Source organism: Bradyrhizobium sp. AC87j1 (genome assembly GCF_002936975.1).
In the GTDB taxonomy this organism is placed as follows: domain Bacteria; phylum Pseudomonadota; class Alphaproteobacteria; order Rhizobiales; family Xanthobacteraceae; genus Bradyrhizobium; species Bradyrhizobium shewense.
The window spans coordinates 1-57,671 of sequence record NZ_PTFE01000015.1; the positions used below are offsets into that span (position 1 = coordinate 1).

The window sequence follows — 57,671 nt, forward strand, 5'->3', positions numbered from 1 at the left end:
ATCGCCGTGGCCCGCAAGCTCATCACCATCCTCAACGCCATGCTCAGGGATCGAAAACCATGGCAACCCGCTTGACAAAGAACACAGTCGCTGAGGTGCGAGGCTTGCGATGCACCGCATCGCAAGTCGAGCCTCGAAGGATGCACGGCCGGGGTGGCAGCCGGGCTGTCGCCCTTCGAGGCCTCCGCTACGCTCCGGCACCTCAGGGTGACGGTCGAACAATGGGATTTGCGGCGATGCCGCGCACGCGACTACACTCTCCACGACCAACAAAAAGGAAACCCAACAATGGATCTCGGTCTCAAAGGCAAGAACGCCATCGTCCTCGGCGGCACGCGCGGCATCGGGCGGGCGATCGCAGAGACGCTCGCCGGTGAAGGCACCAATGTCGCGGTGTGTGCACGCAATGCGGATCAGGTTGCGGCCACCGTTGCCGAGCTGAAGGCGAAGGGCGTCAACGCCACCGGCGGCCCGGTCGACGTGACCGACGGCGCGGCGCTGAAATCCTGGATCGAGGGTGCAGCAAAGGAGCTCGGCGGCGTCGACCTGTTGTTCTCCAATGCCGGCGCGATGGCGCAAGGCCACGATGCCGCATCCTGGCAGCAGAACTTCCAGCTCGACCTGCTCGGCGCCGTGCATGCGTTCGATGCCGCGCGGCCGTTCCTCGAAGCCAGCGGCGAGAAGAGCGGCGACGCCGCTTTCGTCATCATCTCCTCGATCTCGGCGGCGCAGGCGGACACGGCCAGTTCCTACGGCCCGATCAAGGCGGCGCTGATCCACATGGCCAAGGGGCTGGCGCGGCAATATGCGAAGAAGAAGATCCGTGTGAATGTGGTGTCGCCCGGCACGGTCTATTTCAAGGGCGGGGTCTGGGAGATGGTCGAGAAGAACATGCCCGAGCGTTACAACGACGCGATGAAACGCAATCCGACCGGCCGGATGGCCACGCCGCAGGAAATCGCGAGCGCCGCGGTGTTTCTGGCAAGCCCGGTGTCGGGGTTCACGACGGGATCGAATCTCGTCGTGGACGGCGCGATCTCGAACCGGGTGAATTTTTAGGGCGCGACGTCATCATCGAGGAACTCGTAGGGTGGGCAAAGCGAAGCGTGCCCACGTCTTCGCGACGAGCCGCAAAAGGAGGTGGGCACGGCGCTGACGCGCCTTTGCCCACCCTACGGCAGCCGTGCGTGTGGCGGCACTCCGCGCCACCTCTCAATGAAAATCCCGCGATGGCGGCAGGATGCGGACGTTGCGGGGGTGGCGGTGTTTTTGCGCCGGCATGTCCGTAAGCGCACGGGAGTCTTCGTTGAGCGGCTCGACCACGGTGGCACCTGCGGGCAGTGGATGCCTGCGGCTCAGGGCGTCGTTGGCGAGGCCGACCAGATCATGCGAGCGATCGATCATGCGCTGGGCGATGAGATGCGTCACCTTCTCGGGACTGCTCTGGATATAGCCTTCGACCAGGATGAGGCGCGCGCCCATGACTTCTTTCCGGTACTGCTCCATGATCTTGGGCCACACCACGACATTGGCGATGCCGGCTTCGTCCTCCAGCGTCATGAACACGACGCCGCTGGCGCTGCCCGGCCGTTGCCGCACCAGCACCACGCCGGCGCAGCGAACGCGCCGCCGCTCGTTCTCGTGGCTGATATCCTTGCAGGCGACGACGCGCTCGCGCGAAAACATCTCGCGCAGGAATTCCATCGGGTGCCCCTTCAGCGATAGCCGGATGGTCTGGTAGTCCGCGACCACCTGCTCGGAACGCGGCATCACCGGCAGCGGTTGCGCGTGCTCGTCCGGCTGCTCGCGCGCGGTCGCCGCCTCAAACAGCGGCAGCGGCACGTCGTCGGGCAGCCGCCGCACCTGCCACAGCGCCTCGCGGCGATCGAGCCCGAGCGAGCGAAACGCGTCGGCATCGGCCAGCAGGATCAGCGCGCGCTTGGGCAGGCCGGTGTCGCGGGCGAAATCCTCCAGCGAGGTGAAGGGACGTCGGTTGCGGGCGGCGATGATGCGGTCGGCCCAGTCCTCCTGAGTGACGTATACTTTGCTTTGTCTCTTCGCCTGCTCCTTCTTGAGAGCCTCCTCATCGGGATCGAGCCAATGGAAGCCGTCGATCTGGCGAAAGCCAAGGCGGACGGCACAATACCTGCCGTCAGTATTCTCCAGCGTGTTCTGCGCAAAACTATAGGACACGTCGATATCGCGCACCTCGACGCCGTTCTTGCGGGCGTCGCTGACGATCTGTGCCGGCGCATAAAAGCCCATCGGCTGCGAGTTCAGGAGGCCACAGCAGAAGGCGTCGGGGTGATGATATTTCAGCCATGACGAGATGTAGACGAGCTGGGCGAAGCTCGCGGCGTGGCTCTCCGGGAAGCCGTAGGAGCCAAAGCCCTTGATCTGGTCAAAGCAGCTTCTGGCAAAATTGGCATCGTAACCGCGCGCGACCATATTGCCGATCAGCTTCTCCTCGTATTGGCCAATGGTGCCGACATTGCGGAAGGTCGCCATCGAGCGGCGCAGGCCGTTGGCTTCCTCGGACGTGAACTTTGCCGCCTCGATCGCGATACGCATGGCCTGCTCCTGGAACAGAGGCACGCCTTTCGTCTTGTGCAGCACCTTGTAGAGCTCATCCGCGGGGCCATGCTCGGGCGATGGCGAGGGATAGGTCACTTTCTCAAGCCCGTTCCGCCGCCGCAAATACGGATGCACCATGTCGCCCTGGATCGGTCCCGGTCGCACGATCGCGACTTCGATGACGAGGTCGTAGAATGTCCGCGGCTTCAGGCGCGGCAGCATGTTCATCTGGGCGCGGCTCTCGACCTGGAACACGCCGAGCGATTCCCCGTCACAAAGCATGTCGTAAACTTTGGGGTCGTCCTGTGGAACGCTCGCCAGCACAAACCGCTCGCCCTTATGCTGATCGATCAAATCAAAACATTTGCGGATGCAGGTCAGCATGCCCAGCGCGAGCACGTCGACCTTCATCATGTTGAGCGCGTCGACGTCGTCCTTGTCCCATTCGATGAAGGTGCGGTCGTCCATCGCGGCGTTGCCGATCGGGACATAGGTGTCGAGCCGGTCCTGCGTCAGCACATAGCCGCCGACGTGCTGGGACAAATGCCGCGGGAATTCGATCAGCTCGGCCGCAAGCTCGACCGCGAGGTTGATCATGGGATTTTGCGGATCGAGCCCGGCCTGCCTGACCTGCATGTCGTTGAGACCCTTGCCCCAGCTGCCCCAGACGGTGTCGGCGAGCGCGGCGGTGACGTCCTCGGTCAGGCCCAGCGCCTTGCCGACGTCGCGGATGGCGCTGCGCGGGCGATAGTGGATGACCGTTGCGATGATCGCGGCACGATGGCGGCCGTAGCGGCGGTAGACATATTGCATCACCTCCTCGCGCCGGGAATGCTCGAAATCGACGTCGATGTCGGGCGGCTCCAGCCGCTCCTTGGAGATGAAGCGCTCGAACAGCAGATCGACCTTGGTCGGATCGACCGAGGTGATGCCGAGCACGTAGCACACGGCCGAATTCGCCGCCGAGCCGCGGCCCTGGCACAGGATGTTCTGGCTGCGCGCATAGTGCACGATGTCGTGCACGGTGAGGAAATAATGTGCGTATTTCAGCTCGGCGATCAGCGCGAGTTCTTTGTTCAACGTCGCGCGCAGCTTGTCGTCAATGTTCTCGATGCCGCCAAAGTATTTATCGACGCCCGCCCAGGTCAAATCCTCCAGATGCCCTTGCGCGGTCTTGCCCGGCGGCACCGGCTCGTCCGGATACTGGTATTTGAGCTGGTCGAGTGAGAAGTCGATCTTCCCCGCAAAACGCATGGTCTCCGCGATCGCCTCGGGGACATCGCGGAACAACCGCGCCATCTCCCTGGGTGTTTTCAGAAAGCGCTCGGCATTGGCTTCCAGCTTCCGTCCGACCGCCTCGATCGTGGTCTTTTCCCGGATGCAGGTCAGCACGTCCTGAAGCGGACGGCGGCCGGGATCGTGATAGAGCACCTCGTTGGTCGCGAGCAGCGGCACTTTTGCTTTGGCCGCAAGGTCATCGAGCCGCGCCAGGCGGCGCCGGTCGTCGCCGCGATAGATCAGGCTCGCCGCCAGCCACACGCCCCCGGCGCGGCTCGCCCTCAGCTTTGCAAGCACATCCAGCGCCTGCGCCGGCTCGAAGCGATGCGGCAACGTCAGGACCAGGAGCTGGCCTTCCGAAAATTCCAGGAGATCGGCGAAGGTGAGACGGCACTCGCCCTTCTCGATCCGCGTGATGTCGTCGCCGCGCTTGCCTTTGGTCAGAAGCTGGCACAGCCGGCCATAGGCGGCGCGGTCGCGCGGGTAGACCAGAATGTCGGGCGTGCCGTCGATGAAAACGATGCGCGCACCGATCAGCAGTTTCGGCTTGTGCAGCACCTTGTCATTGTCGAGCTCATTCCAGGCCCGCACCACGCCGGCGAGCGTGTTGTGATCGGCGATTCCGATCGCGGGAATGCCGAGCTTGCTCGCCTGATGCACATAGGCGCGCGGATCCGAACCGCCGCGCAGGAAGGAGAAATTGGTGGTGATGCCGATCTCGGCATAAGCGGGGCTATTCATGCGAAGAGACCGTGCACATACCAGCCGGGAGAAGCAGGCTCGCCGTCGCCGTCGAACACCTCCCCCTCGTAAAGTCCGTCGCGAAAAATCCAGAAGCGCAGGCCCTCGGCGTCCTCGATGCGAAAGTAATCCCGCGTCAGCTGCTTGCCGTCCTGCCGCCACCATTCCATCGCGATACGCTCGGGTCCTTCCACCCGCACCACGGCATGCAGCGCGCGGCGCCAGGTGAACTGATGCGGCGGACCATCCGGCACGGCCGCGAACGGCACCTTGATCGGCTCCGGCTTGTCGAACAGCCTCAAGGGGCGCAGCGGCGGCTCGCTCTCGGTCCGTGCCGGCCATTCGGCCTGCATGGCGGCGGCGAGATGATGCTGCGCCGGCGCGGCCAGCACGGCGCATTCGGGGATATGGGTATCCTCAGGCAGGTGCACGACGACGCGCTTGCCGCCGATGCGCGCGGCGATGCGGTCGATCAGGGCGGCAAGCTCGTCATTGTCGTGGACATGGGCGTCGAGATCGCGCTGCTCCTGCACCACGATCTCGGTGCGGCTCGCCGACAGGCGCACCATGTCGAAGCCAAAACCGGGATCGAGGGGATCGGCGAGCGCATCGAGGCGCTCGCGGAACAGCCGGTCGATCACTTTGCTTTGCGTGACCGGCCGTCCGGTCTCGACCATGATCGCGCGCACCACGCCATCGGTGCGGAAGAAGGCAGCTTCCAGCCGACGCGCGCCTTTGCCCTGTTTCTCCATGGAGGCGATCAACGTGTCCGCCAGCCGCGACAGCGTCATCGCGATCATGGTGTCGGTCGCGATCGGCTCGGCGAAACGCTTCTCGACGATGTAATCAGGCAGCGGCTTTCGCGGGTTGATCGGCGCATCACCCTGCCCCAACGCATGCGCGAGCAAGGTTGAGAACCGCGCCCCGAACCGCGCCGTGATCTCGCTCGGCGAGCGCGCGGTGACGTCGCCGATGGTCTTGAGGCCGGCGCGACGCAGGCCGGTGGTGATGGCCTCGCCCGCACCGAGCGCGGACACCGGAAACCGGCTGATCGCCCTCGCCTCTTCGCCATCGGCAACGATGGTGCCCGTGGCCTGCCGCGTCAGCGTGCGCGCGCAGACCGAGGTGCCGGCGATGGCCGCGCTGACGGCAAAGCCTTGTCGGCCGAGCGCCCGAACCAGCGCCTGCAGCAACGCAGCCTCGCCGCCGAACAGATGCGCACAGCCGGTGATGTCGAGGAACAGCCCATGCGGCGGGTCGAGCGCGACCAGCGGCGTGAAGCGGTCGCACCAGTCGGCGATGTCGCTAAGCGTCTTCGCATCGGCCGCGACATCAGCATCGAACACGCGCAAATCCGGGCACATCGCCCGCGCATTGGCCAGCGGCTGACCGATGTACAGGCCGAGGCGCTCGGCAGCCTCGTCCAGCGCATGGATCACCAGCGCATTGTTCTCCTTGATGACGACAATGCTCGGCTCATTATTGGTTTTACCCAGCCCGGCGCTGTTGAAGAACCGTTGAATCCGGTCGATGGGCAGGCGTGGCAGCCACAGGCTGAGAATACGTCGACGGTTCACTGAACTGGCACTCATCACAATTCCATTCCATGATCCACCGGCCGCACGGGCCATGACGATTACGCAAGAGTTCGGCATCGAAGCGCGGCGCGCCCCATGCGTCCCACACCGACCCCGGCGGCGAATGCGCCGCGCGCAGCATCCACCTGGTCTCCGCGGTCGAAGGCAGCGGCTGCGCGGCCATCCGCAGCAAAAGCCCGGTGACGCCGGAGCCTTGCGCGGCCAGCGTCAGCTTGCGGCTCGCCACGAGATCGAACTGCCTGGTCTCGCCCCAGAGCTCGAGCACGACGGCGCCCAGCGCATCGCAGGCGAGCGCATCGGCCGAGGTGCGTAGCGCGCTCTCGACATCGGCGGCGCGCACCATCACCATGCGGCGCGGATCGAGGCCGAGCTCGGCGAGCCCGCTCATCGACAGTGCGCCTGCCTCTATCTCTGAAAAATCCTGCCGTACCCACAGCAGCGGCCGCTGCGCCGAGACGCGCCCGGCAAGTCCCATGACGAAGCCGGTCGCGGCCGTCCCCTGAGACCCAGCGCAAAACACCTCGTGGATCGCCGCGCGCGCGAGGCCGCCCTTCAGCGCGTTGTCGGCTTCGCTGTGGCCGAGCGCGACGCGATCGTGCGGATGCACGACCGTCGCCGTCTCGATGCGCTCGATCTGGCCGCGCAAGGTCGCAAGCGCGCTTGTCCGTGCGCCGCTCATGCTCGCCGCTCCTTCAGGGGTGATTGCCGATGGCTCTCAAAAAGAGAACCAGCGGCTGGCTCATTTGTTCATGATATGTTCTAATATAAAGCTAACGGCGCGCGGAGAGTCAATCGAATTGGCGCGCAAATAGATTCATGAGTTGAATCAAAGGGATTCCAAGATGGACGTACAACGCAAGCTGGAAATCCTGGCGGACGCCGCCAAATACGACGCGTCCTGCGCCTCCAGCGGCACCGAGAAGCGGGATTCCAGCGACGGCAAGGGCATGGGGTCGACCGCCCCCGGCATGGGCATCTGCCATTCCTACGCGCCTGATGGACGCTGCATCTCGCTGCTCAAGGTGCTGCTGACCAACGCCTGCAATTACGATTGCCTCTATTGCGTCAACCGCGCCTCCTCGAACGTGCCGCGCGCCCGCTTCACCGTCGACGAATTGGTCAAGCTGACGCTCGACTTCTACCGGCGTAATTACATCGAGGGTCTGTTCCTCTCCTCCGGCATCATCCGCAGCCCCGACTACACCATGGAGCAGGTGGTGAGCGTCGCGCGAAAACTGCGCGAGGAGCATCACTTCCGCGGCTATATCCATCTCAAGACCATTCCCGAGGCCGATGATGCGCTGATCGCGGAAGCCGGCAAATATGCCGATCGTCTCTCCATCAACATCGAGATGCCTGAGGAGACGAGCCTGCAGCAATTCGCGCCGGAGAAGGACGTGCGCGCGATCCGCCGCACCATGGGCAGGCTGCGGCTGAAGCTGGACGAGGCCGAGGAAGGCCGCAGCGCGAAGACCAAGGCGAGGCCACAGCGTTTCGCGCCGGCGGGCCAAAGCACGCAGATGATCGTCGGCGCTGATGCTGCCTCCGACCACACCATTCTCCACACCAGCGCCAATCTCTACGGCGCCTACCGGCTGCGGCGCGTCTACTACTCCGCCTTCAGCCCGATCCCCGACGCCAGCCGCGCCTTGCCTCTGGTGCAGCCGCCGTTGCTGCGCGAGCACCGGCTCTACCAGGCCGACTGGCTGATGCGGTTCTACGGTTTCGATGTCGGCGAGATCGTCGACGACAGCGCGATGCTGCCGCTCGACATCGATCCGAAGCTGGCCTGGGCGCTGCGTCATCGCGATCGCTTCCCGCTCGACGTCAACCGCGCCAGCCGCGAGGAGCTGCTGCGCGTGCCGGGCTTCGGCACCAAGGCGGTCGAGCGCATCATTGCAACACGGCGCACCACCACGATCCGCCTCGCCGATCTCGCCCGGCTGCACGTGCCCCGCAACAAGGCGCTGCCGTTCATCGTCCTCAGCGATCACCGCCCCTCGCCGCATCGTCTCGATGCCGCCGGGCTGATCGAGCGCTTCAAGCCGAAAGCAACTCAACTGGGATTTGGCTTCTGATGCAGTACATCACCCTCGACACCGAAACCGATTTCGACGGCTGGCGCAAAGCCGCGCGCAGCCTTGTGCTTCATTACGTGCAGCCCACCGATGTCACCTGGACCGTGCAGGGCGGGGAAGCCGATTTGTTCGCACCGCCTGCACCGTCTCCGATCCTCGAGGTGAATGACGGCACCTTCAACGTATCAGGCAAATTCATCGAGCTTGCCCAGGCCGCAATCCTGCACCGCGATATCCAGCGCTTTGCGATCCTCTATCGCCTGCTGTTTCGGCTGAAGGACAACCACGATCTCATCGAGGTCGCGACCGACCCTGACGTCGCGCAGGTTACGGCGATGGCCCGCGCGGTCCATCGCGACGAGCACAAGATGCACGCCTTCGTCCGCTTCCGCGAGATCGGACGCGAGCGCGCAGCGCATTACGTCGCCTGGTTCGAGCCGGAGCATCACATCGTCGAGCTCGCAGCCCCGTTCTTCGCAAAGCGCTTTGCCGACATGCCCTGGTCGATCCTGACGCCGGACCTCTGCGCACATTGGGACGGCCACGCGCTCGCGTTCACGCCGGGCGTCAGCAAGAGCGAAGCACCGGGCGAAGACCGGCTGGAGGAAACCTGGCGGCGCTATTACGCCAGCATCTTCAATCCGGCCCGGCTCAAGGTGAAGGCGATGCAGGCCGAGATGCCGAAGAAATATTGGAGGAACCTGCCCGAGGCTTCGATCATTAAGCCCTTGATCGAGGACGCCGAACGCATGACCGGCGCCATGATCGCCAATGCCGCAACCGATCCGCACAAGCCTCAGAAGCGGCCGGAGGCTCCGATGAAACGCAAGCCAGCTGCCGACGATCTCGAAGCGCTCCGCGAGGAGGCCGCGCATTGCCGCGCCTGCCACCTCTACAAGGACGCGACCCAGACCGTGTTCGGCGAAGGCCCGAGATCCGCCAACATCATGTTGGTCGGCGAGCAGCCCGGCGACAAGGAAGATCTCGCCGGCCACCCCTTCGTCGGTCCGGCGGGCCAGATGCTCGACCGTGCGCTGGAGGAGGCCGGTGTCGATCGCAAGAAGGTCTATGTCACCAACGCGGTGAAACACTTCAAATTCGTGCCGCGCGGAAAGATCCGCCTGCACCAGAAGCCGAATACGCCGGAGATCCGGGCCTGCCGGCAATGGTATGAGCGGGAAGTCTCGGCAATTCAGCCAGATCTGATCGTGGCGATGGGCGCTACCGCCGCGCAAAGCGTGTTCGGCAAGATCACTCCCATCGGCAAGTCCCGCGGACGGCTCATCGACCTTCCCGACGGACGCAAAGCGCTGGTGACGGTGCACCCGTCCTATCTGTTGCGGCTGCCAGATCCTGAAGCCAAGGCGCTGGAATATCAGCGCTTTGTCGACGATTTGAAGATCGCTGCCGGCTTGCAGAAGAAAGCCGCGCGGGCAGCCTAAATACTGGCAGGAAAACGGTTTTCAACCGCCGCTTGTCATCCAGCCTTCAAATCCATCGCGGACAATACCCTTACTTCAAAGTTAAGGGGCGTCCAGACATGACCGATGTAGCATTCGACCGCGCGGTAGCCGATCCCGCGCCGATCCAGCCGGCCTCGCGGCCAAATCTCGACAAGGGCTTCAATCCGCTGACGATGATCCTGTTCTTCGGCATCCTCGCCGCGGGCCTGCTGTTCGTCGCCTACAGCATCTATGTCGACGTCAACGCGACCGGCGCGCGCGTGACGAGCTACCTGCCCTACATCCTGTTGTTCGTCGCGCTCCTGATCGCGCTCGGCTTCGAATTCGTCAACGGCTTTCACGACACCGCCAATGCGGTGGCGACCGTGATCTACACCCATTCGCTGCCGGCCGAAGTCGCGGTGATGTGGTCGGGCTTCTTCAACTTCCTCGGCGTGCTCATGTCCTCCGGCGCGGTCGCCTTCGGCATCGTCTCGCTGCTGCCGGTCGAGCTGATCCTGCAGGTCGGCTCCAGCGCCGGTTTCGCGATGGTGTTCGCGCTGCTGATCGCCGCGATCCTGTGGAATCTCGGCACCTGGTTCTTCGGTCTGCCCGCCTCCTCCTCGCACACGCTGATCGGCTCGATCATCGGCGTCGGCGTCGCCAACGCCGTCATGCGCGGCCGCGACGGCACCTCGGGCGTGGACTGGACCAAGGCGACCGAGATCGGCTACGCGCTGCTGCTGTCGCCGCTGTTCGGCTTCATCTGCGCCGCGACGCTGCTGCTGCTGCTCAAGTTCATCGTGCGCAACCCGGCCCTGTATGCTGCGCCCGAAGGCAACAAGGCGCCGCCGCTCTGGATCCGCGGCCTCTTGATCGCGACCTGCACCGGCGTCAGCTTCGCGCACGGTTCGAACGACGGCCAGAAGGGCATGGGCCTGATCATGCTGATCCTGATCGGCACCGTGCCAACCGCCTATGCGCTCAACCGCGCGCTGCCGGAATCCCAGGTCGCCCAGTTCCAGAAGGTCTCGGATGCCGCCTCCAAGGTGATCGCGGCCAAGGGTGCCGGTCACTCGATCATCGGCGATCCCCGTCCTGCGGTGACCCAGTACATCACCTCGCACCACATCAGCGAGGGCACCTACCCCTCGCTGTCGGTGCTGGTGAAGGATGTCGGCGACCAAGTCGCGAAATACGGCTCGCTCAACAAGGTGCCGGCGGAAGTGGTCGGCAACACCCGTAACGACATGTACCTGACCTCGGAAGCGATCCGCTTCCTGATGAAGGACAAGGAAAACGACCTCAACAAGGAAGAGGTCGCGACCTTGAACGCCTACAAGGGTGGGCTCGACAGCGCCACGAAGTTCATCCCGACCTGGGTGAAGGTCGCCGTCGCCATCGCTCTCGGCCTCGGCACCATGATCGGCTGGAAGCGCATCGTGATCACGGTCGGCGAGAAGATCGGCAAGAGCCATCTCACCTACGCGCAAGGCGCCTCGGCCGAGCTGGTGGCCGCCGCTACGATCGGCGCCGCCGACGTGTTCGGCCTGCCGGTTTCGACCACGCATGTGCTGTCGTCGGGCGTCGCCGGCACCATGGCCGCGAACGGCTCGGGCCTGCAAATGGCGACCATCCGCAACTTGCTGATGGCCTGGGTGCTGACGCTGCCCTGCGCGATCATGCTGTCGGCCACGCTGTACGTGATCTTCTCGCGGATCTTCTGAGCGGATTGCATCACTCAAAAACAAAGGGCCCGTGCGATGCACGGGCTCTTTTCATTTGCGCTTGGAACTCGGCGTTACGACGCCGCGAGCGATTCCTCGACCAGCTTCACCCAGTAGGACGTGCCGAACACGATCGCCTCGTCGTTGAAATTGTAGGCGGGGTGATGCAGGCCGGCGCTGTCGCCGTTGCCGCAGAAGATGAAGGCGCCGGGGCGCGCTTCCAGCATATAGGCGAAATCCTCGCCGCCCATCAGCGGCGGCATCTCGTGCACGTTGGCATCGCCGGCAACCTGCTGCGCGATGCGGCGCGCCACCTCGGTCTCCGCGGCGTGGTTGTTCACGACCGGATAGTTGCGCTGGTAGCGCAGGTCGATCTTGGCGCCGGTCATCTGCGCGACGCCCGCCACCACTTCATGCACGCGCTTCTCGACCAGCTTGCGCACCTCGGGCGAGAGCGTGCGGATGGTGCCCTTCAGCGTCGCGGTCTGCGGAATGACGTTGCGGGCGTTGCCGGCGTGGAATTCGCAGATTGAGATCACGGCCGATTCCAGCGGGTCGACGCTGCGCGCGACGATCGATTGCAGGGCGGTGATCACCTGCGCGCCGACCAGCACGGAATCGATGCATTTGTGCGGACGCGCGGCATGACCGCCGAGACCCTCGATCATGATGTCGACCTCGTCGGTCGCCGCCATGATCGGACCCGGCCGGATCGCGAACGAGCCGATCGGAATACCGGGGCCATTGTGCATGCCGTAGACCTGCTCGATGCCGAAGCGCTCCATCAGGCCGTCCTTCACCATGGCCGCGCCGCCGGCGCCGCCCTCCTCGGCGGGCTGGAAGATCACGACCGCATCGCCGGCGAAATTGCGGGTTTCGGCGAGGTAGCGGGCGGCCCCTAACAGCATCGCGGTGTGGCCGTCATGGCCGCAGGCGTGCATCTTGCCCGGAATCTTGGAGGCGTATGGCAGGTTGGTCTGCTCCTCGACCGGCAGCGCATCCATGTCGGCGCGCAGGCCGATCGTCTTGAGCCCCTCGCCAGCCGGCTTGTTGCCCTTGATCACCCCGACCACGCCGGTCTGGCCGAGCCCGGTCACGACCTGATCGCAGCCGAACTCGCGCAGCCGGTCCGCGACGAATGCTGCGGTGCGGTGGACGTCATACAGCAGCTCGGGATGCTCGTGGATGTCCCGGCGCCAGGCCTGAATATCGGGTTGAAGGTCGGCGACGCGGTTCACGATGGGCATGGAGGGTCTCAAGCTTTGTTGAAAATGCAGGACTGTCTACCATGCAAGCGCCAGTCCACCCAACTGCCGCGGGCCGAGGGTAACCCTGTCCTCTCGTCATGGCCGGGCTTGTCCCGGCCATCCACGTCTGACTATTAGAACAGAAAGTGCGTGGATGCCCGGGACAAGCCCGGGCATGACGCCGGTTGGGTGGAAGCAGAATGCCGAGACGGTTCGAAGGTGAATTTGATTACATTGTCGTCGGGGCAGGTACGGCGGGCTGCATCGTCGCCAACCGGCTGTCGGCCGATCCCGGCAATCGCGTCCTCGTCCTCGAAGCCGGCGGCGACGACAACTGGATCTGGTTCCACATCCCGGTCGGCTATCTCTTCGCGATCGGCAATCCGCGCTCGGACTGGATGTTCAAGACCGAGGCCGAGCCGGGCCTGAACGGCCGTTCGCTCGCCTATCCCCGCGGCAAGGTGATCGGCGGCTGCTCGGCGATCAACGCCATGATCTCGATGCGCGGCCAGGCCGCCGATTATGATCATTGGCGCCAGCTCGGCGTGACGGGCTGGGGCTATGACGACGTGCTGCCGCTGTTCAAGAAGCTCGAAGACCACTTCCTCGGCGCCAGCGAGCATCACGGCGCCGGCGGCGGCTGGCGCATCGAGGCGCCGCGGCTGTCATGGGACGTTCTCGATGCCGTCGGCGATGCCGCCGAGGAGATGGGCATCAAGCGCATCCCGGATTTCAACACCGGCGACAATGAAGGCACCAGCTATTTCCACGTCAACCAGAAGCGCGGTCGGCGCTGGTCCTCAGCGCGCGGCTTCCTCAAGCCTGCGCTGAACCGCCCGAACCTGCGGCTCGAGAAGCATGTGCTGGTCGACCGCGTCATCATCGAGCGGGGCCGCGTCGTCGGCGTGCGCTTCATCCAGAACGGCGAGATGATCGAAGCGCGTGCGAAACGCGAGGTAGTCCTCTCGGCAGGCTCGATCGGCTCGGTGCAGGTGCTGCACCGTTCCGGCATCGGCCCCGCCGACTGGCTGTCGCCGCTCGGCATCGACATCGTCATGGACAAGCCCGGCGTCGGCCGCAATCTGCAGGACCACCTCCAGCAGCGTGCGATCTACAAGGTCGAGGGCGTGCGCACGCTGAACGAGACCTATTACAATCTGTTCCGCCGCGGCTTGATGGGGCTCGACTACGCCTTCCGCCGCCGCGGCCCCCTGACCATGGCGCCGTCGCAGCTCGGCATCTTCACGCGCTCCGACGCGACGCGCGCCCGCGCCAACATCCAGTTCCACGTGCAACCGCTGTCGCTCGACAAGTTCGGCGATCCCCTGCACCGTTTCCCCGCCATCACCGTCAGTGCCTGCAATCTCCAGCCGACCTCGCGCGGCACCGTGCGCCTGCGTTCGGCGAGCCCTGACGAGAAGCCGATCATCGCGCCGAATTATCTGTCGACCGACGACGACCGCCAGGTCGGCGCCGACGCCATCCGCACCACGCGACGCCTGATGCAGCAGAAGGCCCTGGCACGATATCGCCCGAGCGAATATCTGCCGGGTCCCTCCGTCGGCGACGACGATGCATCGCTCGCAAAGGCTGCCGGCGATATCGGCACCACCATCTTCCATCCCGTCGGCACCGCCAAGATGGGCGCGGTCAGCGATCCCATGGCGGTGGTGGACGAGCGCCTGCGATTCTACGGGCTCGAAGGTCTGCGCATTGTCGATGCCTCAATCATGCCGACCATCACCTCGGGCAACACGAATACGCCGACGGCTATGATTGCCGAGAAGGGCGCGACGATGATTTTGGAGGATGCGAAGTAGCATCCTGTCGCATGATCAATCCCCACCGCTTTTCAATCGGCCCGGCCGACGCAGCGATCGCCATGGTGCAATGGGGCGAGAGCGGCAAGACGCCTGCCCTGCTCGTGCACGGCACCGGCTTCGTCGCCGATGTCTGGGACGAGGTCGCGTGCGAGCTTGCATCGGCCTATACGGTCTATGCGCTCGACCGGCGCGGCCATGGCGCGAGCCACAAGCCCGGCTCCTATCACTTCCTGGACTATGCCGACGATGTCCGCCGGGTAATCGATGCACTCGAACTGCACGACGTCTACGGGATCGGCCACAGCGCCGGCGCGACGGACCTGCTGCTCGCGGCGAAACTCCTGCCCGGACGTATTACACGCCTGTTCGTGATGGAGCCGACGGTGATGGACCCGCGCGCGGCGGGTGCCGGAGGATTGGACGAGGAATCCCTATCGCGAGTAGAGGGCACGCTGCGCCGGCGCGCTGAGTTCGACAGTGCTGAGGCCGTCTTCGAGCGCTATCGCGCCGCGCCGGCGTTTGCAGACTGGACGGAGGCCTCGCTCCGGGCCTATGTGCGCCACGGTTTCGAGCCGCTCGACGACGGCCGGGTTCGACTCCGCTGTACGCCCGAGATCGAGTCGGCGATTCTGCGTCCGATCTACGAGGCGATGGCGCAGGTCTATGTCGGCGATGCGCGCGGTAATCCGTTTGCCTCGCTCACCGAGATCGACTGCCCGGTGCGCGTCACGACCGCGGCGAAGTCGGGGCCGATCTATTGGGAGATGGCGCGACGCGCGGTGGCGCTGATTCCGCAGCCCAGCACGTTCGTCTTTGAAGACGCCGGGCATTGCGTGGCACAGGAAGTTCCGGAGCGTGTTGTCGAGGCCGTGAGAGAGTTCGCAAAATAGGTCTCGTGCCCCGGACGCGCTGCAGCGTGCAACGCTGCTGCGCAGAGCCGGGGCCCATGTCACGGCACACCGTGCCGCTTTCTGGGTCCCGGCTCTGCGCAGCAACGCTACGCATTGCAGCGCGTCCGAGACGCGAGACCCCCTCACAAAAACGTCATCACCTCCCGCGAATAAGTCCCCCGCTCCCCCAATCACCTCTCCGAAGCCCAATTCCGGGCGAAGCGGAGACGCGCGATGAGCGGACACGATCACGACGGCGACGGCGTCAGCCGCCGCAAGGTGCTGGAATGCATGACCTGGGCCGGCACCGGGGTGCTCTGGACCGTCACCGGCGGCGTGCCGCGCTCGCTCGGCATCATCGATTCCGCGCAGGCCGCGACCGCCGCTACGCCCGGCATGAGCTTCCTCCAGATCAGCGACAGCCATGTCGGCTTCGACAAGCCGGCCAATCCCAACGCGCTCGGCACGCTCGAAGAGGCCGTGGGCAAGATCAACGCGATGCCGGCCAAACCGTCCTTCATGATCCACACCGGCGACATCACCCATCTGTCCAAGGCCGCCGAATTCGACAATGCCGAGCGCATCATCTCGCAGAGCAAGCTCGACGTGCACTACGTGCCTGGCGAACATGACTTCCTCGACGAGGAGGTGAAGTTCTATCGCGAGCGGTATGGCCGCGGTACCAAGGGCCAAGGCTGGTATTCGTTCGATGCCGGCGGCGTGCACTTCATCGGCCTCGTCAACGTCGTCGACCTCAAGGCCGGCGGTCTCGGCAATCTCGGCGCCGAGCAGCTTGCCTGGCTCCAGGACGATCTGCGCGGCAAGTCGAAATCGACGCCGATCGTGCTGTTCGCCCATATCCCGCTGTGGACTGTCTATCCCGAATGGGGCTGGGGCACCGAGGACGGCGGCCGCGCGCTGGAACAGGTGAAGGGTTTTGGCTCGGTCACCGTGCTGAACGGACACATTCACCAGGTGATGCAGAAGGTCGAGGGCAACGTCACCTTCCACACCGCGCGCTCCACCGCCTTCCCGCAACCGGCGCCGGGAGCTGCCCCCTCTCCCGGACCGATGAAGGTCGAGGACGCCAAGCTGCGCGGCATGCTCGGCGTTGCCAGCATCAACTTCAAGCAGAGCGAGCAGCGGCTCGCGATCATCGACACGCCGCTCCAGGGCTGAGGTGGAAGCTGACAATGAAGCCACTCAACCGCCGCGACTTCGGCGTCGATCTCGGACTCGCTCTGGCCACGGCTATCCTGCTGCCCGCAACAAGCGCTCGTGCCGACGACATGGAGATCCATATCGACAATTTCGTCTTCCAGCCGGCCGAGCTCAAGATCAAGGCCGGCACCACCGTGACCTGGACCAATCGGGACGACATCCCTCACACCGTGGTGTCGGCCGGCAAGTTCAGGTCCAAGACCCTGGACACCGACGACAAGTTCTCGTTCACCTTCACCAACGCGGGCGACTACAAATACTTTTGTTCGCTGCATCCGCACATGACGGGGATGATCAAGGTTGAGTAACGTCTCCAACCAAGGCATCAACGTCTTGCCCGGCCGGTGGTCCCACGCTGGCCGGGCTCCTGCGTCTTCGGCGACATCAGGCGAAACGGCAAAGCGAGCGGCGATGCCACCGACAAGCGACGATCCGGACAAGGCGCGGCGTTTTCGCGAAGCGGCGCTGCCCCATCTCGACGACGTCTACACGCTCGCGCGCTATCTGCTGCGCGACGCCTCCGACGCGGAAGATGCGGTGCAGGAGTGCTATCTGCGCGCGCTCAAGCACTTCGACAGCTATCGCGGGCCGGCGATGAAGCCCTGGCTGTTCGCGATCCTGCGCAATGTCTGCAACGCGGAATACGCACGGCGCGCGCACAGGCCCAGCGCGCTCGAGGATACGCCCGGCGCGGCCGAGCAGACGCCGATCTGGCAGGAGAGCGAGGCGAGCCCGGAGACCGAGGTGCTGCGCAGCCGCGATGCCGGCGCCATCCGCAAGCTGATCGAGGCGCTCGCCGAACCCTTCAAGGAAACCTTCGTGCTGCGCGAGATCAACAACCTGTCCTATCGTGAAATCGCGGAAGCCGTCGGCGCGCCCATCGGCACTGTGATGTCCCGCCTCGCCCGCGCCCGCGCCCTGCTGCGCGCGGCCTGGACGGCGGAAGAGGAGCAAGCGAAATGACCTGCGACGAAGCAAGGATCCTGCTTCACGCGCTGCTCGACAACGAGCTCGATGCCGGCCACGCGCGCGAGGTCGAAGCCCATATCGCCGGCTGCCCGGATTGCGCTGCGGAACTTGCCGCACAGCGCGAGATGCAGGGCGTGCTCGCCAATACCAGTCTGCGCTACACCGCGCCGGCAAGCCTGCGCGCCCGGATCGAGGCCTCGCTGCCCGAGCCGCAACGCCAGCCGAGCCGCCGCTCCGTGCTGCGGGGGTTTGCGATGGGCTCGGCGGTCTCCGCGCTCGCCGCAACCGGAATCGTCGCCATCGTGCTGCGCCAGGATGACCAGCAGCGCATCCTCTCGGAGGTCGTCTCCGCGCATCTGCGCTCGCTGCAGGCCGGCCATCTCACCGACGTGATCTCGACCGACCAGCACACCGTGAAACCGTGGTTCAACGGCAAGCTCGACGTCGCCCCGCCCGTGATCGACCTCACCGCGCAAGGTTTTACGCTGGTCGGCGGCCGGCTCGATTATATCGACGCCCGCGCCATCGGCGCGGTCGTCTACAAGCGTCGCCAGCACGTCATCAACCTGTTCGTGGCACAGACCGCGAGCACCGAACATCGGCCGCCGAAGACCCAGACCATGCAGGGCTTCAACTGCCGCCGCTGGGGCGAGCGCGGCCTGAACTTCTGGGCCGTCAGCGACATCGGCGCCGACGAGCTCGCCGAGTTCGTCGACAAGTTCGAGGTGGCGATGAAGGCGAATGTGGAGGGGTAGCCGTCTTCGCCGTCATTTCGAGAAGGTCGAAGCAATCCAAGCTGCATCAACAGTGGAAAATCTTCGAAGATTGAGCGCTACATTGGGCTATGGCCAAGAAACTCAAGCCCATGCATCCTGGCGAGGTTCTGCGGGAGGAATTTCTGATCCCCCTGAACATGTCCGCCGGCGCGCTTGCCAAGACATGTGGCCTACCGCGCACGCGCATCGAGCGGATTGCGAGTGAGCAGACCGGAGTCACCGCCGACACCGCACTTCGGCTCGCCAAGGCGCTCGGCACGACCGCCGAGCTTTGGCTCAATCTCCAGAACGATTACGATATCCAGATCGCAAAGCGTGATCTCGGCAAGGCGCTGGACCGCATCGAGACTGTGAACAAGCCCAAGGCGGCGTGACGGATCGGCCTTACGCCGACCGTCGCACCGCGTTGTCCACCAGCGTCTTGCCGAGCGACCAGATCGCGCCGGGGACCTTGTGGCTGCCGGCGATGACGTCGTCGAACGCCTTTTCGATCCAGTTGCAGTCTTCCTCGGTGATGGTGAGCGGCGGCAACAGCTTGATGGTGTGGCTGCCGTGACCGGCGACCTGCGTGAGGATCTTGTGGTCCTTGAACAGCGGCACGGTGATGAGCTGGCAGAACAGGCCCTTGTTGGCTGTCTCCAGCACGTTCCAGGAGGCGCGCAGCCGCAGGGACTTCGGCGGACCGAACTCGATGCCGATCATCAGGCCCTTGCCGCGCACTTCCTTCAGCAGCTCGTAGCCGGGCACCATGCGCGTCAGCGCCAGGCGCAGCTCGGCGCCGCGCTTGGCGGCGGACTCGATCAGCTTCTCGGACTCCATCACGTCGAGCGTCGCTATGCCTGCGGCCATCGCGAGGTCGTTCTTGGAGAAGGTGGAGCCGTGCACCACAGCGCGGTCCATCTGGTTGAATATCTTGTCGAAGATGGCCTTGCGCGTCAGCACCGCGCCAACCGGCACGTGGCCGCCCGACAGCGACTTCGACAGCAGCACCATATCGGGCTCGACGTTCCAATGCTCGACCGCGAGGAAGCGGCCGGTGCGGCCCATGCCGGTCTGGATTTCGTCGGCGACGAACAGCGTGCCGTATTTCTTGCAGAGCGCGGCCGCGCCCGGCAGGAACTCGTCGGTGGGCATGTTGACGCCCTTGCCCTGGATCGGCTCGACCACGAACGCCGCGACTTCACGCGAGGCCAGCGCCTTTTCCAGCGCGGCCAGATCGTTGAACGGGATCGAGGTGCAGCCCGGCAGCAGCGGCTCGAAGCCGGTGCGGAAGTTCGAATCACCCGTCAGCGACAGCGCGCCATAGGTCAGGCCATGATAGCCGTGGGCGCAGTAGACGATGCCCGGGCGGCCGGTGGCGCCGCGCGCGAATTTGATCGCGGCTTCGACGCATTCGGCGCCGGAATTGGCGAAGAACGCCTTGTCCAGATAAGGGACATATTTCAGCAGCCGCTCGGCGAGCACGCCGGCGAGCACGGAGACGTCGAACTGGACGAGGTTGGGCAGGTCGGCATCGAGCACGCTCTTGAGCGCGTCGCGCATGACCGGATGATTGCGCCCGATCGCAAACACGCCAAAGCCGGACAACAGGTCGAGATAGCGCGCGCCGTCGCGATCGTAGAGATACTGCCCCTGCCCCTTCTGGAAGCCGACATCGTAGCCGATGGTCTTGAGAACCCGAACGAACTGCTCGTTCAGATACCGATTATGCAGGGTGCTGCGCTGGGCCTGACGGTCCGCGAAAAGCTCAGACATGTCTGGATTTGGGCTGTGCATCCGTTACATACTTCGGTTGAGGGCCGTCTCGTCAACTGAAAAGGGACCGTTACTGAAAACGGTCTGTGCGGCCTTTTGCCCTTTTTCGGACCATCTTCGCAAGCACAGCTTTAGCCCATGTTGCACTGCCAAGGAACTATCATGCGTTTAGCCCTTTACACCGGACTAATACTGGCTGGCGGTTACACCTGCCTGACCCCGGCGCTCGCCGCCGATCCCACCGGCGACTGGCGGGTTGCCGACGGCGTCGCCAACATTCGCGTCGCCCAATGCAATGGCAGCATGTGGGGCGCCGTTTCCTGGGAAAAGCAGCCCGGCGGCCGCGACGAGAACAATCCGGATGCCTCGAAAAAGACCAGACCGACGCTGGGCATGGCGACGCTGATCGACATGAAGAAGAAGCCCGGCGTCGATCAGTGGGAAGGGCAGGTCTACAACGCCAAGGACGGCCAGCTCTATAGCGCGACCATCACGCCGTCCGGCGCCGACCAGCTCGAAATCAAGGGCTGCGTAATGGGCTTCCTCTGCGGCGGCGAGACCTGGACCCGGGTCGGCCCGCCGATCCCCTTGAGCACCGCCAATGCCATGGCCAAGGGCGCGCCCAAGTCCACCGGCGCGGCGCCGAAGGCTCAGGGCACGATGGGCGCGACAGCGGCGCCTGCGCCTGCGGCGGGTGCCCCGAAGAGCGCCACCGCCCCCACAAAGCCGGGTCAGAAAGGTGCCGCCGACCCGGTCGGCGACATCTGCCTACTCCCTGAGATTGCGGGGTTTGCCCATTAGGGCCGGCTGGAACAGCAGCACGGCGGCGAGCGTCGTCACCAACGAGAGTGCCAGCAGCTTGCCCATGCTGGACGTGCCGGGATGGCTGGACAGCCACAGGCTGCCGAACGCGGTCGCCGTCGTCAGTGCGCTGAAAAAGATCGCGCGCGTCAGGCTGGTCTGGAGCAGGTTTGTCCTGCCCGAGCGCCATGCCACGACATAGTAGATCTTGAAGGCGACGCCGACGCCGAGCAGCAGCGGGAACGCGACGATGTTGGCGAAGTTGAGCGGCAGGCCGATCAACACGCAGATCTCGAGCGTCACCGCGCCGGCAACCAGGAGCGGCACCAGCGTCATCAGCACGTCGACGAAGCGGCGTAGCGTGATCCACAGCAAGAGGCCGATCACCAGCAGCGCGTAGATGCCGGCGTGAATGAACGCCCGCACCACGGTGTCACCTGATTTCAGGATCGAGACCGGCCCGCCGATCGCGGTCGGCTCGGCAACGAGCACCGCCGCCGCAAATTTGCGCAGCGTGTCGTTGTCGTTGGGATCGCCCTTGGGCAGCGCCTCGACGCGGATGATGCCGTCCTTGCTCTTCCAGGCGCTGACGAGATCGGGCGGCAGTGAGCTCAGGGTGACGGGCCCGGCCTGCATCGCGTTCCTGAGCTGGTCAAACACGATCTTCATCGGCGTGACGAACACGTCCTGCGCCTTGTTGCGCGTGGCCTCCTCGCCATTGGCGAGCTTTTCGAGCGCGTCTGCCAGACGGCGCGAGGCGATCGAGCCCGGCCCCTTCGCATCGCCCGCGGTCCGGCGCAGATTGTCGACCGAGGATTTCAGCGCCTCGACGTTTTCCTTGTCGGTCGGCGCCGCATCGATCTGATCAGGGTTGAGTGCGGGGTTCAGCACCTTGGCGCCCTGCGCGATCAGCTTCAGCTTCGGCGGCTGATCCTGGGGCACGAAGCTGTTGAGCGACATCACCCGCAGCACCTCGGGGACCTTCTCCAACTTCGCCTCGACCTGCTTCGCCTGCTCCTCGGACGTGGTCATCACGTTGATGGCATTGGCGCCGGTGTTGGGATCCTTGCGCAGGTCGAGGAAGGTCGCGATCGATTCCGCCCTCGGGTTGCGCAGGTTCATCGGGTTGAAGTCGAACTTCATGAAATAGAGCAGCGGCAGGCCGGCGAGCGCCAGCAGCAGCGTGCCGCCCACGACCAGCACGCGGTGCTTCTCCAGAAAGTGATCGAGCGGCGCCAGGAAGGCGTAGCCGACCGGCTCCTTCTCGCCGGGCGGGTTCAGCAGCTTCAGCATGGCCGGCAGAACGGTGATCGAGGAGAGGAACGCCACCAGCATGCCGACGCCGGCGATCTGGCCCAGCTCCGCGATGCCCTTGTAGTCGGTCGGCATGAAGCAGAGGAAGCCGGCCGCGGTCGCCATCGCCGCGAGCGACAGCGGCACCGCCGAGCGCTTCGCCGCCAGCACCAGCGCGCCTGGGAGATCGTTGTGCTTGTAGCGCTCCGAGCGGTAGCGGACGCTGTACTGGATGCCGAAATCGACGCCGAGGCCGACGAAGAGCACCGCGAACGCGATCGACAGCAGATTGAACGATCCGACCATCATCAGGCCGGCGGCGGTCGTCAGCGCGAGGCCGACGAAGAGATTGACGAACACCGCGAAGATGATCTTCGACGAATGCAGCGCCAGCCACAGGATGAGCAACACGACGAGCACCGTGCCGACGCCGTTGACGACGGCGCCTTCCTGGACTGTCGCGTATTCCTCGTTGGCGATCGGCACCGGGCCGGTCAGCCGCACCCGCGCCTGGTATTTGGTCGCAAAATCCAGATCCACTGCGGCCTTGCGGATCGCGTCGGTGGCATCCTTGCCGGGCTCCAGCGCGTTGTAGTCGAGGATCGGCTTGAACTCGATGAAGGCGCGCTTGTCCGAATCCTTCAGCGGCTCGTCGCTGACGAGCTCGCGCCAGGAGAAGCTCGCATTGCCCTTGTTGAGCACGGTCTCGACCGTCTGCGCGATCAAGTTGAAAGGACGCTCGGTGTTGTCGAGCTTGACCTGGCCGCGCTTGACGCCGGCAAGTCCCGTCTCCAGCGCGCCGGTCAGGCCGCGGATCGAGGGATCGCCAGCCATGATCTCGATCAGGGGCGCTGCAGATTCGAATTGGCTGGTGATCTTGCCGACCTCTTCGGTCGGCAGGAACAACAGCCCGTTCTTTTCGAAGAACTCGCCGCTGCCGAGCTGCTGCAGGGACTGAAAGTTGGTCTTGTCGTCCTTCAGCCTGGCATAGAGCGCGTCCGCCGCTGCGCTCGTCATCTCCGGGGTCCGGGCTTCGACCACAGCGAGGATCGTTTCGTTTTGATCGAACGCCTTGTCGAACTGCTGGTCACGCTTGCGCCAATCGAGATTCTGGGAAATCAGCGAATTGATGTCGGTGTTGATGGCGAAGTGGCGCGCAGCGTAATAGCCCGCTCCCACCGACAGCAGGAGCCCGAGAACGACGACGAGGGAGGCAAACCGGGTGCAGGCCCTGACGATGGCAACGACTACGCTTTGCAGCACTTCTTTTCTTTCTGCGGTTAACAGCTTGCCGGAAACGCCCGCTGTTTATCGGAGTTCCCGGGCGAAACCTATTGCTGTTTTGAGAGGCTCTCGCCGCCAGAAGGTTCGAGGTAAACGGCGGCAGACCGTGGCAAAATCAAGCGGGGCGGTGGGTATAGCCGGGGAGTTGAGGCGGGAAAGTGACGAAGGGCTGGTCACTGATGTCGCTGGCTTGCATACACCCACCTCTCTACTATAATACCGTAAAATCGGCCTAGCAGGGAACTCAGGTCCATTCGACCTTTCCTTACCGCCGATTTTTTGCCACAAAGTATTGCGCCTCCATGCGCCGGAGCCCCGACGGGGGTGGGTGGCTACCGCGTGCGCGGACCAATGGTGCGGATATTGCAACGCATTGGTCAGTATCGGGGTGCCGCCGGAACTTACGAAGCGGATTGGTGCAACTTGCGTGATGGGCGTCCAATGGAAGTTTATCTGGCGCAACCGCGCGGCTTCTGCGCGGGCGTGGTGCGTGCGATCGAGATCGTGGAACGGGCGCTGAATAAGTATGGCCCGCCCGTCTACGTGCGCCATGAGATCGTGCACAACAAATACGTGGTCGAGAGCCTGAAGAACAAAGGCGCCATCTTCGTCGAGGAGCTGTCCGAGGTGCCGCCGAAGGCGGTAACGGTCTTCAGCGCTCACGGGGTCGCCCGCAGCGTCGAGGAAGAGGCCGCCGCGCGCGACCTTCCCGTGCTCAATGCCACCTGCCCGCTGGTCACGAAAGTTCACAATCAGGGGAAGCGCTACATCACCAAGGGCCGCACGCTGATCCTGATCGGCCATGCCGGCCACCCCGAGGTCGAGGGCACGATGGGCCAGGTTCCCGCCCCCGTGCTGCTTGTCCAAAGCGTTCAAGAGGTTACGGCCCTGACGCTGCCGGCTGATACGCCAGTGGCCTACATCACCCAGACCACCCTGTCGGTCGACGACACCAAGGATATCATCGCGGCCCTTCAGACCCGCTTTACAGATATTCAAGGTCCGGATATCCGGGATATCTGCTATGCGACACAGAACCGCCAATCTGCGGTAAGGGACTTGAGCAAGCTGGTCGACGTGATCTTGGTGGTGGGCGCTGCCAATAGCTCGAATTCGAACCGGCTTCGCGAAATCGGCACCGAAGCCGGCGTCGCGAGTTATTTGATTGCCGACGGCAGCGAGCTCAATCCGGAGTGGTTGAAAAATGCCAGGACCGTCGGCATCACGGCCGGCGCTTCGGCGCCCGAGGTACTCGTGGATGACGTGATCGAAGCGATGCGGCGAATCGGACCGGTCAAGGTCCAGGTGTTGCCGGGCCGCGAGGAAAACATCGAATTCCGGCTTCCGGCCCAATTGGCTGCGAGCTGACCCACCCGAATTGAAAAGCCCAGAAAGAAACTTTGTAATGGCCATCCCCTTCTTCAAGGAAATGCGTATCGGCGGCTATTTGCTCAAGCAGAAACTGCTTGGCCGCAAGCGCTATCCGCTCGTGCTGATGCTGGAGCCGCTGTTTCGTTGCAACCTCGCCTGCGTCGGCTGCGGCAAGATCGATTATCCGGATGCGATCCTCAACCGCCGCATGACCGCGCAGGAGTGCTGGGACGCGGCCGACGAGTGCGGCGCGCCGATGGTCGCCATTCCCGGCGGCGAGCCGCTGATCCACAAGGAGATCGGCGAGATCGTGCGCGGCCTCGTTGAGCGCAAGAAGTTCGTCTCGCTTTGCACCAACGCGCTGCTGCTCGAGAAGAAGCTCGATCTGTTCGAGCCCTCCCCGTATCTGTTCTTCTCCGTGCATCTCGACGGCCTGAAGGACCATCACGACAAGGCGGTGTCGCAGAAGGGCGTGTTCGACCGCGCCGTCTCCGCGATCAAGGCGGCCAAGGCGCGCGGCTTCACCGTCAACGTCAACGCCACCATCTTCGACGGCCACCCGGCCGAGGAGATCGCGAAGTTCCTGGACCTCACCGTCGAGCTCGGTGTCGGCGTCTCGATGTCGCCCGGCTACGCCTATGAGCGCGCGCCGGACCAGGAGCACTTCCTCAACCGCACCAAGACCAAGAAGCTGTTCCGCGACGTCTTTGCGATGGGCAAGGGCAAGAAGTGGAATTTCATGCATTCCGGCCTGTTCCTGGACTTCCTCGCCGGCAACCAGGAATACGAGTGCACGCCCTGGGGCATGCCCGCGCGCAACATCTTCGGCTGGCAGAAGCCCTGCTACCTGCTCGGTGAAGGCTACGCCAAGACCTTCAAGGAGCTGATGGACACCACCGACTGGGAGACCTACGGCACCGGCAAGTACGAGAAGTGCGCCGACTGTATGGCCCATTGCGGCTACGAGCCGACGGCGGCGACCGCAGCCCTCAATAACCCGCTGAAGGCGATGTGGGTGTCGCTGCGCGGCATCAAGACCTCCGGCCCGATGGCGCCGGAGATCGACATGTCCAAGCAGCGCCCGGCGCAGTACATCTTCTCTGCGGAAGTGCAGAAGCGCCTGTCGGAGATTCGCAAGGACGAGGCCGAGGCCGCGCAGGCGAAGGCCGCACAGAAGGCTTCGACTGCGGCGTAAAGCGGCAATCATATTTACAACCGAGAAAGGCCCGATCGCGAACGCGACCGGGCCTTTGCCTTGTGCGCGGTCAGACGAGCGGCCCGTGTCCCGGACGCGCTGCAGCGCTCTTTGCGCTGCTGCGCAGAGCCGGGACCCAGCAGCCGCGTGCCGTGTCGATGCATGGGCCCCGGCTCTGCAGCGCATCGTCGAAGGGACGCTGCGCTGCGCCCGGGGCACGAGAGGAGATCGAGTCATTCTCTCTCGCCGTCATTGCGAGAGCAGCGAAGCAATCCAGATTGCTTCTGCGGAAAAATTCTGGATTGCTTCGCTGCGCTCGCACTGACGGAGCGTGCGGCACCAGCTTGCTCTTGCCATGCGCTCTTTTCCTCACAGACATACCTGCGCGTTCTCGCGGCTTCTTTCGCCCGAGCTTTGCTGTTCGTGCACGCCCCATGAAAGCCAGAGGGCGCAGGGAAGGCCGGGCGCCGGCGGCACCCGCGGTCCGCGTGCATGGAAAAACGCACACGGGGTGGACTACAGGTGTTGCCGGTCGCCCGGCCTTCCCTGCGCGGATGGTTTTAACGGTGTCCTCCGTGCTCTCCTCGGGGAGCGATGCACTGTTGCCCCCGTCGCGTTGCGGCTGGTCGATGCGCGCGCCCGGTCGGGCCGCCGCATCACCGCAAGGCTTGACGCCAGCCTGCGGGCGTCAGGACCACACGACTTCTCCGTCCGCGGACGGTTTGACCTGATCGCCGAGAGCTAGCGTGTGCTCGCCCCCGACGACGACCAAAACCGCTGTGACCACGCCGTTCGTCCCGCGATGCGCATGACTCGCGGTTGCCCGCCCTGTCATCGCCTCTCGCGCCGGCGCTGCCGCGTCCACCGCACCCCGGCCCGCATCTCGTGACGATCGCGAAGCGCCCCTCTGGGAGGGCCGGGATGACCCGCTATATGCCACAAATCCGAAATTCTGGAAAGTAGAATATTTTTGCGAGAAGGGATTGACGGGGGTTCTGGTGTTTTGCCCGACGGGTCATTTTTACCAGCCGCTTGCCGCCCCTCTCGCCGTCATTCCGGGGCGCGCGCAACGCGAACCCGGAATCATCGCACGGCACCCTGCGTGCCCTAATGGATTTCTTCCTGCAGCGTTTCGAAAACAACCCCATGCACAGCAGCAGCGCGGCTCGGTCGAAGACATCGGTCGCCTCATGCAGGATAAACGATCTCGCGTGCTTGCCTTTTTCTTTTGTTCGCGCGCGGGATCACAAGCTACGGAATGCGGGAGGAGCTTGAAAAATCGAGAGCGGAAATGCCCGACAGCGGATCGATCTTTCGATGACGCCCTCGATGAATTGCGTCAGGCAACATGGAAAATGTTCGTAGTCCGGACTGCGGGCCTCGTTCACGAAAACAGTCCAATCGGCTGCACCGCCACTTGTGAGCCAATGGATGACATCTCCATTGTCCGTGATGCCTATGGGCAATAGCCCGCCTTCGATTGGGTACAGCTCGAACGGGACCTGTTCGCCGAACGTGTCCTGCAAAGCATGCAGCACGTCCAACTGCCGCCTGGACTGCTGCGGCAGATTCAGCCCGGGCCTTGTGGAGAAGGGATTTAGAATCGTCAGGAAGTCTCCGATCACACCACTCCCGTAGGCACCTATGAATTGCTTGAAGTCATTTGGGAGCACCACGCCCATGGCGCCTTCAATTGAAGTCCAGTCGCCTGATGCTTCCAAAGGATGGAGTGGCGGCACCAGTTTGCGCGCGAGTGATTCAAGCGACATCCAATGAATACCCTGGAGGATTAAGAGCCGTCACATCACAGTTGATGCAGCCCCGCGATGGCACCGTATGAGCAGCGTCCGGCGCGGTGCGAACGAAAAAGGCTCACGAACCGCTGAGCTCTCTGCGCTATTTCAGCTCCATAAATGCATCATTCTCGTAAATAGAAAACGAAAGCCGCGAATAGCTCGTCCAGGGTCGCGTCAAGCTTTTGCCGGCGCGCATTGGATACGATGTCTTGCAGGGTCGTTACGGGCATCACCTGCATCAGATCATGTCGTTTTGCGAATTGAGGGATCCCGGCATCTGGCTCATCTTCCAATTCTGGTGGCACCTCGTCGCTTTCCAACGTCGCGGATTCCGAATCTAAACTCCATGTCCTGCCACTCGGAAGATAGACCCACGCACGGGCAGAGCGGTTCATGATCGTTGCGACCACGGCCTGAAAGCTATCTATTTGATCAATATCCATTGCCACCTAACTTTCGTCCGCCGCTCGAAATCTGTCTTCCATCCAGTTGGTCGGGGTGAAGCGAGTTCAGAATCGAGCCACAAAACAGAAAAGGCCCGGACGCCAATGGCGACCGGGCCCTATCTTCATCGATCGAGGAAACCGCTCAGGCCGCCTTCGAGACCAGCGCCTCGCTCTCGACGAGCTCGGTGCCGATCAGGTAGTCGCGGCAGCCGCGCAGTGAGCGCAGCGCGCGGTTGAAGTCGATGCCGGTCGAGACCAGCGCATGCAGCGTCGCCGGATTGCGCACGATGCCGCGCAGGACGGCCGCGAGGTCGATCTGGCCGTTCGGCTTGATCGCGGCACGAGCGAGCGCCGGCAGCGCGCGGTGGGCGGGGTCGCTGATGACGCGAACCGCGGCAAAGGGCAGCCCGGCTTCAGCGGCGTAGGCGGCGGCGATGTGGCTTTCCATGTCGACGGCCGAAGCGCCCGTCTCCGAGTGCAGCGCCGCCTTGCAGGCGCGCTTGGTGACCACTTCCTCGGCACCGGCGAGGCTGCCGCGCACCACGCGGCGACGGCCCGAGGTCAGGCGGTCGATCAATTCGTCGCCGAGCGAGAGCCCTGCGGCCCAACGGGTGTCGCCGTCGAGCACCTCGGTCGCCAGCACGACGTCTCCGGAGCGCAAGCTCGGGTCGAGCCCGCCGGCCACGCCGAACGAGATCACGCCGCGAATCGTCTCCGGATCCACCACCGTCAGCAGCGCCCGCAACTGGGTCGGGCTGCTGGATGAACAAATAACCGCCATTCCGGGCCCGGCTGCGATGCGGGCCTCCTGAACCAGTCCGGTCACGATCAGTATCGGCCGCGGGTCGATGGCATTACCCACGGTAAAATAGTCCCCCGTCCCCAAAGTCACATTCCGACCCCTACCACCCTGCTGTTGGTGTTCCGCAAGTTCCGATACCGCGCCAGTGCCCACAGCGGAAAGAACTTTGGGTAACCATGATACCGCAGATAGAACACGCGGGGGAAGCCTGTGGCGGTGTACCGCTGCTCGTCCCACAGTCCTTTTTCGTTCTGTGTTGCAATCAGGTACTCCACCCCGCGGGCGACGGCCGGGTGATCAACCTCGCCTGCAGCCATCAGGGCAAGCAAGGCCCATGCCGTTTGGGAGGCGGTCGAGGGGGCGGCCTCCCATCCCCGGTAATCGAGGCGGTAGCTGACGGCGTCCTCGCCCCAACCGCCGTCCTCGTTCTGGATCGAGGCCAGCCAGTCCGCGGCCTTCCGAATCATGGGGTCGTCGTGGCGCACCCCGGCCATGTTGAGGGCGCAGAGCACTGACCAGGTTCCATAGATGAAATTCATGCCCCAGCGGCCGTACCAGGAGCCCTCGGGGTGCTGGGTCTTCCGCAAATAGGCAACCCCGTCAGCCACGTGCTTGCTGGTCTTCTCGGTCTCGCCGAGCTGAGCCAGCATCGAGATGCAGCGCGCCGTGACGTCCTCGGTCGGCGGGTCGAGCAGCGCGCCGTGGTCCGAGAACGGGATGTTGTTGAGATAGTATTCGAGATTGTTGACGTCGAAGGCAGCCCAGCCGCCATCGTCGCTCTGCATGCCCTCGATCCACTCCCGGCCGCGGTCGATCGCAACGTCGTAGCCGGTCGCACCGTGCTCCCGGCGCATGCGGTCCATCGACATCACCACCACAGCGGTGTCGTCGAGATCGGGATAATGAGCATTGTTGTATTGGAAGGCCCAGCCGCCCGGACGCACGTCGGGCCGCTTCGCGGCCCAGTCGCCCTTCACCTCGAGCTCCTGCTTCGGGATCAGCCAGTCGAGGCCCTGCTTGGCCGCCGGCACCGCCTTGTCGCCGCCGGCTTCCAGCAGCGCATGCGCCGTCAACGTCGTGTCCCACACCGGCGAGACGCAGGGCTGGCAATAGGCCTCGTCGTCTTTGATCACGAGCAGCTTGTCGATGCCCCGGCGTGTGATCGCGCGCGGCGGGAAGTTCTCATCCTTGCCGAGCGCGTCGTACATCATGACGATGTTGGCCATGGGCGGGTAGATCGCGCCCATGCCGTCCTCGCCGTTGAGCCGCTCCTCGGTGAAGGCGAGCGCCGCATCGATGGCGCGCTTGCGCAAGGCCTTCGGGAACATCGGCTCGATCACGCGCAAGACGGCGTCGAGCGAGCGAAACAGCACGAACCAGGCCATGCTCTGGTGCGGCGCCTTCGCGGTCATGCCGATCGAGCGCGGATCCTGCAGGAACAGCTCGTCGATGCCGACGCCCTTCGGGTTCTTCGCACGCGGCTTCAGCGCTGCGAGCACCATCAACGGCACCATCGTGGTGCGCGCCCAGTACGAGATCTTGTTGAGGTGGAACGGCGACCAGAACGGCAGCAGCACGATCTCGATCGGCAGCACCGGCACCGCGCGCCAACTCACCACGCCGTACATCGCAAGCAGGAAGCGCGTGAAGACGTTGCTGTTGATGGCGCCGCCGCGGGCGTGAATGGCCTCGCGCGCACGCACCATGTGCGGAGCGTCGACGGAATCGCCGATCATCTTCAGCGCGAAATAGGCCTTCACGCTGGCGCTCATGTCGAACTCGCCGTCATGCACCAGCGGCCAGCCGCCATGGGCGCCCTGCACGCGGCGCAGATAATTGGCGATCTTGGCTTCGAGCACGGCATCGACCGGCTCGGCGAGATAGTGGCGCAACAGGACGTATTCGGCCGGAATCGTGCAGTCGGCCTCGAGCTCGAACACCCAATGGCCGTCCGCCTGCTGGAAGTCGAGGACGCCCTGCGTCGCCGATGCAATGCTCGATTCCAGGATGCCCGATTGCAAGATGCCCGATTGAAGGGCTTCGCGGCTGGTCGCGTTCACGGAATCCATCTCGCTCGATTGCTCCGATAGTCGATTGAAATTGGCCGGGACGTCCGCCCGTCAGGGCCGCCTTTCAGGATCCTTTGGCGGCGAGAACCAGATCGGCGGCGCGATCACCGGACCGGACCGATCCTTCGATGGTTGCAGGCAATCCCGTAGCAGTCCAATCACCCGCAAGGAACAGGTTTTTCAGCGCAGTGACCGGCCCCGGACGCAGGGCATTCTGCGCCGGCGTCGCCGCAAATGTGGCACGACGCTCGCGCACGATCTGCCAGGGGGGCAACTCGCCGGACACGCCGCCGGCCTTGCAGACGTCGTTCCAGATCGTCTGCGCGAGTTCCTCACGCGGCATGTCGACCAGACGGTCGCTGTTGCTGATGGTGACGGACAACCGGTTCGGGAACGCGAACAGCCACTCCACGACGCCGCCGATCACACCGAGGATCGGCGCCGAAGCCGGCGGCGGTGTGATCCGGAAATGCGCATTTACGATGGCGCGGTATTCGGTCGGCGTCTTCACGCCCGGCAGCAGGCTCGCAGCTGCACGCGGCGGCACCGCCATCACGACGACGTCGCCCTCCCCGATCTGAACGACATCCTCGCCGCCGAAATTCAGCGCACTGGCCTTGCCGTCAGTGCTGGTGAAGGACCGCAGCTCATGGCCGAGCTGAACGGTATGGCCACGATCCTGCAGGAACTTCACGGCGGGCTCGATCAGAACGGCGCTGAGGCCGTCGCGCGCGATGAGGGGACGGCAGGCCTGGCCGCCGGCAAGCAGCGTCTCGCGCACGATGGCGCCGGCAAGCCCGGCCGAGCCCTCGGGCGGATCGACGTTGAGCGCCGCGAGCAGCAGCGGCTGCACCAGACGCTGATAGAGCACGCCTTCGCAAGGAATGGATTTGCCGACCAATGTGTCTTCCGACGCCCAGATCAGCGGCGCCAGTTTCAGATAATCGGTGAGGCCCGTGTCGGGCACGCGGCGGCCTTCGTCGAGCACCCAGGTCGGCAGCCGGCCGGTGCCGAGATCGATCTGCCAGCGCTGCCCGGTCTTGATGTCGACGAAGGGAAACTGCGCGCTGTCAGGGCCGACGAGGCCGGCCTCGCTGCCGATCGAACGTGCATAGGCACGCGCGTGGCTGTTGCCCGACAGCAGCAGATGATTGCCGTTGTCGATGGTGAGATTGGTGGCGCCGTCGAAATAGGAACGGCAACGGCCGCCGGCCTGCTGCGTCGCCTCGTGCACGGCGACCTTGAAGCCGGCATTGGCGAGCCGCACGGCGGCGGAAAGGCCGGAAATCCCGGCGCCGATGATATGAGCTGTCTTTTGCATCAGATGAAAGCGTAACGGAGCAGGATCAGAATACGTGTGACCTTTGACACACGCACCGGCTGGCGCGGCGCGTTGAAGCCGCGCGCAATCAGGAGATCCAGAATGGAATGATAGTATTTCGACATGATCCGCGGCGCGCGCACCGTGCGGCGCTTGTTGCGGTTCATGATCTCGTCCGACTTCTCGAAATGCGCCTTCGCACGCTGCGTCAGCGGCAGGCAGACCTTCGGCAGCGCGCGCTCGGCGATCACGCGGTTCGGATCGTCGGAGGTGATGCCGGCATGCAGCAGCGCCTCGCGCGGCAGATAGAGCCGGCCGAGGCCCGCGTCCTCGTCGATGTCGCGCAGGATGTTGGTGAGCTGAAGCGCGCGGCCCAGATGATAGGCGAGCTGGATGCCGTCCTCTTCCGGCAGGCCGAACACCCGCACCGACAGCCGTCCCACGGCGCTGGCGACGCGATCGCAATACAGATCCAGCGTCGCCATGTCGGGCGCGCGGATGTCCTGCGGCACGTCCATCTCCATGCCGTCGACGATGGCGAGGAAATCCTCGCGCTTGAGGCCGAAGGTCTTCACCGAGCCGACGTAGTCCCTCAGCCGCGGCGGCGGATTGCCCTGATAGAGCGCGTCGATGTCGTTGCGCCATTCCTGAAGCGCGGCGAGCCGCTCCGCGCGCGGGCCGTCGGAATCGGCGATGTCGTCGACCTGGCGGCAGAAGCTGTAGATCTGGAACATCGCTTCGCGCTGGTCATGCGGCAGGATGCGCATCGCGGCGTAGAACGAGCTGCCGGATGCGGTCGAGCCATAATTGGCGCCGGGCGAGGTCGCCTCAAGCGTCATGTGCAGTCCCCGGTCTGGAAATGGCCTTGCGTCCAATTGCGCGGCGGCCGGCCTCACTGAACATTCCGGCAAGGCTGAAGATGAGCAGTTCGAATTTGTTCAGGTGCACCCGCTCGCGCAGAGGATCGCGCACCTTGAGCAGGCGCACGATGCGGTCGGCATAGGCCTGGATCACCGCGACGTCGACGCCGAGACGGAAATCCCGGATCTCCGCAGCGAGCGCCCTGCCCTCGTCGAGCAACGCTTCGTTGCGCACGGCCAGCGCCTGCAGGCAGGCCAGCATCGCCGGTGGCGACTCCGTCAGCCCGAGCTGCTCGACCGAAGCACCGTGTGCGGCCAGTGCATCGCGCGGCAGATAGACGCGGTTGAGCTCGCGAAAATCCTTGCCGCAATCCTGGAGATGATTGTTGATCTGCAAGCCTGCACAGAGCGCATCCGATGCGGCCCAGGTCGAGGTGCTCTCGCCGTGGACATCGAGCATGAAGCGGCCGACCGGCATCGCCGAGTAACGGCAATAGTGGATGACCTCGTCCCAGTTCTCGTAGCGCAGCTTGGTCACGTCCATGCGGAATGCGATGAGCACGTCGAGCGCGTGGCGCGGCGCCATGCCGCGCTCGGCCAGTGCACGGCGCAGGATGACAGCCTCGGCCTGGGTGTCGCCCTTGCCGAGCAGTTCCGCCTCGAGCAGGTCGAGATAAGCGAGCTTCTGGTCGGGCGGCAGGGTCGCGTGATCGGCAATGTCGTCGGCGGTACGGACGAAATTGTAATACGCCAGGATCAGAGCGCGATGACGCGGATGAATGATCCAGGACGCGACGGGAAAATTCTCGTCGCGGTCACCTTTACCGGATCGCAATTCGCTCGCAGAGGTCATCGAGGGCTGGTTTACAATCGTTTGGACAGGAAGGGCTTCTTCGCTCGCGCGGGCTCATGCCGGCGATCCGCCGCGGCCCCCATATAGGGGAATACGGCCGCAAAACCAATCCTGTCTCTCGATGGCTGCCCTTCCGCGGATCGGGCCCGAAAAGGCGGCCCGGAGGCCGCCTTTTGTGGGCCAGTGGCCGAGCTTACTGGTTGTGGGTCTTCAGGACCTGGTCGCAGGCCTGCGAGATCTTGGCCCGGTTCTCCTTGAGACAGGCCAGGATGGTGAAATCGCCCTGGTCGATGACCGGGCGGCAGAACTTCTGCACGTCGCGCGTGCAGGCCTTCTGCTCGGCGTCCGTGCCGCGCCCTGCCTGGGCAAAGGCCGCCGTCGAAAGGGATGCCGACAGCAGGGTGAGAGCGACGAGAAGCTTACGCATTGTATTCCTTCATTCTGACGGCAGAATCGCACCGGACCCGGACTGCACAGGGCGGACGACCGGAACGGATTGATCTGATGGCAAGTCGCCGCGGGAGGTGCGGCCTCAGAGAAGGCACAAGCACTGGCAAATGCGGCCAAATTGGCGCCACGCCCACCAAATCAGGTCTTCCCTGCGCCTTCATTGGCAGATGTAAGAGATTGATACTACGTCATAATTCGGAAGCACTGCGTTTTACTGCATACCTGTTGCAGAGCTGCATCTGTCCGCCGCGCCTTTCCCGCCGGAAACACGCAGAAACAGGGCAAATCGACCGGTCCAGGTCTGGCGAGAGACGTCGTGAACCGCCATCTCTGGCGGCCGGGCTTTGAACCTGACACTGGCTCGGAGCACTAAACTTTCGATGTGGCGAGACGTTATCACGCGTAAGCGGGCGTCGTTCCAAAACGGGATATTTGAGATGAAATTCTTTGGGCGATCTGGACTGGCAATCAAAGCGGCCGGCATCGGGGCGGCGCTGCTCTTCTCGGTTTCGGCAGGCCACGCTCAGTCGTCCGGCCCCTTTGCCGGTTTCGACGGCGCGTGGACCGGCACCGGCACGGTATCGCTGTCCGACGGCTCCACCGAGCGCATTCGCTGCAAGGCCGACTACAAGGTCGCCGGCAGCGGCCTCAATTTGAAGCAGGCTCTGCACTGCGCGTCCGACAGCTACAAGTTCGACCTCACCAGCGACGTGACGAGCCAGGGCGAGCGCATCTCCGGAAATTGGAGCGAGTCCAGCCGCAATATCTTCGGCAATCTCCAGGGCACCGCCGGCGGCGGCCAGATCGACGTGTTCGTCGAGGCCAACGGCTTTGCCGCCAACCTCTCGCTGCGCACCAACGGCACCAAGCAGACGGTGCAGATCAGCTCCAAGGGCGAGATCCGCGGCGTCAACATCACCATGACCAAGAGCTGATTTCGTCCAGCTTGAATGGAATTATTGGCCCCCGGTTCTTGCGAGCCGGGGGCTTTTTGCTGGCATGAACTCACCCGGAACGGACTTGCCAAGATGGACCCGATACGCAGACATCTGCTCAGGGCCGCCGGGCTCTTCGTCGCCACTCGCGCCTTCGCCAATGATCAGCAGGGAGCGAACATGCGGCCTTCGTCCGTGAAGCCGCGTCACGTGCTCTGCTTCCTTGGCAAGAATGAAACCCTGCTGCGACCGCCGAAGGCGGTGGCCGAGACGATCGCCGATTTCGGTTTCGAGATCGACCGCACCCATTCGCAAGCAAAGCCCGATCCGCACATGGAGCGGTCGTTCGGGGTGTGCTGGGACCGCGTCTTCCCGAAGGCATGGTCCGCATCCGACGAAGCGGCCGTGGCCAACCACAAATCAGTCCTCTACGTGCTGGGCCCGCCGATGGCTCAGCAGAAGACGGCCGCCTTTTCGGCCGCCGCCTTGCAGATCGTGGACGAGATGTTCGACGCGGGCGCCGTGGCCGCAAAAGGCGAAAGCGCCGGCATTGCCCACGGCGTCGCGCGGTGGCGAAGTCTCATGGATCAGGCGCGCAAGGGCGCCATAACCAGCCAGGGCCTCAGCATGACCTCCGCCGTCACCAAGGCCTGTCGTCTTGCCTTCGCCAAGCGCCCGCTTGCCGGCGATCGTTACTACGAGACCGTCGGCTATCACCTCGTCGGCCTGCCGGAGGTCCATGTCGCGAAACCGCTCGGCAACGAATGGTCCGCGGTGATGCTGATGGAAGAAATCGCCAACGCCATGGCCGAGCGCGGGATCGATGCAACGTTGCGCGATCGCAAGCTCACGCTGTCGCACGAGCAGGACTACGCCGAGGACAACTTCAAATTCAATCCGTACGGGATCGTCCGGCTCGAGGCGTGAGGCAGGGCAGCCTTCGCTGCCCCGCCGCTCAGATCGCCGGCTTGTCGGTCCCCTGCAGCTTGGCGTGCAGATTGATCAGCCACATCGCCGTCGGCCGCAGGATGAAGAGGTCGGCGACCAGCGCCATCACCATCGAGAAGGCGCTGAGCCAGCCGAACAGCCGGAGCGACGGCAGGTCGGAGAACACGGTGACGACGAGGCCGCAGGCCAGCACCACCGTGGTCAGGATCAGCGCCGGGCCGACCAGCACGGTCGCGCGCTCCACCGCGAGCGCGGAGCCGACGCCCGGCTTGCTCTCGAGCCGGAGGCGGTTGAGGAAGTGGATGGTGGCGCTGAGGCCGAGACCGAACGAGACCGTGAGCGCGACGACGCTGGCGAATTGCAGGCCCTCGCCCATCGCCCACAGCACCGTTCCCGACATCACCACCGGGAAGATGCCCGGCAGGATGCAGGCGAACATCACCACCCAGGAGCGGAAGGCAAGGCCGATGAAGATCGCGACCAGCGCGAATTCGACGGTGAGCCCGCGGTTCAGCTTCTCGATCATGCTGGCCGAGTTGCGCGCGGCGATCGCGGCAAGGCCTGTCACCGCAACCTCGTAGCCCGGATGCTTCTTGCGGACGGCGTCGAGCTCGGCATCGAGCTTGTCGACGATCGGCAGGAGCTGGCTGGAATCCTTGTCCGGCACGCGGCCGGCGACCACGACCGCGTCCTGCTCGGCGTCAATGAAGCGCCGCACCAGATGCTCGGGAATGACGCTGACATATTCCTTCAGCGTCGCGACGTCGGCGCTGCCGGCCTTTTCCGCAAGCCAGCGGCGCAGGGTCTCGACCGACCAGACATTGCCGACACCGGCCGCCTTCTCCACGGTCGCATGCACGTCCGCGATGGTCTGCAGAGTCTCCGGCGAATAGAGCGATTCACCCTTGGGGAACTGGATCAGCACATTGACCGGGTTGGCGCCGGTGAGCTTGGCATCGAGCCGGTTGCTGGCAGCGACGGCCTGACGCTTGTCCGGCACCTGGTCGGCAAGCCGGTAGCGCGGCTCCAGATTGGCGTAGATGACGCCGAGGCCGCCGACGAAGAACACCGCGATCAGGCTGAACAGGCCGGGCCGGCCCACCATGCGCACCGCGATCCAATAGCAGAAATTGCGCAGCGCCTGGACGCCGGCATCCGCGCTCTGGAATTTGACCGCAAACGTCTTCTCGTTGCGCACGAGCAGCACGCCGAACACCGGCACCAGCGACAGCACCGCGACCAGCGCGATGATGGTGGCGGCGAGGCCCGCCTCGCCGAACTTGCGGATCAGGTCCGAGTTGGAGAACTGCAGCGCGATGAAGGAAATGCCGGCGGTGCCGTGCGTCAGCACGCAGGCCGGTCCCACCACCAGCACCGCGTTCTTGAACGCGGTGAACTTGTCCTGGCCCGCGATCAGCCGGTCGCGCGCGGCGAAGGTGAGCTGCATCGAGTCCGAGAAGCTGATGACCATGATGAGCGGCGTCATCACGTTCAGGAACATGTTGAGATTGAAATTGGCCCAGCCGAGCGCGCCGAGCGCCAACAGGATCGCGATCATCGGCGGGAACGCCGCGGCGACCATGAACGAGATCTTGCGGAAGAAGATGATGGCGATGATGCAGCCGGCGAGAATGCCGAGGATGTTGTAGGTCAGCCCGTCACGCTCGACGGCATTGCGGATCTCGAGCTGCATCACCGGCACGCCGGAGAGCTGCACGTTGAGGCCGGTGTCGCTGAGATCCTCCTTCATCAGCGCGCGGATGTCGCCCACGGTCTTGGTCAGCTTGCTGGACGCCACCACCTCCGGATCGAGCGACAGCACGATCAGCGCCAGCGTGCCGTCTTCCGACAACAGCTTGCCGCGGATGATCTCGTTGTTTTTGACGGTCTCGATGAACTTGTCGTAGTCGGCGCCCTCGGGCAGTTCGGCCGGGAACAGCGCCGCCGGCAGCTTGCCCGGCGCCGGCGCCTGGCGTGCCGAGAACAGCGAGACCAGCCCGCGCGTGCCTTCGACCAGTTGCAGATCGGTGACGAAGTCGCGCAGCTTCTCCAGATTGTTCCGGGCCAGCAGGTTCTTGCCCTCGACCACGACGAGGACGTCGAATTCCTCGGCCGGGAACTTCTTCGTGACCTCTTCATATTGGTGGAATTCGCGACTGTCGGAGCGAAACAGCTGCGACAGCGAATCGTCGATCTTGATCCGGTGGATGCCGAACACGGCACCGACGATCAGGACGATCAGGACGATGCAGGAGACGATCGGCGCCCGGACGGCGATCAGCCCAATGCGCTCCAGCCCGAAGGCGATCGAGGACGTAGGTCCCTGCTCGACCTTGTCGACATGAACCTCATTCTCGCTGTGCTTTTCGAGCATGCCTTATCCAGTTCCTAAATCGGCTCGGTCTGAGAGCTTATTGCGCCCCGCGAACGGCTTGAAAACGCCATACAAATGGGAGGCTTGCCCTTTGAAAATGCGCGGAAAATCGCCGCGAGGGGTTTAGCAGGTGAACCGGTCTTTTCGCAAGCAGGCGAAGTGTGGCCAAATCGATCAAGAAGTGGCGATCTGGGCCGGGGATGCCCGTCATTCGGGCAACGCCGTGCCAATTCGACGCGGCGCGCGGTCCGCGCTCTCGTCCTTCAGCGCCACGCCGCTGACCTGCCGGGCCAGCCCCTCGCGAACCAGCCAGGCAATCTTGAAGGCGGCCTCGTCGTAGCTCAACCCAGCGTGGTGGATATTGGACACGCAATTTCGCTCGGCGTCGGTGCGGCCAGGCTTCGGCGCAAAGGTCAGATAAGCGCCGAGGCTATCGGGCGCGGACAGGCCTGGCCGCTCGCCGATCAGCATCAGGGCCATGCGCGCGCCGAGAATGGCGCCGATCTCGTCGCCGAGCGCGACGCGCGCGCCTGAGGCGACGACGACATGGTCGATCGCGACATCATCCCCTTCCGCGAGCAGCGGCAGCAGGCGCCTCGCCAGGGCCACCGCATGGGCGTGGACCGCCGCCGCGGACAGGCCGTCTCCGATCACGAGCGCAAGCCGGCATGGCGCCGAGGCCGCTCGCGCCAAAACCTCGGCCGAGCCGGGGTCGAGCCGTCGTCCCAGATCCGGCCGCCGCAGATAGTCCCTGCGATCGACCGCCTGGCTCCTCACCTCGGTGACGGCAAGGCCTAGCGCGCCGAGATCGGCGACCAGACGCGCTGCATCGAAGGCGGCATGCACGGCATCGCGGGCCCGGGCATGATCGAGCGTGAAATCGAGCAGCGCCTTGGTCGGCACGCTCGCGCCGCTGCGCCCGAGCGCCACGCGCGCGGGCGTGAACGCCCGCAGATCGAGGGTCGGACGGCGCGGCAGGGCCGGATCAGACATGTCGCATCATTCGGCGGGAACGGCGGCCTCGCGCAGCCGGATCGAGTAATTCGAGGCGTTCTGCCTGCCGCTGGAGGCCGCGCGCGCAAAGGTGATGAGGTGGTGCGCGATCAGGGTGCATCCGATCAGGCCTTCGACATCGCCGCGCTTGATGCGCCCCAGCGCGAACTTCCAGAACACGCGCTTGTAGTCGCCGAGCACGCCGACCTTCCAGAAGATGTTGCGCAGCATGACGAGACCACGCCTAATGTTGGCCCAGGTCTTCATCTCGTCCGGGGTCGGCACCTTGAGGCGGTGAACATAAACGTGGTCGCATTGATACTGGAAGCGCGCATAGACCTTCTCGGGCGCATACGCGACCGCCATGGCGTGCTTCCAGGACGCGACGACGTCGTCATAGGGCAGTAGGAAGTCGACGTTGGAATCGCGGCCGTCGTCTTCGACCAGGCGCCCCTCACGCTCCAGCCGGTCCCACAGCGGCGTCTTCGGCAGCGCCTGAAGCAGGTTGATCGTCAGCAGCGGAATCCGGGACTCCTCGACGAAGCCGAGCAGCGCCTCAGACGTATTCGGCTTGTCGGTGTCGAGTCCCATGATGATGCCGGAGACGACCTCCATGCCGTAGGAGTTGATGGTGCGCACGCCCTCCAGGATCGGGACCATCATGTTGTGGTCCTTCTGCATCGCCTTCAGCGCGTCGGGATCGGGCGTCTCGATTCCGCAGAAGATGGTGATGAAATAGGCCTCGCGCATCTTTTCGAGGATCTCGGGCCGCTTGGCGATGTTGAGCGTCGCCTCGCAGGCGAGCCGCACCACGTAGCCGGTCCGCTTCTGCCATTCGATCAGATGCGGCAGCAGGTCCATCGCCGCCTTACGGTTGCCGATGAAATTGTCGTCGACGAAATAGACCGTGTCGGTCATGCCGCATTCGCGCAGGCGGTCGAGCTCGGCGATGATCTGCTCCGGCGACTTGAGTCGCGGGTTGCGGCCGTAGAGGCCGGGGATATCGCAGAACTCGCACTGATAGGGACAGCCGCTGGAATACTGGATACTGCCGAGGAAGTATTTCTTCACGTCGGCAAGCTCGTAGGCCGGGATCGGAAACTCCGTCATCGGCACGCGGTCTTTGGTGGTCAGCACCACCTGGGCCTCGGGACGCGAGGTGTCGCGCGACAGGATCTCGATCAGCCGGTTGGTGGCATCGCCGAGCTCACCGACATGGAGATAGTCGAAGGACGGATAATAGTCGGGACAGGCGCTGACGGAGGGACCGCCGAGCGCGACCGGCAGATTGAATTCATGAGCGCGGCGGCAGATGTCGTTCATCTGCTGGCGCTGGATGTGCATGCCGCTGACGAAGACCGCCTCGGCCCACTCGAACTCTTCCCTGGTCGCGCGACGCAGGTTCTCGTCGACGAATTTGACCTGCCACTCCCGAGGCAGATAGGCCGCGAGCAGCAGCAGCCCCTGCGGCGGCATGAAGGCACGGACACCATCGGTCAGGGGATAGGAATGCTCGAACGTCCCGAACGATGAGGTGTAGCGCGGAAACACGCAGAGAATCCGCCGGGACGTTCCGTTACTTTCAGCTCGCATCAAAGCTCCCCCGCCACGCTCGACCTGGTTGCGGAAATAGCCAGCCAGACACATAGCGTAATGCCGTCGCCGGAATTTCTCAATATTGTGGCACAACCATAATTCGGAGAGGGACCAATGGTTTCCTGAAGGCCTTAGGGAGCTTCCAGCCTCAGGCGATCAGCCGCGAGGCAAAATCGGGCAGCAGGCCTGCATCGCCGGCAAGACGGAAATCGGCGCCCGTAATCCCTGCCTGCACCAGCCAGTCGTCGAATTCCGGCGCGCGGCGCAGACCGAAGACGTCCCGGACATAGAGCGCGTCGTGAAAAGACGTCGACTGGTAGTTCAACATGACGTCGTCGGCGCCGGGGACACCCATGATGAAGGTGACGCCGGCGGCTGCGAGCAGCGTCAGCAGATTGTCCATGTCGTCCTGGTCCGCCTCGGCGTGGTTGGTGTAGCAGATGTCGATCCCGAGCGGCAGGCCGAGCAATTTGCCGCAGAAATGATCCTCCAGCCCGGCGCGGATGATTTCCTTGCCGTCATAGAGATATTCCGGGCCGATGAAGCCGACCACGCTGTTGACCAGCAGCGGGGCAAAGGCGCGGGCGACCGCATAGGCGCGCGCCTCGCAGGTCTGCTGGTCGACGCCGTGATGGGCGCCCGCCGACAGCGCCGAGCCCTGGCCGGTCTCGAAATACATCACGTTCTGCCCGACCGTGCCGCGCCCCTGCGACAACCCGGCCTGCTGCGCCTCCTTCAGGAGCGCAAGGTCGATGCCGAAACTGCGATTGGCGGCCTCGGTGCCGGCGACCGACTGGAAGACGAGGTCGACCGGCACGCCCTGCCCGATCAGCGACAGCGTCGTCGTGACATGGGTCAGCACGCAAGCTTGCGTCGGGATCTTCAGCCGCGTGATGATCTCGTCGAGCAGTCGCAGCAATTGCGCGATGACGGCCGGATCGTCGCTGGCGGGATTGATGCCGATGCAGGCATCGCCGGCACCTAGCAGGATGCCGTCGAGGATCGAGGCGGTGATGCCCCTGGCATCGTCGAACGGATGGTTGGGCTGCAGCCGCGTGCTCATCCGCCCTTTCAGGCCGATGGTGTTGCGGAAGGCGGTGGTGACCTCGCATTTCCGCGCCGCCAGAATCAGATCCTGATTGCGCATCAGCTTCGACACTGCGGCTGCCATCTCCGGCGTGATGCCGCCCGCCAGCTTGCGCAGGATGTCGGGCGTTGCGGCATCCGACAGCAGCCAATCGCGGAAGCCGCCGACCGTCAGGGACGCCACCGGCGCGAAGGCCTTCGCGTCATGGCTGTCGATGACGAGGCGGGTGACCTCGTCGGCCTCGTAGGGGATCACGGCTTCCTGCAGGAATTGGCCGAGCGGGACGTCGGCGAGCGCCATCCGCGCCGCGATCATTTGCTCGGCGGTGTCGGCGGCGATCCCGGCCAGCCGGTCGCCGGAGCGCGGCGGCGTCGCCCTGGCAAGGAGGTCGCGCAGGTCCGCGAAGGTGTGGGTCGTGGCGTCGATTGTATGGCGGTAGACCAAGGGTCTCTCCGGGGTGCGTCGGCCGGTGGCCGACCTAGACTATCCTGAAACTCTACCTTCGGATCAAGACGCTGAAATAACTTGCCTTTCCTACGACCAAGGACGGAGGCAGCCAACGGCCGTGTTAACGCCGCATCCATCTTCGTTCTGCATAGTTTTGCATCAAATTCAAACCACCCCGCTCACCGGCCGCTTCAGGCCATTCCGGGCCCCTAAACACCATGACATCAGACCGATCTGGGAATGCCGCCAAGCTGGCCGGCCGTTTCACGCTTGCCACCAAGCTCTATGCGATCTTCGCGCTGTTCGCGCTGCTGACGGCCGCGATCGCGATGCTGTCCGACTACAACAGCCGCCGCGGCGCCGACCTGACCAGCGCGATCGAGACGGCGAACGCCGCCGCGCTGAACGTCGAGCGCGTCAACTCGCTGGTCTATGCGGTTGTGATGGAATCGCGCGGCGTCTACATGTCGACCGAGCCCGCCGTGGTGAAGAAATACGGCGAGGGCCTGCTCAAGTTCAACGCCCAGATCCTCGATGTCGTGAAGCGCTGGGAGACCATCGTCAAAGCCGACGATGCCGAGCAGTTCGCCACCTTCAAGAAGCGCATCGAGCAGTTCGTCGAGTTCCGCAAGGAGCTGGTGCGCCGCGGCGTCGAGATCAATGCGGCCGCGGGCCGCGAATGGGGCGACAACGATGCCAACCGCACCGTGCGCTCGGCGCTGAACAAGGATCTCGAGGCGCTGTCCAAGGTCTATGCCGAGCGCGCCAAACAGATCGCGCGTGAGACGGAGACCAATCGCACCCTCTCCTTCGTCCTGACGTGCCTGGGCGGCGTGGCGCTGGCCCTGGTCGTGATCGGCATCGTCATCATCGCCCGCTCGGTCGCCCGGCCGCTCGCCGCGATCACCGCGACCATCAAGCAGGTCGCCGACGGCACTGAGGATGTCGTGGTGCCGCACTCCGACCGCGCCGACGAGATCGGCGCACTGGCGCGCGCGATCCAGGTCTTCCAGGACGCCATGGGTCGAAACCGCAACCTCGCCTCGCAGGTCTCGCAGGGCTCCGCCGCGCGCGAGGAGCGCGCGCGCCACATCGAACAATCCGTCGAGGAGTTTCGCGGGGCGATCGGCGCGATCATGCGCGGCCTCAGCGACAACGCCTCTACCATGCGCGAGACCGCGCAGACCATCACGCGCGTCACTGCGGATGCGAACAGCCGCGCCGGCACGGCGGCGAACGCCACCGAGCAGGCCTCGCACAACGTCACGGCGGTGGCGGGCGCGGCCGAGGAACTGTCGGCCTCGGTGGTGGAGATCGGCCGCCAGGTGCGGCAGAGCGCCGGCGCGGTCGAGCAGACCGGCCAGCGCACCGAGAAGTCGATCTCGGAGATCGAGAGCCTGGCCGCGGCGACGCAGCGCATCGACGGCGTGCTCAATCTGATCCAGGCGATCGCCGAGCAGACCAATCTGCTGGCGCTGAACGCGACCATCGAGGCCGCGCGCGCCGGCGACGCCGGCCGCGGCTTTGCCGTGGTCGCTCATGAAGTGAAGGCGCTCGCGGGCCAGACCGCCAAGGCCACCGCCGAGATCAGCGAAAACGTCTCGATGATCCAGGCCTCGACGCGCAACGCGGTCGAGGCGGTGCGCGAGATCGGCGGCGCGGTGCGCGAGATCAACGAGGTCACCTCGGCGATCGCGGGCGCCATCGGCCAGCAGGACGCCGCCACGCGCGAGATCTCGTCCAACGCGCAAAGCGCGGCGCAGGGCAACGAGACGCTGGTCGCCAACATCACCTCGCTGCGCGATGCGATCGGCGAGACCGATACCGCCGCATCCTCGGTGTTGACGGCGGCGGGCAGCCTGACCGAGACGGCAGAAACGCTGTCGCGCGAAGTGGAGAAGTTCTTCCAGAACCTGCGCACAGGGTCGGCGGACGGCCGCATCGCCAAGGCGGGGTAACGGCGCGTCCACCGCTGCAGGGCCTTCGGTGGGGTCGCTCCGACAAAAAACTGAAAAACAACCCCATGCACAGTAGCCGGGGACAGCTGAATCAATGGCTTAGCTGCCGTCGCGAAATCATTCTGATTTTGCGAAATAAATTTGACTCGTCGGGCAAGACACCGGCATGATGTCATCATGGCGATGGCGGTCTGCTCGGGATCCTAGTAGCCCCACCCGGGGCGCGTCCCGTTCGCCGCGCCCTCAGGCGCGCCGGACGTAACCATTGAAGCTGAGGAAAGCACCTATGGCGCCAGTTATCAGCGCTACCACGACGGTAGCGGCCCGGCCGCTGTAGACGGTCGAACCGATCGCCACCGCGACCTGCGGCAAGACGATACGCATGATGCCGCCGAGGGTCATCAGCCAGCCCATTACTGTGATGATCGAGCGCCAGTCCGCCTGCCATCTATTGTGCAGATTGATGATCGCGAGGCCCGCAAGCAACGACAGCAAGCCGGACAAATAGAACAGGATGCCCGTGTGGAGCGCCTCCACGATCATGCTTTGGTACATGCCGAGGTTGATCAGTATGCCGAGCGCGATCGCGACAAATGTTGGCCCCATCAGCCTGGCGAGAAATAGCGAGCGGTCCATTGTGCGTCTCCGCCGCGCGAGCTGCCCGACCAAGGGACAATTCGGTCATCGGGCAGGCGCGCTATGCGGCAACTCATTGTTGCCAAGTACCGGCTGGCCTGGTGCTCGGTCCAGTGGCGGATGCGGCCTTGCAAGGCCCATCGTACCGGGCGGCGTCTCGTTGCTCGCCGTCCTCGTGTCGACCCGATCAAGCGTCGTGACGAACGCCGCGAGTATTGCGACGATCACCGCAGCAGCGAAAAGAACGACTGAGGTGCGGTGGCTATTCCACTCGTTACTCATGAGGGGCCTCCACAACTAACAGAAACGTAATACGACTGGGATGGTTCCCAGCGCCGCTACCGCCGGGTGCCGCCATTATCCCCGTCCGCCCTGCCCTTGTGAGCGGACATGGACAGCCATGCTGAACTTGTCTCGCTTCGCCACGCCGAGCGTTCGCGACAGCTCACAGCATTTAACAACGCCTAACGAGCCATTGGCGAGCTTCCAGGCCATATTGCAGGGACAGACAAAGGACTATCCTGCCCCGCAGGCACCGATCGCCCGAAGCCAGGAGGCCATCCCATGCTGGTATCATCCAATTCGTCATCCGATTCCGGGATCATCATTGACAGAGATCGGCGCGCGCTTCTGAGCACCGCCGTGCTTGGAATTGCAGCAGCGGTTTCCGCGAGCGTGTTTCCCGCGCACAATGCATCGGCTGCCGGCGAGAGCGCAATTCGCCCCTTCCGCATCGATGTCCCCGAAGCCGATCTCGTCGAGCTTCGCCGCCGCGTGCTGGCGACACGCTGGCCTGACCGCGAGACCGTTTCCGATCAGTCCCAGGGCATCCCGCTGGCGAAGCTCCAGACGCTCGTGCGCTATTGGGGCACGGGCTACGACTGGCGGAAGATCGAAGCAAAGATGAACGCGCTTCCCCAATTCGTCACGACGATCGACGGGATCGACATTCATTTCATTCACGTGCGCTCCAGGCACCCCAATGCGCTCCCTGTCATCATCACCCACGGCTGGCCGGGATCGGTCTTCGAGCAGCTCAAGGTGATCGATCCGCTCACGGATCCAACGGCCCATGGCGGGCGGCCTGAGGACGCGTTCGACGTGGTGATCCCCTCGATGCCCGGCTACGGATTCTCAGGCAAGCCGCTCGATACCGGCTGGGGTCCTGAGCACACCGCGCGCATCTGGGCAGAACTCATGAAGCGACTTGGTTACACCCATTACGTCGCCCAGGGCGGCGACTGGGGTTCGCCCGTCTCCAGCGCGATGGCGCGACTGGCGCCGTCAGGCCTGCTCGGCATTCACATCAACTTGCCGGCGATCGTGCCGCCCGAGATCGCCGCGATCCTCGCCGCCGGCGGGCCGGCCCCGGCGGGACTGTCCGAGAAGGAACGCACGGCGTTTGACGCATTCAGCGCGGCGGCCAGGATGGGCAACCGATCGTATGCGGTGATGATGGGAACAAGGCCGCAGACGGTCGGCTACGGCTTGACGGATTCTCCCGCGGGACTGGCGGCCTGGATGCTCGGTCATCCAGGCTTCTCGCATTGGAATTACGATGGCACCGACCCCGAGAAGTCTCGCGACGAGGTGCTGGACGACATCACGCTCTACTGGCTGACAAACAGCGCGGTTTCATCGGCGCGACTTTACTGGGAATACAGCGGGCGCAGTCCCGCTCTCGCCGCCCCCGAGAAGACCGCGGAGATCTCGCTCCCGGTGGCCATCACTGTCTTTCCCGGCGAGAGCTATCAAGCCCCGGAGACGTGGGCCCGGCGCGCCTATCGCAACCTGACCTACTTCCATGAGGTCGACAAAGGCGGTCATTTTGCGGCTTGGGAGCAGCCCGAGCTTTTTTCCGCGGAGCTGCGCGCCGCGTTCAAACCGCTTCGGCCCGCGATCTGACGCGCTCAGCGGCTCGACATGTCGATCAACGCATGACGAAGCCACCGTCGACCGAGATGGACTGGCCGGTCACATAGCTCGCAGCATCGCTGCATAGCCACAGAACTGCATTCGCGATCTCCTCGGGACGCCCGACACGCCCCATCGGAATGCTTTTTTCCATGGCCTTGAGCGCATCGCCTTGCCCGTCGGTCACCATCTGGTCCACCATCGGCGTCCATATCAATCCCGGGCAAATGGCATTGACGCGGATGCCGCGCGTTCCATATTCGAGCGCCGCGCTCTTGGTGAACCCATGGATGCCGTGCTTGGCGGCGTGATAGATCCCGCGTTCCGCACCTCCGACAAGACCACCGAGAGACGAGCAATTGACGATGGCGCCGCTGGCCTGCTTGCGCATCTGCTGCAATTCGAACTTCATGCAGCTCCATACGCCCTGCAGATTGATCCCCATGACACGGTCATAATCCTCGCGGGTGGTGTCGGCTGTCTCCGCGAGCACATTCTGGACGCCGGCGTTGTTGTAGGCGGCATCGAGCCGACCGAAAGTCTCGACCGTCCTTGAGACCATGGCTTCGACCTCGGCATCATCGGCCACATTGCAACGGATGCCGATCGCCTTGTGACCTCGAGCATTGAGTTCGTCGGCGGCAGCGCGCGCCGCATTCTCGTTCCAGTCGGCTAGCGCGACAGACGCCCCCGATTCCGCAAAAGCTTTCGCGGCCGCGAGGCCGAGACCGGAAGCTGCGCCGGTCACCAAGGCGACCTTGCCTTCGAATGAAATGTTCATGTCACGATCTCCTTTATCAATAGACTCGTCGGGCTGCCGATCGGGAGCTGCAAAGCCGCCCCGATAGACAGCACCCTGCCCGCCGTCACACCGTCAGCAGCGTCTTGATCGCGCGGCGCTGGTCCATCGCCTTGTAACCTTCGGCGACCTGGTCGATCGGCAGCGTGAGGTCGAACACCCTGCCCGGCTGTATGCGTCCATTGAGGACGCGGTCCATGAGATCGGGCAGGAACCGCCGCACCGGGGCAGGACCGCCCATCATGCGCCGCTGGCCGAAGAACAAGGCCTGGCCGTCGAACGTCACACCGTGGGGAACACCGACATAGCCGATGCTGCCGCCGGGACGCGCGCATTCGAGGGCTTGCGACATCGCTTCCTGGGTGCCGACACATTCGAGCACCGAATCGGCGCCGATGCCTTGCGTCAGGTCCTTGACGCGCGCGATGCCTTCTGCGCCGCGCTCGACGACGATATCGGTCGCGCCGAACGCTTTGGCCAGATCCTGCCGCGTCTTGTGGCGGCTCATGGCGATGATGCGCGATGCACCCATCTCTTTCGCCGCAAGCACGCCCATGAGGCCCACCGCACCGTCACCGACTACCGCGACCACGGAGCCCTGCTTCACATTCGCAGCGTCGGCCGCGTACCAGCCGGTCCCGAGCACGTCGGAGGTCGCGAGCAGATGCGGGATGAGATCGCTGCCCGGCACTTCCCTGGTCGCGACAAGCGTGCCATCCGCAAGGGGAACGCGGGCGTAGGGCGCCTGCGCGCCCGACATGAATTCGCGCTTTTCGCATGACGATTGAAAGCCGAACTTGCAGTGCGGGCAAGTATTGTCCGACAGGCAGAACGAACCAACGACGAACTGGCCGGGCCTGACGGTCCGCACCTCACTGCCGATCTCGACGACCACGCCGCAATATTCGTGACCCATATGTGCGGGGCCGTCACTCGGCTGCAGGCCGCGATACGGCCAGAGGTCGGAGCCGCAGATGCACGTCGCCGACAGCTTGATGATGGCGTCGGTCGGGCGGACGATTTTGGGATCGTCGACGGTTTCGTAACGGACATCGCCGGGTCCGTAGAGGATTGTCGCTTTCATTGCTTTTCTCCTTCGAGTCACAAGCCGGACTCGCCGACACACAGGCCGCGCATCGCGTCGAGGCACAAAGCGACAGCGCAAAGACCCCGCTCCACGCGACCGCGGGGTGCGAAGCCCAGCCCGCGCGTTTACGACATCATCTAGGGTCCCGGGCGGCGGCCGATTAGTCGATATAATTTGCTTGCATTAATCGATACGGGCCATGAATAGTGGCGGCCATGGCAAGCCAGGATTTCAACGATTTACTGGCTTTCGTGGCCGTCGCCCGCGAGCGCAGCTTCACGAAGGCCGCAGCGAAACTGGGCGTGGTGCAATCGACGCTCAGCCATACGATCAAGCGCCTGGAATCGCAGATGGGGCTGCGGCTGCTCACGCGCACGACCCGAAGCGTCGGCCTGACCGAGGCGGGCGAGCGCCTTCAAAAATCAGTTGCGCCCCGCATCGAAGAGATCGAGCGCGATATCGCCGCGCTGATGTCGCTGCGTGACAAGCCGTCGGGCACGATCCGGATTACGCTCTCGGACCATGCGCTGGACACGGTCGTCTGGCCGAAGCTGTCGCCCGTCCTGAAGAAATACCCCGACCTCAAGGTCGAGTTCAGCCTCGACACGGCCTTCCGTAACATCGTCGAAGACGGTTTCGATGCGGGCATCCGCCTCGGCGAGAGCGTCGAGAAGGACATGATCGCGGTGCGCATCGGTCAGGACTGGCGGCTCGTCGCGGTCGCCTCGCCTGCCTATCTGAAGGAACATCCGAAACCAAGACATCCGCAGGACCTGCTGAAGCACGTCTGCATCAAGCGGCGCGCGGCCGCAGGCGGCCATTACGTGTGGGAGTTCGCCAGGAACGGTCCCGACCTCCGGGTGCGCGTCGAGGGACAAGTCACCTTCAACGATTCCCGGGCGATGATCGACGCCGCCGTCAAAGGTTTCGGCATCGCCTATGTCCCCGAGGACATGGTGACACGGCACGTCCGATCCGGTGAGCTCGTCATCGTGCTCGACGACTGGTCGCCGAAATTCGACGGCTACTATATCTATTATCCGACCTCGCGGCAGAACTCGGCTGCATTCAAGGTGATCGTCGACGCGCTCCGCCATCGCGAAACGCGAGGAAGACGCGGCTAGTTTGCCTCGGCGGCTTCGGCGCGGCGGTCGTGCGCCCACCTTCGCGTTCCGCAAACAAACGATGCTTTCCGTATTTGAACGACACTGTTGCGCCAACTCGCGCTTATGGCATCACGCGAGCTTGTCGGCGGGCTATGTCGATCCACATCTGAGCGCACCGGCAGCGTGCTGCGCCGGCTGATGATGGAGATCGACCATGAACGGACTCAAGATTCTCGCTGCCGTCGCCGTGTTGTCGGGCCTGACCGCAGGTACCGCCTACGCCCAATCCGGCTTTGCAGGCAGCCATCCCGATACGTACGAGGCCGAGAACCCCAATCGCAACCTGGATGGTACGCTGACGCCCGCAGGCAGGCTGGGTCTCGAGCTGCCGGATGGCGCAGCGCCTGCGCAAGGCGCGGACAACGCCCTGGCCCGCATGGACGGCGCCGCCTCACGTTCCTGCGCGGAGCGTTATCGCTCCTACGATGCGGCAACGGGCACCTATATCGGTCAGGACGGCATCCGCCGCGTTTGCAAATAGCGCAAAGCCGCACATCAACAGATCAAGCGCCGGTGATCTATCCCAACACCCCGCCGCGCTTGATCAGCTCCTTGCCGACAGCGGCCAGATGCACCTGGTCCGGGCCGTCGCCGATGCGGATGAAGCGGGCGTAGACGTAAGCACGCGCCAGGAACGTATCCTGCGAGACGCCGGCGGCGCCGTGGATCTGGATCGCGCGGTCGATGACGCGGGCGGCCATGCTGGGCACCACGATCTTGGCCGCGGCGATCAGGTCGCGCGCGGCCTTGTTGCCTTCGCGGTCCATCTTGTCGGCGGCTTGCAGCGTCAGGAGCCGCGCCTGCGCGATCTCGCAGAACGAGTTTGCGATGTCCTCGCGCACCGAGCCCTGCTCGGCGAGCGGCCTGCCGAAGGCCACACGGGAGACGGCGCGCTGGCACATCAATTCGAGCGCGCGCTGGGCGCAGCCGATCAGCCGCATGCAATGGTGGATGCGGCCGGGCCCGAGCCGCCCCTGCGCGATCTCGAAGCCGCGGCCCTCGCCGAGCAGCATGTTTTCCGCGGGCACGCGGACGTTCTCGTAGACGATCTCGGGGTGGCCGACCGGGGCGTCGTCATAGCCATAGGTCAACATATCGCGGACGATGCGCACGCCCGGCGTATTCCTGGGCACCAGGATCATGGATTGCTGGCGGTGGCGGTCGGGATCGTCGGGCGCGGTCTTGCCCATCACGATCAGGATCTCGCAATCCTCGTTCATCGCGCCTGAGGTGAACCACTTCCGGCCGTTGATGACGTAATCGTCCCCGTCGCGCTTGATGGCGCACTGGATGTTGGTGGCGTCGCTGGAGGCGACCTGCGGCTCGGTCATCGAGAAACCCGAGCGGATACGCCCCTCCAGCAGCGGTTTCAGCCAGCGCTCCTGCTGTGCAGGCGTGCCGTAATTCGCCAGCACCTCCATGTTGCCGACATCGGGCGCGGAGCAGTTGAAGACCTCGGGCGCCCAGAGGATGCGGCCCATGATCTCCTTCACCGGCGCATAGTCGAGATTGGTCAGACCCGGGCCGTGCTCGCCGGAGAGAAACAGATTCCAGAGCCCCTGCTCCCGCGCCAGCCGCTTCAGCTCCTGCAGCACAGGCGGCGTCTTGTAGCGCACGGCCTCGGGCTTCACCTGCTCGTAATAGAGCTCCTCGACCGGCTCGACATGTGTCCGCATGAACTGCCGGACGCGCTCCTGGAGCTCCAGCGAACAGGCGGAATGTTGAAAGTCCATGGTGGGTCTCCTTCTTCCCTTCTCCCCTTGTGGGAGAAGGTGGCGCGAAGCGCCGGATGAGGGGTTCTCTCCGCCGGCAACACCGTTCGTGAGGAGAGAGACCCCTCACCCGGCTGCGCTTCGCGCATCCACCCTCTCCCACAGGGGGAGAGGGTGCACCGCCTCCTCGCTCGCCCTCACGTCCCTTTCAGCAATTCGCTCGCGACCACCCAGTCGTTGCCGTCGAACTGCAGCATATAGCCATCCTTGATCGGGCGAAAATCCTGCGGCGTAGTGTTGAGCGTGATGCCGGGCATCAGCAGCGACAACGGCACGCTCTTCAGGTTCGCCGCCTGCGCCATGATGTTCTCGCGCGTCAGATTGTCCTTGCACTGCTTCAGCAGCACCACCAGCGCCTCGGCGACGGTGTAGCCGTAGAGGCCGGCGACGTTGTTGACGTCAGCATTGGGCAGGCGCTTCTTCATGAAATCGATATAGGCCGTCATCGCCGGATCGTTCTTCGGCGCTTCGACGAACGGCTTGAGCGCGCCGAGCGAGAGCACACCTTTGCCGGCCTCGAGGCCCGCAGGGACCATCACGGTAGCCTTGTTGGCGCAGCCGCTAGCGAGGAAGCGCGTGGGCTGCCAGCCGACCTCGTGGGCCTTGCGGATCGCCTGCGCGCAGGCGCGCGGCGTCACCGAATAGATCATGAAGACGTCGGCCTTGGTGTTCGCCAGCGTCAGCACTTGGGAATCGACGGTGGGATCCGCGACCTCGAAGCTCGAGGCCATCGCGATCGCCTTGTCGGCGTCGGCGCCGAGCGCCTCCTTGACGCCGCGCAGATATTCCTTGCCGGCATCGTCGTTCTGATAGAGCACGGCGAAGCGCGCATTCGGGTTCTTGGCGCGGGCATAGGCGACGTCGATCGCGGCCTCGCTGGTGTAGTTCGGCGCCCAGGGCAGCGCCATCGACCAGGGCATGTTGGCCGGATCGTTCCACTTCGAGGCCGAGCTGATCAAAAACAGCTGCGGCACCTTGTTGCTGTTGAGGTATTTTGCGATCGCCGAACTCGGCGCCGTGCCCATGGTCGCGAAGATGAAGGCGACGCCGTCGCCTTCGACCAGCCGCCGCGCCGCCTCCATGGTCTTCGGCGGCGAGAACGCGTCGTCCAGCGAGATCAAATTGAGCTTGCGGCCGGCAACCCCTCCCTTCTCGTTGACCTCGTCGAAATAGGCCGCAATGACCCTGCCCGTGATGCTGAGGGGCGAGGCCGGCCCGCTATAGGGCATGGTGTTGCCGATCTTGATCTCGGTGTCGCTGACGCCGGGACCGTAGGATTTTTGCGCGGAGACGGATGTGGACAGGCAGGCGGCAGCGAGCGCTGCGGCCAGGGCCAAGGCGGCTTTCATGGTTTCTCCCCGGTGATCTCCGCGCGAGGCGGCCGCGCGGCGTGCTGCTTTTTGTCAGCGTGTCAGATCAGCGGAGTTCCGCAACATGGTCTTGCGTCGAGTTGCTGATGGCTTAGCCGCGCCGCTTCAAGCTGAAGCCCAGGCTGATCCAGCCCGCTCCCGCCATGATCAGATCGATGCCGAGGAACAGGCCGAGGATATAGACGCTGTTCACCGGCCAGCGTGCCACGATCAGCAGGCCGAGCAGCAGCGTGATGACGGCCGACAGCGCCACCCAGACCCACGGGCTCTCGCGCTTCATGCTGAAGGCGAGAAACAGCCTGACGGCGCCCGAGGCGATCAGCGAGGCGCCGAGAAACAGCGTCAGCAGGACCGCCGCGAACAGCGGATTCTCGAAGGTCAGGAAGCCCGCGATCACGTAGAGCACGCCGAGCAAGGCCCAGATCAGGAACTTGCCCCAGCTCTTCATCTGGAACGCGCCGATGATCTCGGTGACGCCCGCGACGATCATCATGGCGCCGACCACGATCACGCTCGCCACCGTCGCCATCACCATGCTGCCGAGTGCAATGAAGCCGGCGATGAGATAGACGACGCCGAGCGCGACGATCCAGCCCCATTTGGCATGCAGCGCCGCGATGCCGGAGCCGAGACTTGGGTGATGTGACGTATCCGAAGCACTGGTCATGACGGCCACTCCTGCTTGCGTAGCCCGGGGGCACGCGCCAGAATAGCACGCATCGTGCCGGGACGACAGCCAGCAGATCACCCGTACCGGCAGTAACATTGACGCAAATCAAGATCGACTGCGGCGCATCAGCCGCGCGAGCGCTCCATCTCGAGCTCGGCCTTGAGGTTGTCGAGATCGCGGTAGATCGACGCAACCGCCAGCACGCGGCCGTCCTTGCGGTACTTCAACAGGCAGTCCTTGCCTCCGATGCTGCCGTCGATCGCGATCTCGTCAAAGCTTTCGGCGTGGCCGACATAGTTGATCGGCACGTCGTAGTGCTGCGACCAGAAGAACGGCACCGCGTCGAAGCGCTCGCGCTTGCCGAGCATGTTGCGCGCCGCGGTCTGGCCCTGGCGTTCGGCAACGACCCAATGTTCGACGCGGATGTTTTGCCGGGAGTGCGGATCGGGCCAGCGCGCGATATCGCCGGCCGCGAAAATGCCGGCGACACTGGTTTCGAGATATTCGCTCACGCTGACACCGCGATCCGCCACAAGACCGGCGTGCTCGGCCAGCGCAAGGCGCGGCTTGACGCCGATGCCGACCACGACGAGGTCGGCTTCGATGACAGCTCCGCTCTTCAGCGTGGCGCGGCTGCCGTCGAGCTTTTCGACTGTGTCCCTGAGGTGAAAGATCACGCCGTTCTCTTCATGGAGCGACCGGACGAAGTCGCCCATCTCGGAGCCGAGCACCTTCTGCATCGGCCGCTCTTCCGGCGCGACCACGTGCACCTCGATCTTGCGTGCCCGCAGGGACGCCGCGACTTCGAGGCCGATGAAACTGGCGCCGATGACCAGAGCGCGCCCGGCACTCCCCGCGGCCTTGATGATGGCGCGGCTGTCGGCGACGGAGCGCAAGGTGTGGACATGCGGCTGGTCGGCGCCCGGGATCTGCAGTTTGACCGGCTCGGCGCCGGTCGCGAGCAGCAGCCGGTCGAACGGAAGCCTGTCGCCATTGCCGAGCGTGACGTTGCGCATCTTCGCATCGATGGCGGAGACGCCGGTGTTGAGCCTGAGATCGATGCCCGCGTCCTGATAATAGTCCTCGCCCCGCAGCGGCAGCCAATCCTCCGGTGCGCTGCCCGCGAGATAATCCTTGGAGAGATTGGGCCGGTCGACCGGCATCGCGCCGTCATCGCTGAGCATGGTGATGGCGCCGGCAAAGCCCTCGCGCCGGAGCGTCTCGGCGGCCGCGAAGCCGGCTGCGCCGCCGCCGACGATGACGAATTTCTCCGGCGTCGGCGCGTTGCGATGAACGGCGAGCGGCTTTGGCGCCTCGCGCTTGCGCCGAACGATGATGTTGTCCCGATCGCGCGCGACCTCCCACACCGTCAGCGCATTCAATGCCGGCGGTCGCGTGGCTTCGCCCGTGCGCAAGGAGAAGCAGGCATGATGCCAGGGACAGCGGATGGTGTCGCCCACCACCAGGCCCTCGGCGAGCGGCCCATGGTAATGGCTGCAGGCCGGCTCGATCGCAAAAATCTCGCTGCCGGCCTGCACCAGCAGGACGTCTTCCTCGCCGACATGACCGAGCAGCTTGCCATCCCTGAACGCGGTCAGCGACACGCCTTTGCTCAGGTCGGGTCCGCTCGGCTTGTTGTTCTCGGTCATGGCGCCGTCTCCTTGAGCAGCCGCGGGTCAATCGTCCGAATTGGCGAGCCCCAACAGTTCCTGGCGCGTCAGCGCATTGTCGCGGAACACGCCCAGCATGCGGCTGGTGACGAGATCGGTCCCGGGCTTGTGCGCGCCGCGCGTGGTCATGCAGTGATGCGTCGCCTTGATGATGACGCCGACGCCTTCAGGCTTGAGCACGTCGTTGATGGTATTGGCGATCTGCGCGGTCATCTTCTCCTGGATCTGGAGGCGCTTGGCGTAGATGTCCACCACCCGCGCAAGCTTGCTGATGCCGACGACACGGCCCTGCGGGATATAGGCGACCCAGGCGCGGCCGACGATCGGCGCGATGTGGTGCTCGCAATGGCTCTCGAAGCGAACGCCGCGCAGGACGATCATCTCGTCATAGCCTTCGATCTCCTCGAAGGTCTTTTGCAGGATTTCCGTCGGATCCTGCGCATAGCCGGAAAAATACTCTTCGAAGGCGCGTGCGACCCGGTCCGGCGTCTCGCGTAAACCGTCGCGCGCGGGATCGTCGCCGGCCCAGCGGATCATGGTCCGGATCGCCTGCTCGACCTCCGCCCTGTCGGGCCGTTCGACCGGCGCCTGCGCCACCGCGACACGTTCCAGCTTGCGCACTTGTGACGTCATCGAGATCCTCCCTGCAACGAGCCGCATATAGAAGCGGCTCCTCAGCTTGGACGGCTGCAATCGCAAAAGGTTCCCAGGATCAGGAAAAATCGGAGGTACCGCAGACAAGCCAGCCGGCCGGACGAGAAAGGGCCTTTATGAGGCGCCTTTCTGGACCTCGACCACCGCCTGCGCCCATTCGGCCGGGCGCTCCTGCGGCAGGTTGTGGCCGGCATCGATGAAGACGCGCCGCTCGAATGGGCCCTCGAATTTGCGCGCGTGATGGGCGGTGCCGGGATTGACGCCGTCGCTGTCGCCGTCGATCGCGATGGTCGGGACGCGGATCGGCGGCTGGCCCGCGAGCTTCGCCTCGATCGCGGCATAGGCGGGGTCGCCCTCGACCAGCGCGTAGCGGTGGCGGTAGGAGTGGATCACGACATCGACGAAGTCAGGATTGTCGAACGACACCGCGCTCCGTTCGAACGTCGTGTCGTCGAACGCCCATTTCGGTGACCACATCGCCCAGAGCTGGCGCGCAAAGCCGCGCCGGTTGCGCTCCAGCGCGCGGTGGCCGCGCTCGTTGTGGAAGAGATATTGATACCAGAGCGCCGCCTCCTCCGGCGGCGAGGCCGGCTCCATGGCGCGGGCGATGTTCTGGATGTTGTAGGAATTGCCGGAGACGAGCCCGACCACGCGTTCCGGATAGAGCGCCGAGACCACGCAGGCCGCGCGCCCGCCCCAGTCATAGCCGCCGACGACGGCACGCTTGATGCCGAGCGCGTCCATGAAGGCCAGAAGATCGGCGCCGAGCGCCGCCTGCTCGCCGGAGCGCGGCGTCTTCGCGGAACGAAATCGCGTCGGTCCATAGCCGCGCAGCCAGGGCACCAGCACGCGCGCGCCGGCCTCGGCAATGATCGGGGCGGTCTCGGCATAGGCGTTCACGTCGTAGGGAAAGCCGTGGCCCATGATGCAGGGCC

Annotated in this window: 47 protein-coding genes (1 of these 47 running past the window's edge); 20 read left to right on the plus strand and 27 right to left on the minus strand. The window is 64.5% G+C overall.

Annotated features, from left to right (window positions below; genetic code table 11):
• Positions 1 to 288 precede the first annotated feature (288 nt).
• Positions 289 to 1,059, plus strand: coding sequence for an SDR family NAD(P)-dependent oxidoreductase (locus CV770_RS10765; RefSeq protein WP_104462310.1), 771 nt, complete (start codon positions 289 to 291; stop codon positions 1,057 to 1,059).
• A gap of 153 nt (positions 1,060 to 1,212) precedes the next feature.
• Here the strand turns inward: CV770_RS10765 and CV770_RS10770 are convergent, their stop codons facing one another.
• The 3 genes from CV770_RS10770 to CV770_RS10780 are packed head-to-tail and all read right to left on the minus strand — an operon-like array spanning position 1,213 to position 6,870.
• The gene (locus CV770_RS10770; protein ID WP_104462311.1) at positions 1,213 to 4,593 is read right to left on the minus strand and encodes an error-prone DNA polymerase; all 3,381 of its coding nucleotides are present in this window, start codon (positions 4,591 to 4,593) and stop codon (positions 1,213 to 1,215) included.
• Positions 4,590 to 6,185, minus strand: coding sequence for a Y-family DNA polymerase (locus CV770_RS10775; protein WP_201759793.1), 1,596 nt, complete (start codon positions 6,183 to 6,185; stop codon positions 4,590 to 4,592). Before CV770_RS10775 ends, CV770_RS10770 begins: the two co-directional genes overlap by 4 nt.
• A complete protein-coding gene (locus tag CV770_RS10780) occupies positions 6,082 to 6,870 on the minus strand; it encodes an ImuA family protein (RefSeq protein WP_091953317.1) in 789 nt (262 codons plus the stop codon). The genes CV770_RS10775 and CV770_RS10780 overlap by 104 nt, the downstream gene beginning before the upstream one ends.
• Before the next feature lie 163 nt (positions 6,871 to 7,033).
• Between CV770_RS10780 and CV770_RS10785 the strand changes: the two genes are divergently transcribed.
• The 3 genes from CV770_RS10785 to CV770_RS10795 all read left to right on the plus strand — a co-directional run bounded on the left by CV770_RS10785 (position 7,034) and on the right by CV770_RS10795 (position 11,438).
• Entirely contained in the window at positions 7,034 to 8,269 is a 1,236-nt protein-coding gene (locus CV770_RS10785; protein WP_104462312.1) for a putative DNA modification/repair radical SAM protein, read from the plus strand.
• Positions 8,269 to 9,711: a UdgX family uracil-DNA binding protein gene (locus CV770_RS10790; RefSeq protein WP_104462313.1), complete on the plus strand. Its 1,443-nt coding sequence runs from the start codon at positions 8,269 to 8,271 to the stop codon at positions 9,709 to 9,711. The genes CV770_RS10785 and CV770_RS10790 overlap by 1 nt, the downstream gene beginning before the upstream one ends.
• A 98-nt stretch (positions 9,712 to 9,809) precedes the next feature.
• The gene (locus CV770_RS10795) at positions 9,810 to 11,438 is read left to right on the plus strand and encodes an inorganic phosphate transporter (RefSeq protein ID WP_091953325.1); all 1,629 of its coding nucleotides are present in this window, start codon (positions 9,810 to 9,812) and stop codon (positions 11,436 to 11,438) included.
• A gap of 74 nt (positions 11,439 to 11,512) precedes the next feature.
• On the opposite strand, the gene CV770_RS10800 is transcribed toward CV770_RS10795, so the two are convergent.
• The gene (locus CV770_RS10800) at positions 11,513 to 12,685 is read right to left on the minus strand and encodes a M20 aminoacylase family protein (RefSeq protein WP_091953326.1); all 1,173 of its coding nucleotides are present in this window, start codon (positions 12,683 to 12,685) and stop codon (positions 11,513 to 11,515) included.
• A gap of 200 nt (positions 12,686 to 12,885) precedes the next feature.
• Here CV770_RS10800 and CV770_RS10805 point away from each other — a divergent pair, with 200 nt between their 5' ends.
• The 7 genes from CV770_RS10805 (at position 12,886) to CV770_RS10835 (ending at position 18,738) form a co-directional block, all read left to right on the plus strand.
• Positions 12,886 to 14,505: a GMC family oxidoreductase gene (locus CV770_RS10805; protein ID WP_104462314.1), complete on the plus strand. Its 1,620-nt coding sequence runs from the start codon at positions 12,886 to 12,888 to the stop codon at positions 14,503 to 14,505.
• Positions 14,506 to 14,516: 11 nt separating this feature from the next.
• A complete protein-coding gene (locus CV770_RS10810; RefSeq protein WP_104462315.1) occupies positions 14,517 to 15,398 on the plus strand; it encodes an alpha/beta fold hydrolase in 882 nt (293 codons plus the stop codon).
• 234 nt (positions 15,399 to 15,632) lie between these two features.
• On the plus strand, positions 15,633 to 16,577 hold the full coding sequence (locus tag CV770_RS10815) for a metallophosphoesterase family protein (RefSeq protein WP_104462316.1): 945 nt from the start codon (positions 15,633 to 15,635) through the stop codon (positions 16,575 to 16,577).
• Between the two features lie 14 nt (positions 16,578 to 16,591).
• The gene (locus CV770_RS10820) at positions 16,592 to 16,927 is read left to right on the plus strand and encodes a cupredoxin domain-containing protein (RefSeq protein ID WP_091953330.1); all 336 of its coding nucleotides are present in this window, start codon (positions 16,592 to 16,594) and stop codon (positions 16,925 to 16,927) included.
• 103 nt (positions 16,928 to 17,030) lie between these two features.
• Positions 17,031 to 17,582 carry a sigma-70 family RNA polymerase sigma factor gene (locus CV770_RS10825; RefSeq protein WP_104462317.1) on the plus strand — a complete coding sequence of 184 codons (552 nt, stop codon included), beginning with the start codon at positions 17,031 to 17,033 and terminating at the stop codon, positions 17,580 to 17,582.
• A complete protein-coding gene (locus CV770_RS10830; protein ID WP_104462318.1) occupies positions 17,579 to 18,343 on the plus strand; it encodes an anti-sigma factor family protein in 765 nt (254 codons plus the stop codon). The genes CV770_RS10825 and CV770_RS10830 overlap by 4 nt, the downstream gene beginning before the upstream one ends.
• Positions 18,344 to 18,432: 89 nt before the next feature.
• Positions 18,433 to 18,738, plus strand: a complete 306-nt coding sequence (locus CV770_RS10835) for a HigA family addiction module antitoxin (protein ID WP_104462319.1) — start codon at positions 18,433 to 18,435, stop codon at positions 18,736 to 18,738.
• A 10-nt stretch (positions 18,739 to 18,748) separates the two neighbouring features.
• On the opposite strand, the gene hpnO is transcribed toward CV770_RS10835, so the two are convergent.
• On the minus strand, positions 18,749 to 20,140 hold the full coding sequence (gene hpnO / locus CV770_RS10840) for an aminobacteriohopanetriol synthase HpnO (protein WP_091953338.1): 1,392 nt from the start codon (positions 20,138 to 20,140) through the stop codon (positions 18,749 to 18,751).
• Positions 20,141 to 20,281: 141 nt separating this feature from the next.
• Here hpnO and CV770_RS10845 point away from each other — a divergent pair, with 141 nt between their 5' ends.
• Positions 20,282 to 20,920, plus strand: coding sequence for a DUF2147 domain-containing protein (locus CV770_RS10845; protein WP_201759794.1), 639 nt, complete (start codon positions 20,282 to 20,284; stop codon positions 20,918 to 20,920).
• Here the strand turns inward: CV770_RS10845 and hpnN are convergent.
• Positions 20,888 to 23,476 (minus strand): hopanoid transporter HpnN, encoded by a 2,589-nt coding sequence (gene hpnN / locus CV770_RS10850; protein ID WP_104462321.1) that lies wholly within the window; start codon positions 23,474 to 23,476, stop codon positions 20,888 to 20,890. The two genes, CV770_RS10845 and hpnN, sit on opposite strands and share 33 nt — an antisense overlap.
• A 462-nt stretch (positions 23,477 to 23,938) precedes the next feature.
• Between hpnN and ispH the strand changes: the two genes are divergently transcribed.
• Positions 23,939 to 24,865: a 4-hydroxy-3-methylbut-2-enyl diphosphate reductase gene (gene ispH, locus CV770_RS10855; protein WP_104462322.1), complete on the plus strand. Its 927-nt coding sequence runs from the start codon at positions 23,939 to 23,941 to the stop codon at positions 24,863 to 24,865.
• A 37-nt stretch (positions 24,866 to 24,902) separates the two neighbouring features.
• Positions 24,903 to 26,063: an adenosyl-hopene transferase HpnH gene (gene hpnH, locus CV770_RS10860; RefSeq protein WP_091953349.1), complete on the plus strand. Its 1,161-nt coding sequence runs from the start codon at positions 24,903 to 24,905 to the stop codon at positions 26,061 to 26,063.
• 1,244 nt (positions 26,064 to 27,307) lie between these two features.
• Here hpnH and CV770_RS10865 read toward each other — a convergent pair.
• From CV770_RS10865 to CV770_RS41535, 8 genes are all read right to left on the minus strand, one after another.
• On the minus strand, positions 27,308 to 27,832 hold the full coding sequence (locus CV770_RS10865) for an SMI1/KNR4 family protein (RefSeq protein WP_146101268.1): 525 nt from the start codon (positions 27,830 to 27,832) through the stop codon (positions 27,308 to 27,310).
• A 149-nt stretch (positions 27,833 to 27,981) separates the two neighbouring features.
• On the minus strand, positions 27,982 to 28,302 hold the full coding sequence (locus CV770_RS10870; protein WP_104462324.1) for a DUF7716 domain-containing protein: 321 nt from the start codon (positions 28,300 to 28,302) through the stop codon (positions 27,982 to 27,984).
• Between the two features lie 145 nt (positions 28,303 to 28,447).
• Positions 28,448 to 29,260, minus strand: a complete 813-nt coding sequence (locus tag CV770_RS10875) for a phosphorylase (RefSeq protein ID WP_104462325.1) — start codon at positions 29,258 to 29,260, stop codon at positions 28,448 to 28,450.
• A complete protein-coding gene (shc, locus tag CV770_RS10880) occupies positions 29,194 to 31,176 on the minus strand; it encodes a squalene--hopene cyclase (protein ID WP_104462326.1) in 1,983 nt (660 codons plus the stop codon). Before shc ends, CV770_RS10875 begins: the two co-directional genes overlap by 67 nt.
• A gap of 64 nt (positions 31,177 to 31,240) precedes the next feature.
• Entirely contained in the window at positions 31,241 to 32,497 is a 1,257-nt protein-coding gene (gene hpnE, locus CV770_RS10885) for a hydroxysqualene dehydroxylase HpnE (RefSeq protein ID WP_104462327.1), read from the minus strand.
• Positions 32,497 to 33,336, minus strand: a complete 840-nt coding sequence (gene hpnD, locus CV770_RS10890; RefSeq protein WP_091953365.1) for a presqualene diphosphate synthase HpnD — start codon at positions 33,334 to 33,336, stop codon at positions 32,497 to 32,499. The genes hpnE and hpnD overlap by 1 nt, the downstream gene beginning before the upstream one ends.
• Complete coding sequence (gene hpnC, locus CV770_RS10895; RefSeq protein ID WP_104462328.1) at positions 33,326 to 34,210, minus strand: squalene synthase HpnC; 885 nt, start codon at positions 34,208 to 34,210, stop codon at positions 33,326 to 33,328. The genes hpnD and hpnC overlap by 11 nt, the downstream gene beginning before the upstream one ends.
• A gap of 193 nt (positions 34,211 to 34,403) precedes the next feature.
• A complete protein-coding gene (locus CV770_RS41535) occupies positions 34,404 to 34,637 on the minus strand; it encodes a hypothetical protein (protein ID WP_028143219.1) in 234 nt (77 codons plus the stop codon).
• 460 nt (positions 34,638 to 35,097) lie between these two features.
• Here CV770_RS41535 and CV770_RS10910 point away from each other — a divergent pair, with 460 nt between their 5' ends.
• Together CV770_RS10910 and CV770_RS10915 are read left to right on the plus strand one after the other, a co-directional pair.
• Positions 35,098 to 35,595 (plus strand): hypothetical protein, encoded by a 498-nt coding sequence (locus CV770_RS10910; RefSeq protein WP_091953368.1) that lies wholly within the window; start codon positions 35,098 to 35,100, stop codon positions 35,593 to 35,595.
• Positions 35,596 to 35,688: 93 nt separating this feature from the next.
• Complete coding sequence (locus CV770_RS10915; RefSeq protein WP_104462329.1) at positions 35,689 to 36,522, plus strand: hypothetical protein; 834 nt, start codon at positions 35,689 to 35,691, stop codon at positions 36,520 to 36,522.
• 28 nt (positions 36,523 to 36,550) lie between these two features.
• On the opposite strand, the gene CV770_RS10920 is transcribed toward CV770_RS10915, so the two are convergent.
• From CV770_RS10920 to CV770_RS10935, 4 genes are all read right to left on the minus strand, one after another.
• Positions 36,551 to 38,917 (minus strand): efflux RND transporter permease subunit, encoded by a 2,367-nt coding sequence (locus CV770_RS10920; protein WP_104462330.1) that lies wholly within the window; start codon positions 38,915 to 38,917, stop codon positions 36,551 to 36,553.
• A 207-nt stretch (positions 38,918 to 39,124) separates the two neighbouring features.
• A complete protein-coding gene (gene eutC / locus CV770_RS10925) occupies positions 39,125 to 39,910 on the minus strand; it encodes an ethanolamine ammonia-lyase subunit EutC (protein ID WP_091953374.1) in 786 nt (261 codons plus the stop codon).
• 6 nt (positions 39,911 to 39,916) lie between these two features.
• The gene (locus CV770_RS10930) at positions 39,917 to 41,503 is read right to left on the minus strand and encodes a B12-binding domain-containing radical SAM protein (protein WP_201759796.1); all 1,587 of its coding nucleotides are present in this window, start codon (positions 41,501 to 41,503) and stop codon (positions 39,917 to 39,919) included.
• 151 nt (positions 41,504 to 41,654) lie between these two features.
• Entirely contained in the window at positions 41,655 to 43,037 is a 1,383-nt protein-coding gene (locus tag CV770_RS10935; RefSeq protein ID WP_104462332.1) for an ethanolamine ammonia-lyase subunit EutB, read from the minus strand.
• A 221-nt stretch (positions 43,038 to 43,258) separates the two neighbouring features.
• Between CV770_RS10935 and CV770_RS10940 the strand changes: the two genes are divergently transcribed.
• Positions 43,259 to 44,998 (plus strand): methyl-accepting chemotaxis protein, encoded by a 1,740-nt coding sequence (locus tag CV770_RS10940; protein WP_104462333.1) that lies wholly within the window; start codon positions 43,259 to 43,261, stop codon positions 44,996 to 44,998.
• A gap of 243 nt (positions 44,999 to 45,241) precedes the next feature.
• Here the strand turns inward: CV770_RS10940 and CV770_RS10945 are convergent, their stop codons facing one another.
• A complete protein-coding gene (locus CV770_RS10945) occupies positions 45,242 to 45,634 on the minus strand; it encodes a hypothetical protein (RefSeq protein ID WP_018315684.1) in 393 nt (130 codons plus the stop codon).
• 564 nt (positions 45,635 to 46,198) lie between these two features.
• Between CV770_RS10945 and CV770_RS10955 the strand changes: the two genes are divergently transcribed.
• Positions 46,199 to 47,539: an epoxide hydrolase family protein gene (locus CV770_RS10955; RefSeq protein WP_104462335.1), complete on the plus strand. Its 1,341-nt coding sequence runs from the start codon at positions 46,199 to 46,201 to the stop codon at positions 47,537 to 47,539.
• A 25-nt stretch (positions 47,540 to 47,564) separates the two neighbouring features.
• On the opposite strand, the gene CV770_RS10960 is transcribed toward CV770_RS10955, so the two are convergent.
• Positions 47,565 to 48,329, minus strand: coding sequence for an SDR family NAD(P)-dependent oxidoreductase (locus tag CV770_RS10960; RefSeq protein WP_104462336.1), 765 nt, complete (start codon positions 48,327 to 48,329; stop codon positions 47,565 to 47,567).
• An 85-nt stretch (positions 48,330 to 48,414) separates the two neighbouring features.
• Positions 48,415 to 49,431, minus strand: a complete 1,017-nt coding sequence (locus CV770_RS10965; RefSeq protein ID WP_104462337.1) for a zinc-dependent alcohol dehydrogenase family protein — start codon at positions 49,429 to 49,431, stop codon at positions 48,415 to 48,417.
• 218 nt (positions 49,432 to 49,649) lie between these two features.
• On the opposite strand from CV770_RS10965, the gene CV770_RS10970 reads away from it, so the two are divergent.
• Together CV770_RS10970 and CV770_RS10975 are read left to right on the plus strand one after the other, a co-directional pair.
• Positions 49,650 to 50,558 carry a LysR family transcriptional regulator gene (locus CV770_RS10970; protein ID WP_104462338.1) on the plus strand — a complete coding sequence of 303 codons (909 nt, stop codon included), beginning with the start codon at positions 49,650 to 49,652 and terminating at the stop codon, positions 50,556 to 50,558.
• Between the two features lie 196 nt (positions 50,559 to 50,754).
• A complete protein-coding gene (locus CV770_RS10975) occupies positions 50,755 to 51,081 on the plus strand; it encodes a BA14K family protein (RefSeq protein WP_104462339.1) in 327 nt (108 codons plus the stop codon).
• A 37-nt stretch (positions 51,082 to 51,118) separates the two neighbouring features.
• Here the strand turns inward: CV770_RS10975 and CV770_RS10980 are convergent, their stop codons facing one another.
• From CV770_RS10980 to CV770_RS11005, 6 genes are all read right to left on the minus strand, one after another.
• On the minus strand, positions 51,119 to 52,333 hold the full coding sequence (locus CV770_RS10980) for an acyl-CoA dehydrogenase family protein (protein WP_104462340.1): 1,215 nt from the start codon (positions 52,331 to 52,333) through the stop codon (positions 51,119 to 51,121).
• Between the two features lie 176 nt (positions 52,334 to 52,509).
• Positions 52,510 to 53,721: an ABC transporter substrate-binding protein gene (locus CV770_RS10985; protein WP_018315678.1), complete on the minus strand. Its 1,212-nt coding sequence runs from the start codon at positions 53,719 to 53,721 to the stop codon at positions 52,510 to 52,512.
• Positions 53,722 to 53,833: 112 nt separating this feature from the next.
• Positions 53,834 to 54,409: an HdeD family acid-resistance protein gene (locus CV770_RS10990; RefSeq protein WP_026201537.1), complete on the minus strand. Its 576-nt coding sequence runs from the start codon at positions 54,407 to 54,409 to the stop codon at positions 53,834 to 53,836.
• Between the two features lie 128 nt (positions 54,410 to 54,537).
• Positions 54,538 to 56,061, minus strand: a complete 1,524-nt coding sequence (locus tag CV770_RS10995; RefSeq protein WP_104462341.1) for an FAD-dependent oxidoreductase — start codon at positions 56,059 to 56,061, stop codon at positions 54,538 to 54,540.
• A 27-nt stretch (positions 56,062 to 56,088) separates the two neighbouring features.
• Positions 56,089 to 56,715, minus strand: coding sequence for a GTP cyclohydrolase I FolE (folE, locus tag CV770_RS11000; protein ID WP_091953935.1), 627 nt, complete (start codon positions 56,713 to 56,715; stop codon positions 56,089 to 56,091).
• Positions 56,716 to 56,850: 135 nt separating this feature from the next.
• Positions 56,851 to 57,671: the 3' portion of an alpha/beta fold hydrolase gene (locus tag CV770_RS11005; protein ID WP_091953403.1), read on the minus strand. Its footprint extends 70 nt past the window's final position; 821 of the gene's 891 nt are visible here — the last part of the coding sequence; its start codon lies off the right edge, out of view; it ends in the stop codon at positions 56,851 to 56,853.

Coding starts and splice junctions, on each gene's coding strand:
- CV770_RS10765 (WP_104462310.1), top strand. CDS start 289: ATGGATCTCGGTCTCAAAGGCAAGAACGCCATCGTCCTCGGCGGCACG.
- CV770_RS10770 (WP_104462311.1), bottom strand. CDS start 4,593: ATGAATAGCCCCGCTTATGCCGAGATCGGCATCACCACCAATTTCTCC.
- CV770_RS10775 (WP_201759793.1), bottom strand. CDS start 6,185: ATGAGTGCCAGTTCAGTGAACCGTCGACGTATTCTCAGCCTGTGGCTG.
- CV770_RS10780 (WP_091953317.1), bottom strand. CDS start 6,870: ATGAGCGGCGCACGGACAAGCGCGCTTGCGACCTTGCGCGGCCAGATC.
- CV770_RS10785 (WP_104462312.1), top strand. CDS start 7,034: ATGGACGTACAACGCAAGCTGGAAATCCTGGCGGACGCCGCCAAATAC.
- CV770_RS10790 (WP_104462313.1), top strand. CDS start 8,269: ATGCAGTACATCACCCTCGACACCGAAACCGATTTCGACGGCTGGCGC.
- CV770_RS10795 (WP_091953325.1), top strand. CDS start 9,810: ATGACCGATGTAGCATTCGACCGCGCGGTAGCCGATCCCGCGCCGATC.
- CV770_RS10800 (WP_091953326.1), bottom strand. CDS start 12,685: ATGCCCATCGTGAACCGCGTCGCCGACCTTCAACCCGATATTCAGGCC.
- CV770_RS10805 (WP_104462314.1), top strand. CDS start 12,886: ATGCCGAGACGGTTCGAAGGTGAATTTGATTACATTGTCGTCGGGGCA.
- CV770_RS10810 (WP_104462315.1), top strand. CDS start 14,517: ATGATCAATCCCCACCGCTTTTCAATCGGCCCGGCCGACGCAGCGATC.
- CV770_RS10815 (WP_104462316.1), top strand. CDS start 15,633: ATGAGCGGACACGATCACGACGGCGACGGCGTCAGCCGCCGCAAGGTG.
- CV770_RS10820 (WP_091953330.1), top strand. CDS start 16,592: ATGAAGCCACTCAACCGCCGCGACTTCGGCGTCGATCTCGGACTCGCT.
- CV770_RS10825 (WP_104462317.1), top strand. CDS start 17,031: ATGCCACCGACAAGCGACGATCCGGACAAGGCGCGGCGTTTTCGCGAA.
- CV770_RS10830 (WP_104462318.1), top strand. CDS start 17,579: ATGACCTGCGACGAAGCAAGGATCCTGCTTCACGCGCTGCTCGACAAC.
- CV770_RS10835 (WP_104462319.1), top strand. CDS start 18,433: ATGGCCAAGAAACTCAAGCCCATGCATCCTGGCGAGGTTCTGCGGGAG.
- hpnO (WP_091953338.1), bottom strand. CDS start 20,140: ATGCACAGCCCAAATCCAGACATGTCTGAGCTTTTCGCGGACCGTCAG.
- CV770_RS10845 (WP_201759794.1), top strand. CDS start 20,282: ATGCGTTTAGCCCTTTACACCGGACTAATACTGGCTGGCGGTTACACC.
- ispH (WP_104462322.1), top strand. CDS start 23,939: ATGGAAGTTTATCTGGCGCAACCGCGCGGCTTCTGCGCGGGCGTGGTG.
- hpnH (WP_091953349.1), top strand. CDS start 24,903: ATGGCCATCCCCTTCTTCAAGGAAATGCGTATCGGCGGCTATTTGCTC.
- CV770_RS10865 (WP_146101268.1), bottom strand. CDS start 27,832: ATGTCGCTTGAATCACTCGCGCGCAAACTGGTGCCGCCACTCCATCCT.
- CV770_RS10870 (WP_104462324.1), bottom strand. CDS start 28,302: ATGGATATTGATCAAATAGATAGCTTTCAGGCCGTGGTCGCAACGATC.
- shc (WP_104462326.1), bottom strand. CDS start 31,176: ATGGATTCCGTGAACGCGACCAGCCGCGAAGCCCTTCAATCGGGCATC.
- hpnE (WP_104462327.1), bottom strand. CDS start 32,497: ATGCAAAAGACAGCTCATATCATCGGCGCCGGGATTTCCGGCCTTTCC.
- hpnD (WP_091953365.1), bottom strand. CDS start 33,336: ATGACGCTTGAGGCGACCTCGCCCGGCGCCAATTATGGCTCGACCGCA.
- hpnC (WP_104462328.1), bottom strand. CDS start 34,210: ATGACCTCTGCGAGCGAATTGCGATCCGGTAAAGGTGACCGCGACGAG.
- CV770_RS41535 (WP_028143219.1), bottom strand. CDS start 34,637: ATGCGTAAGCTTCTCGTCGCTCTCACCCTGCTGTCGGCATCCCTTTCG.
- CV770_RS10910 (WP_091953368.1), top strand. CDS start 35,098: ATGAAATTCTTTGGGCGATCTGGACTGGCAATCAAAGCGGCCGGCATC.
- CV770_RS10915 (WP_104462329.1), top strand. CDS start 35,689: ATGGACCCGATACGCAGACATCTGCTCAGGGCCGCCGGGCTCTTCGTC.
- CV770_RS10920 (WP_104462330.1), bottom strand. CDS start 38,917: ATGCTCGAAAAGCACAGCGAGAATGAGGTTCATGTCGACAAGGTCGAG.
- eutC (WP_091953374.1), bottom strand. CDS start 39,910: ATGTCTGATCCGGCCCTGCCGCGCCGTCCGACCCTCGATCTGCGGGCG.
- CV770_RS10930 (WP_201759796.1), bottom strand. CDS start 41,503: ATGCGAGCTGAAAGTAACGGAACGTCCCGGCGGATTCTCTGCGTGTTT.
- CV770_RS10940 (WP_104462333.1), top strand. CDS start 43,259: ATGACATCAGACCGATCTGGGAATGCCGCCAAGCTGGCCGGCCGTTTC.
- CV770_RS10945 (WP_018315684.1), bottom strand. CDS start 45,634: ATGGACCGCTCGCTATTTCTCGCCAGGCTGATGGGGCCAACATTTGTC.
- CV770_RS10955 (WP_104462335.1), top strand. CDS start 46,199: ATGCTGGTATCATCCAATTCGTCATCCGATTCCGGGATCATCATTGAC.
- CV770_RS10960 (WP_104462336.1), bottom strand. CDS start 48,329: ATGAACATTTCATTCGAAGGCAAGGTCGCCTTGGTGACCGGCGCAGCT.
- CV770_RS10965 (WP_104462337.1), bottom strand. CDS start 49,431: ATGAAAGCGACAATCCTCTACGGACCCGGCGATGTCCGTTACGAAACC.
- CV770_RS10970 (WP_104462338.1), top strand. CDS start 49,650: ATGGCAAGCCAGGATTTCAACGATTTACTGGCTTTCGTGGCCGTCGCC.
- CV770_RS10975 (WP_104462339.1), top strand. CDS start 50,755: ATGAACGGACTCAAGATTCTCGCTGCCGTCGCCGTGTTGTCGGGCCTG.
- CV770_RS10980 (WP_104462340.1), bottom strand. CDS start 52,333: ATGGACTTTCAACATTCCGCCTGTTCGCTGGAGCTCCAGGAGCGCGTC.
- CV770_RS10985 (WP_018315678.1), bottom strand. CDS start 53,721: ATGAAAGCCGCCTTGGCCCTGGCCGCAGCGCTCGCTGCCGCCTGCCTG.
- CV770_RS10990 (WP_026201537.1), bottom strand. CDS start 54,409: ATGACCAGTGCTTCGGATACGTCACATCACCCAAGTCTCGGCTCCGGC.
- CV770_RS10995 (WP_104462341.1), bottom strand. CDS start 56,061: ATGACCGAGAACAACAAGCCGAGCGGACCCGACCTGAGCAAAGGCGTG.
- folE (WP_091953935.1), bottom strand. CDS start 56,715: ATGACGTCACAAGTGCGCAAGCTGGAACGTGTCGCGGTGGCGCAGGCG.